Origin of the sequence: Variovorax sp. J31P179 (assembly GCF_030316985.1) — a bacterium.
GTDB classification, from domain to species: domain Bacteria; phylum Pseudomonadota; class Gammaproteobacteria; order Burkholderiales; family Burkholderiaceae_C; genus Variovorax; species Variovorax ginsengisoli_B.
Genome location: NZ_JASZYL010000010.1, coordinates 110,728 through 165,590, shown reverse-complemented (window position 1 = coordinate 165,590; position 54,863 = coordinate 110,728). Strand labels below are relative to the sequence as shown.

Annotated in this window: 60 protein-coding genes and 2 tRNA genes (2 of these 62 only partly in view); 47 read left to right on the top strand and 15 right to left on the bottom strand. The window is 67.3% G+C overall.

Going from position 1 to position 54,863, the window contains the following annotated elements:
• From QTI17_RS24750 to hisA, 21 genes are all read left to right on the top strand, one after another.
• A protein-coding gene (locus QTI17_RS24750; protein ID WP_286536317.1) for a glutamate synthase-related protein crosses the window boundary here: on the top strand, window positions 1–4,157 show its 3' portion. The gene continues 586 nt to the left of window position 1, outside the view; 4,157 of the gene's 4,743 nt are visible here — the last part of the coding sequence; its start codon lies beyond the left edge, outside the window; it ends in the stop codon at window positions 4,155–4,157.
• Between the two features lie 28 nt (window positions 4,158–4,185).
• On the top strand, window positions 4,186–5,664 hold the full coding sequence (locus QTI17_RS24745) for a glutamate synthase subunit beta (protein WP_286536316.1): 1,479 nt from the start codon (window positions 4,186–4,188) through the stop codon (window positions 5,662–5,664).
• A gap of 300 nt (window positions 5,665–5,964) precedes the next feature.
• Entirely contained in the window at window positions 5,965–6,789 is an 825-nt protein-coding gene (locus tag QTI17_RS24740; protein ID WP_286536315.1) for an ABC transporter ATP-binding protein, read from the top strand.
• 126 nt (window positions 6,790–6,915) lie between these two features.
• Window positions 6,916–7,698, top strand: coding sequence for a lipid asymmetry maintenance ABC transporter permease subunit MlaE (gene mlaE / locus QTI17_RS24735; protein ID WP_286536314.1), 783 nt, complete (start codon window positions 6,916–6,918; stop codon window positions 7,696–7,698).
• A 27-nt stretch (window positions 7,699–7,725) separates the two neighbouring features.
• Window positions 7,726–8,217, top strand: a complete 492-nt coding sequence (gene mlaD / locus QTI17_RS24730; RefSeq protein WP_286523493.1) for an outer membrane lipid asymmetry maintenance protein MlaD — start codon at window positions 7,726–7,728, stop codon at window positions 8,215–8,217.
• Window positions 8,214–8,960, top strand: a complete 747-nt coding sequence (locus tag QTI17_RS24725) for an MlaA family lipoprotein (RefSeq protein WP_286536313.1) — start codon at window positions 8,214–8,216, stop codon at window positions 8,958–8,960. The genes mlaD and QTI17_RS24725 overlap by 4 nt, the downstream gene beginning before the upstream one ends.
• Before the next feature lie 128 nt (window positions 8,961–9,088).
• Complete coding sequence (locus QTI17_RS24720; RefSeq protein ID WP_286536311.1) at window positions 9,089–9,742, top strand: MlaC/ttg2D family ABC transporter substrate-binding protein; 654 nt, start codon at window positions 9,089–9,091, stop codon at window positions 9,740–9,742.
• Window positions 9,743–9,749: 7 nt separating this feature from the next.
• A complete protein-coding gene (locus QTI17_RS24715) occupies window positions 9,750–10,022 on the top strand; it encodes an STAS domain-containing protein (RefSeq protein ID WP_286523486.1) in 273 nt (90 codons plus the stop codon).
• 292 nt (window positions 10,023–10,314) lie between these two features.
• Window positions 10,315–11,262 (top strand): ABC transporter ATP-binding protein, encoded by a 948-nt coding sequence (locus tag QTI17_RS24710; protein WP_286536310.1) that lies wholly within the window; start codon window positions 10,315–10,317, stop codon window positions 11,260–11,262.
• Window positions 11,262–12,026 carry an ABC transporter permease gene (locus QTI17_RS24705; RefSeq protein WP_286536382.1) on the top strand — a complete coding sequence of 255 codons (765 nt, stop codon included), beginning with the start codon at window positions 11,262–11,264 and terminating at the stop codon, window positions 12,024–12,026. The genes QTI17_RS24710 and QTI17_RS24705 overlap by 1 nt, the downstream gene beginning before the upstream one ends.
• Before the next feature lie 9 nt (window positions 12,027–12,035).
• Window positions 12,036–12,278: a BolA family protein gene (locus tag QTI17_RS24700; RefSeq protein WP_286536308.1), complete on the top strand. Its 243-nt coding sequence runs from the start codon at window positions 12,036–12,038 to the stop codon at window positions 12,276–12,278.
• An 18-nt stretch (window positions 12,279–12,296) separates the two neighbouring features.
• Complete coding sequence (gene murA, locus QTI17_RS24695) at window positions 12,297–13,583, top strand: UDP-N-acetylglucosamine 1-carboxyvinyltransferase (RefSeq protein WP_286536306.1); 1,287 nt, start codon at window positions 12,297–12,299, stop codon at window positions 13,581–13,583.
• Complete coding sequence (gene hisG, locus QTI17_RS24690) at window positions 13,580–14,218, top strand: ATP phosphoribosyltransferase (RefSeq protein WP_286536305.1); 639 nt, start codon at window positions 13,580–13,582, stop codon at window positions 14,216–14,218. The genes murA and hisG overlap by 4 nt, the downstream gene beginning before the upstream one ends.
• On the top strand, window positions 14,215–15,537 hold the full coding sequence (gene hisD, locus QTI17_RS24685; RefSeq protein WP_286536302.1) for a histidinol dehydrogenase: 1,323 nt from the start codon (window positions 14,215–14,217) through the stop codon (window positions 15,535–15,537). The genes hisG and hisD overlap by 4 nt, the downstream gene beginning before the upstream one ends.
• A 19-nt stretch (window positions 15,538–15,556) precedes the next feature.
• Window positions 15,557–16,606: a glycosyltransferase gene (locus QTI17_RS24680; protein WP_286536299.1), complete on the top strand. Its 1,050-nt coding sequence runs from the start codon at window positions 15,557–15,559 to the stop codon at window positions 16,604–16,606.
• Window positions 16,603–17,154 carry a WcaF family extracellular polysaccharide biosynthesis acetyltransferase gene (locus QTI17_RS24675; RefSeq protein WP_286536298.1) on the top strand — a complete coding sequence of 184 codons (552 nt, stop codon included), beginning with the start codon at window positions 16,603–16,605 and terminating at the stop codon, window positions 17,152–17,154. Before QTI17_RS24680 ends, QTI17_RS24675 begins: the two co-directional genes overlap by 4 nt.
• Window positions 17,121–17,510, top strand: coding sequence for a hypothetical protein (locus QTI17_RS24670; RefSeq protein ID WP_286536297.1), 390 nt, complete (start codon window positions 17,121–17,123; stop codon window positions 17,508–17,510). Before QTI17_RS24675 ends, QTI17_RS24670 begins: the two co-directional genes overlap by 34 nt.
• A gap of 17 nt (window positions 17,511–17,527) precedes the next feature.
• On the top strand, window positions 17,528–18,619 hold the full coding sequence (hisC, locus tag QTI17_RS24665) for a histidinol-phosphate transaminase (protein WP_286536296.1): 1,092 nt from the start codon (window positions 17,528–17,530) through the stop codon (window positions 18,617–18,619).
• The gene (gene hisB / locus QTI17_RS24660; RefSeq protein ID WP_286536294.1) at window positions 18,616–19,245 is read left to right on the top strand and encodes an imidazoleglycerol-phosphate dehydratase HisB; all 630 of its coding nucleotides are present in this window, start codon (window positions 18,616–18,618) and stop codon (window positions 19,243–19,245) included. The genes hisC and hisB overlap by 4 nt, the downstream gene beginning before the upstream one ends.
• Before the next feature lie 2 nt (window positions 19,246–19,247).
• Entirely contained in the window at window positions 19,248–19,904 is a 657-nt protein-coding gene (gene hisH, locus QTI17_RS24655; RefSeq protein ID WP_286523469.1) for an imidazole glycerol phosphate synthase subunit HisH, read from the top strand.
• 99 nt (window positions 19,905–20,003) lie between these two features.
• Window positions 20,004–20,744, top strand: coding sequence for a 1-(5-phosphoribosyl)-5-[(5-phosphoribosylamino)methylideneamino]imidazole-4-carboxamide isomerase (gene hisA, locus QTI17_RS24650; RefSeq protein WP_286536293.1), 741 nt, complete (start codon window positions 20,004–20,006; stop codon window positions 20,742–20,744).
• An 18-nt stretch (window positions 20,745–20,762) separates the two neighbouring features.
• On the opposite strand, the gene QTI17_RS24645 is transcribed toward hisA, so the two are convergent.
• On the bottom strand, window positions 20,763–21,701 hold the full coding sequence (locus QTI17_RS24645) for an amino acid ABC transporter substrate-binding protein (RefSeq protein ID WP_286536292.1): 939 nt from the start codon (window positions 21,699–21,701) through the stop codon (window positions 20,763–20,765).
• Between the two features lie 9 nt (window positions 21,702–21,710).
• Entirely contained in the window at window positions 21,711–23,018 is a 1,308-nt protein-coding gene (locus QTI17_RS24640; protein WP_286536289.1) for a dicarboxylate/amino acid:cation symporter, read from the bottom strand.
• An 89-nt stretch (window positions 23,019–23,107) separates the two neighbouring features.
• Between QTI17_RS24640 and QTI17_RS24635 the strand changes: the two genes are divergently transcribed.
• The 9 genes from QTI17_RS24635 (at window position 23,108) to tatC (ending at window position 27,940) form a co-directional block, all read left to right on the top strand.
• Window positions 23,108–23,947, top strand: coding sequence for a D-hexose-6-phosphate mutarotase (locus tag QTI17_RS24635; RefSeq protein ID WP_286536288.1), 840 nt, complete (start codon window positions 23,108–23,110; stop codon window positions 23,945–23,947).
• Between the two features lie 24 nt (window positions 23,948–23,971).
• The gene (hisF, locus tag QTI17_RS24630; protein ID WP_286536287.1) at window positions 23,972–24,751 is read left to right on the top strand and encodes an imidazole glycerol phosphate synthase subunit HisF; all 780 of its coding nucleotides are present in this window, start codon (window positions 23,972–23,974) and stop codon (window positions 24,749–24,751) included.
• Window positions 24,752–24,767: 16 nt separating this feature from the next.
• The gene (gene hisI / locus QTI17_RS24625; RefSeq protein ID WP_286536286.1) at window positions 24,768–25,169 is read left to right on the top strand and encodes a phosphoribosyl-AMP cyclohydrolase; all 402 of its coding nucleotides are present in this window, start codon (window positions 24,768–24,770) and stop codon (window positions 25,167–25,169) included.
• Window positions 25,166–25,549 carry a phosphoribosyl-ATP diphosphatase gene (locus tag QTI17_RS24620; protein ID WP_286536285.1) on the top strand — a complete coding sequence of 128 codons (384 nt, stop codon included), beginning with the start codon at window positions 25,166–25,168 and terminating at the stop codon, window positions 25,547–25,549. The genes hisI and QTI17_RS24620 overlap by 4 nt, the downstream gene beginning before the upstream one ends.
• 14 nt (window positions 25,550–25,563) lie before the next feature.
• Window positions 25,564–25,953, top strand: coding sequence for a DUF4870 family protein (locus QTI17_RS24615; protein ID WP_286536284.1), 390 nt, complete (start codon window positions 25,564–25,566; stop codon window positions 25,951–25,953).
• The gene (locus QTI17_RS24610) at window positions 25,943–26,302 is read left to right on the top strand and encodes a histidine triad nucleotide-binding protein (protein ID WP_286536283.1); all 360 of its coding nucleotides are present in this window, start codon (window positions 25,943–25,945) and stop codon (window positions 26,300–26,302) included. The genes QTI17_RS24615 and QTI17_RS24610 overlap by 11 nt, the downstream gene beginning before the upstream one ends.
• A gap of 65 nt (window positions 26,303–26,367) precedes the next feature.
• On the top strand, window positions 26,368–26,610 hold the full coding sequence (tatA, locus tag QTI17_RS24605; protein WP_286523455.1) for a Sec-independent protein translocase subunit TatA: 243 nt from the start codon (window positions 26,368–26,370) through the stop codon (window positions 26,608–26,610).
• Between the two features lie 13 nt (window positions 26,611–26,623).
• Window positions 26,624–27,082: a Sec-independent protein translocase protein TatB gene (tatB, locus tag QTI17_RS24600; protein WP_286536281.1), complete on the top strand. Its 459-nt coding sequence runs from the start codon at window positions 26,624–26,626 to the stop codon at window positions 27,080–27,082.
• Between the two features lie 60 nt (window positions 27,083–27,142).
• Window positions 27,143–27,940 carry a twin-arginine translocase subunit TatC gene (tatC, locus tag QTI17_RS24595; protein ID WP_286536280.1) on the top strand — a complete coding sequence of 266 codons (798 nt, stop codon included), beginning with the start codon at window positions 27,143–27,145 and terminating at the stop codon, window positions 27,938–27,940.
• A 12-nt stretch (window positions 27,941–27,952) separates the two neighbouring features.
• Here the strand turns inward: tatC and QTI17_RS24590 are convergent, their stop codons facing one another.
• Window positions 27,953–29,116: a S1C family serine protease gene (locus QTI17_RS24590; RefSeq protein WP_286523450.1), complete on the bottom strand. Its 1,164-nt coding sequence runs from the start codon at window positions 29,114–29,116 to the stop codon at window positions 27,953–27,955.
• Between the two features lie 246 nt (window positions 29,117–29,362).
• Between QTI17_RS24590 and QTI17_RS24585 the strand changes: the two genes are divergently transcribed.
• From QTI17_RS24585 to pdxA, 3 genes are read left to right on the top strand one after another with little or no spacing between them, the layout of a single operon-like run.
• Entirely contained in the window at window positions 29,363–30,709 is a 1,347-nt protein-coding gene (locus tag QTI17_RS24585; protein ID WP_286536279.1) for an MFS transporter, read from the top strand.
• A complete protein-coding gene (locus QTI17_RS24580) occupies window positions 30,706–31,479 on the top strand; it encodes a Nif3-like dinuclear metal center hexameric protein (RefSeq protein ID WP_286536278.1) in 774 nt (257 codons plus the stop codon). Before QTI17_RS24585 ends, QTI17_RS24580 begins: the two co-directional genes overlap by 4 nt.
• Entirely contained in the window at window positions 31,476–32,537 is a 1,062-nt protein-coding gene (pdxA, locus tag QTI17_RS24575; RefSeq protein WP_286536277.1) for a 4-hydroxythreonine-4-phosphate dehydrogenase PdxA, read from the top strand. The genes QTI17_RS24580 and pdxA overlap by 4 nt, the downstream gene beginning before the upstream one ends.
• Here the strand turns inward: pdxA and mscL are convergent.
• A complete protein-coding gene (gene mscL, locus QTI17_RS24570; protein ID WP_286536276.1) occupies window positions 32,527–32,958 on the bottom strand; it encodes a large conductance mechanosensitive channel protein MscL in 432 nt (143 codons plus the stop codon). The genes pdxA and mscL overlap by 11 nt on opposite strands.
• A gap of 176 nt (window positions 32,959–33,134) precedes the next feature.
• On the opposite strand from mscL, the gene petA reads away from it, so the two are divergent.
• The 7 genes from petA (at window position 33,135) to QTI17_RS24535 (ending at window position 38,073) form a co-directional block, all read left to right on the top strand.
• A complete protein-coding gene (petA, locus tag QTI17_RS24565; protein WP_286536275.1) occupies window positions 33,135–33,758 on the top strand; it encodes a ubiquinol-cytochrome c reductase iron-sulfur subunit in 624 nt (207 codons plus the stop codon).
• Between the two features lie 13 nt (window positions 33,759–33,771).
• Window positions 33,772–35,172, top strand: coding sequence for a cytochrome b (locus tag QTI17_RS24560; protein ID WP_286536274.1), 1,401 nt, complete (start codon window positions 33,772–33,774; stop codon window positions 35,170–35,172).
• A 16-nt stretch (window positions 35,173–35,188) separates the two neighbouring features.
• Entirely contained in the window at window positions 35,189–35,944 is a 756-nt protein-coding gene (locus tag QTI17_RS24555; RefSeq protein WP_286536273.1) for a cytochrome c1, read from the top strand.
• Window positions 35,945–36,035: 91 nt separating this feature from the next.
• On the top strand, window positions 36,036–36,647 hold the full coding sequence (locus QTI17_RS24550) for a glutathione S-transferase N-terminal domain-containing protein (protein ID WP_286369119.1): 612 nt from the start codon (window positions 36,036–36,038) through the stop codon (window positions 36,645–36,647).
• 19 nt (window positions 36,648–36,666) lie between these two features.
• Window positions 36,667–37,245: a ClpXP protease specificity-enhancing factor gene (locus tag QTI17_RS24545; RefSeq protein ID WP_286536271.1), complete on the top strand. Its 579-nt coding sequence runs from the start codon at window positions 36,667–36,669 to the stop codon at window positions 37,243–37,245.
• Window positions 37,246–37,290: 45 nt separating this feature from the next.
• Window positions 37,291–37,366, top strand: a tRNA-Thr gene (locus QTI17_RS24540).
• Window positions 37,367–37,395: 29 nt separating this feature from the next.
• A complete protein-coding gene (locus QTI17_RS24535) occupies window positions 37,396–38,073 on the top strand; it encodes a PepSY-associated TM helix domain-containing protein (RefSeq protein ID WP_286536270.1) in 678 nt (225 codons plus the stop codon).
• 19 nt (window positions 38,074–38,092) lie between these two features.
• Here the strand turns inward: QTI17_RS24535 and QTI17_RS24530 are convergent, their stop codons facing one another.
• Window positions 38,093–38,401, bottom strand: coding sequence for a hypothetical protein (locus QTI17_RS24530; protein ID WP_286523435.1), 309 nt, complete (start codon window positions 38,399–38,401; stop codon window positions 38,093–38,095).
• Window positions 38,402–38,602: 201 nt separating this feature from the next.
• Between QTI17_RS24530 and secA the strand changes: the two genes are divergently transcribed.
• Genes secA through QTI17_RS24510 form a run of 4 tightly spaced genes read left to right on the top strand, consistent with a single transcriptional unit; the run spans window position 38,603 to window position 43,932 of the window.
• Entirely contained in the window at window positions 38,603–41,380 is a 2,778-nt protein-coding gene (gene secA, locus QTI17_RS24525) for a preprotein translocase subunit SecA (protein ID WP_286536269.1), read from the top strand.
• A 22-nt stretch (window positions 41,381–41,402) separates the two neighbouring features.
• Window positions 41,403–42,632, top strand: coding sequence for a bifunctional glutamate N-acetyltransferase/amino-acid acetyltransferase ArgJ (gene argJ, locus QTI17_RS24520; protein WP_286536268.1), 1,230 nt, complete (start codon window positions 41,403–41,405; stop codon window positions 42,630–42,632).
• Window positions 42,629–43,507 (top strand): ATP-binding protein, encoded by an 879-nt coding sequence (locus QTI17_RS24515; RefSeq protein WP_286536267.1) that lies wholly within the window; start codon window positions 42,629–42,631, stop codon window positions 43,505–43,507. Before argJ ends, QTI17_RS24515 begins: the two co-directional genes overlap by 4 nt.
• Window positions 43,504–43,932 carry an NUDIX domain-containing protein gene (locus QTI17_RS24510; RefSeq protein WP_286536266.1) on the top strand — a complete coding sequence of 143 codons (429 nt, stop codon included), beginning with the start codon at window positions 43,504–43,506 and terminating at the stop codon, window positions 43,930–43,932. Before QTI17_RS24515 ends, QTI17_RS24510 begins: the two co-directional genes overlap by 4 nt.
• A 20-nt stretch (window positions 43,933–43,952) precedes the next feature.
• Here QTI17_RS24510 and QTI17_RS24505 read toward each other — a convergent pair whose 3' ends face one another.
• From QTI17_RS24505 to QTI17_RS24460, 10 genes are all read right to left on the bottom strand, one after another.
• Entirely contained in the window at window positions 43,953–44,165 is a 213-nt protein-coding gene (locus tag QTI17_RS24505) for a DNA gyrase inhibitor YacG (RefSeq protein WP_286523430.1), read from the bottom strand.
• Window positions 44,166–44,173: 8 nt separating this feature from the next.
• The gene (zapD, locus tag QTI17_RS24500; RefSeq protein WP_286523429.1) at window positions 44,174–44,929 is read right to left on the bottom strand and encodes a cell division protein ZapD; all 756 of its coding nucleotides are present in this window, start codon (window positions 44,927–44,929) and stop codon (window positions 44,174–44,176) included.
• Between the two features lie 31 nt (window positions 44,930–44,960).
• Window positions 44,961–45,974 (bottom strand): alginate O-acetyltransferase AlgX-related protein, encoded by a 1,014-nt coding sequence (locus QTI17_RS24495; protein ID WP_286536265.1) that lies wholly within the window; start codon window positions 45,972–45,974, stop codon window positions 44,961–44,963.
• 1 nt (window position 45,975) lies between these two features.
• Window positions 45,976–47,469, bottom strand: coding sequence for an MBOAT family O-acyltransferase (locus tag QTI17_RS24490; protein WP_286536263.1), 1,494 nt, complete (start codon window positions 47,467–47,469; stop codon window positions 45,976–45,978).
• 81 nt (window positions 47,470–47,550) lie between these two features.
• On the bottom strand, window positions 47,551–48,153 hold the full coding sequence (gene coaE / locus QTI17_RS24485; protein ID WP_286536260.1) for a dephospho-CoA kinase: 603 nt from the start codon (window positions 48,151–48,153) through the stop codon (window positions 47,551–47,553).
• Between the two features lie 13 nt (window positions 48,154–48,166).
• Entirely contained in the window at window positions 48,167–49,018 is an 852-nt protein-coding gene (locus QTI17_RS24480; protein WP_286536258.1) for a prepilin peptidase, read from the bottom strand.
• A complete protein-coding gene (locus QTI17_RS24475) occupies window positions 49,018–50,241 on the bottom strand; it encodes a type II secretion system F family protein (protein ID WP_286504868.1) in 1,224 nt (407 codons plus the stop codon). Before QTI17_RS24475 ends, QTI17_RS24480 begins: the two co-directional genes overlap by 1 nt.
• A 58-nt stretch (window positions 50,242–50,299) precedes the next feature.
• On the bottom strand, window positions 50,300–52,033 hold the full coding sequence (gene pilB, locus QTI17_RS24470; protein ID WP_286536257.1) for a type IV-A pilus assembly ATPase PilB: 1,734 nt from the start codon (window positions 52,031–52,033) through the stop codon (window positions 50,300–50,302).
• A gap of 393 nt (window positions 52,034–52,426) precedes the next feature.
• A tRNA-Pro gene (locus tag QTI17_RS24465) sits at window positions 52,427–52,503 on the bottom strand.
• A 59-nt stretch (window positions 52,504–52,562) separates the two neighbouring features.
• Window positions 52,563–53,555 (bottom strand): polyprenyl synthetase family protein, encoded by a 993-nt coding sequence (locus QTI17_RS24460; RefSeq protein ID WP_286536381.1) that lies wholly within the window; start codon window positions 53,553–53,555, stop codon window positions 52,563–52,565.
• 208 nt (window positions 53,556–53,763) lie between these two features.
• Here QTI17_RS24460 and rplU point away from each other — a divergent pair, with 208 nt between their 5' ends.
• The 3 genes from rplU to cgtA form a co-directional block, all read left to right on the top strand.
• Window positions 53,764–54,075: a 50S ribosomal protein L21 gene (rplU, locus tag QTI17_RS24455; RefSeq protein WP_286369298.1), complete on the top strand. Its 312-nt coding sequence runs from the start codon at window positions 53,764–53,766 to the stop codon at window positions 54,073–54,075.
• A gap of 12 nt (window positions 54,076–54,087) precedes the next feature.
• A complete protein-coding gene (gene rpmA, locus QTI17_RS24450) occupies window positions 54,088–54,345 on the top strand; it encodes a 50S ribosomal protein L27 (RefSeq protein ID WP_286369136.1) in 258 nt (85 codons plus the stop codon).
• 77 nt (window positions 54,346–54,422) lie between these two features.
• Window positions 54,423–54,863: the 5' end (the start) of an Obg family GTPase CgtA gene (cgtA, locus tag QTI17_RS24445; protein ID WP_286536255.1), read on the top strand. The gene runs 627 nt beyond the window's last position; 441 of the gene's 1,068 nt are visible here — the first part of the coding sequence; the start codon lies at window positions 54,423–54,425; the stop codon falls past the right edge of the window.

The window sequence follows — 54,863 nt, the reverse complement described above, 5'->3', positions numbered from 1 at the left end:
ACTACGTGCCGAGCATGTCGAGCCGCACGGTGGTCTACAAGGGCCTGCTGCTGGCCGACCAGGTCGGTACCTACTACCTCGACCTGCAGGACAAGCGCTGCGTCTCGGCCCTGGGCCTGGTGCACCAGCGCTTCTCGACCAACACCTTCCCCGAGTGGCCGCTGGCCCACCCGTACCGCTATGTCGCCCACAACGGCGAAATCAACACGGTCAAGGGCAACTACAACTGGATGAAGGCGCGCGAAGGCGTGATGTCCTCGCCGGTGCTGGGCGCCGACCTGCAGAAGCTGTATCCGATCAGCTTCGCCGGCCAGTCCGACACCGCCACCTTCGACAACTGCCTCGAGCTGCTGACGATGGCCGGCTACCCGATCAGCCAGGCCGTGATGATGATGATTCCCGAGCCCTGGGAGCAGCACGCGACGATGGACCCGCGTCGCCGCGCGTTCTACGAGTACCACGCCGCGATGCTCGAGCCCTGGGACGGCCCGGCCTCGATCGTCTTCACCGACGGCCGCCAGATCGGCGCCACGCTCGACCGCAACGGCCTGCGCCCGTCGCGCTACTGCGTGACCGACGACGACCTGGTCATCATGGGTTCCGAGTCCGGCGTGCTGCCGGTGCCCGAGCAGAAGATCGTCCGCAAGTGGCGCCTGCAGCCCGGCAAGATGTTCCTGATCGACCTCGAGCAGGGCCGCATGATCGACGACGAGGAAGTCAAGGCGACGCTGGCCAACAGCAAGCCTTACAAGCAGTGGATCGAGAACCTGCGCATCAAGCTCGACAGCGTCGAGGCCGAGGCCGTGCAGCCGCCGCCGAGCCAGGTCAGCCTGCTCGATCGCCAGCAGGCCTTCGGCTACACCCAGGAAGACATCAAGTTCCTGATGAGCCCGATGGCGGCGGCCGGCGAGGAAGGCATCGGCTCGATGGGCAACGACAGCCCGCTGGCCGTGCTGTCGAACAAGAACAAGCCGCTCTACAACTACTTCAAGCAGTTGTTCGCGCAGGTGACGAACCCGCCGATCGACCCGATCCGCGAGGCGATCGTGATGTCGCTGGTGTCGTTCATCGGCCCGAAGCCGAACCTCCTCGACATCAACCAGGTCAACCCGCCGATGCGGCTCGAGGTGAGCCAGCCGATCCTCGACTTCGCCGACATGGCGAAGCTGCGCGACATCGGCAAGTACACGCAGGGCAAGTTCAAGAGCCATACGCTCGACATCACCTACCCGCTGGCCTGGGGCGACGAAGGCGTGGAAGCCAAGCTGGCCTCGCTGTGCGCGGAGGCGGTCGATGCGATCAAGGGCGGCCACAACATCCTGATCGTCAGCGACCGCAACGTCGGCCCGACGCAGGTCGCGATCCCGGCGCTGCTGGCGCTGTCTGCGATCCACCAGTACCTGGTGCGCGAAGGCCTGCGCACGACCGCCGGCCTGGTGGTCGAGACCGGCTCGGCGCGGGAAGTGCATCACTTCGGCGTGCTCGCGGGCTACGGCGCCGAAGCCGTGCACCCGTACCTGGCGATGGAAACGCTGGCGGCGATGCATGAAGACCTCTCCGGCGACCTGAGCGCCGACAAGGCCATCTACAACTACGTCAAGGCGGTCGGCAAGGGTCTGTCGAAGATCATGTCGAAGATGGGTGTCAGCACCTACATGAGCTACTGCGGCGCCCAGCTGTTCGAGGCCATCGGCCTGAACACCGAGACGGTCGAGAAGTACTTCACCGGCACCGCCAGCCGGGTGCAGGGCATCGGCGTGTTCGAGATCGCCCAGGAAGGCATCCGCATGCACAAGGCGGCCTTCAGCGACGATCCGGTGCTGGCCCACATGCTCGACGCCGGCGGCGAATACGCCTGGCGCACCCGCGGCGAAGAGCACATGTGGACGCCCGACGCCATCGCCAAGCTGCAGCACAGCACGCGCGCCAACAACTTCAGCACCTACAAGGAATACGCGCAGCTGATCAACGACCAGAACCGCCGGCACCTGACGCTGCGCGGCCTGTTCGAGTTCAAGATCGATCCGGCCAAGGCCATCTCCGTCGACGAGGTCGAGCCGGCCGCCGAGATCGTCAAGCGCTTCGCCACCGGCGCCATGTCGCTCGGCTCGATCAGCACCGAGGCGCACGCCACCCTGGCGGTGGCGATGAACCGCATCGGCGGCAAGAGCAACACCGGCGAAGGCGGCGAAGACCCGGCGCGCTACCGCAACGAGCTCAAGGGCATCCCGATCAAGATGGGCGACACGCTCAAGAGCGTGATCGGCGAGGCCAATGTCGAGGTCGACCTGCCGCTGCAGGACGGCGACTCGCTGCGTTCGAAGATCAAGCAGGTCGCCTCGGGCCGCTTCGGCGTCACGGCCGAGTACCTGTCGTCGGCCGACCAGGTGCAGATCAAGATGGCGCAGGGCGCCAAGCCCGGCGAGGGCGGCCAGCTGCCGGGCGGCAAGGTCACGAAGTACATCGGCCAGATGCGCTACTCGGTGCCCGGCGTGGGCCTGATCTCGCCGCCGCCGCACCACGACATCTACTCGATCGAGGACCTGGCCCAGCTGATCCACGACCTGAAGAACGTCGCGCCGCATGCCAGCGTCAGCGTCAAGCTGGTGAGCGAAGTCGGCGTCGGCACCATCGCCGCGGGCGTCGCCAAGTGCAAGAGCGACCACGTCGTGATCGCCGGCCACGACGGCGGCACCGGCGCCTCGCCGTGGTCGTCGATCAAGCATGCCGGCAGCCCGTGGGAGATCGGCCTGGCCGAGACCCAGCAGACGCTGGTGCTGAACCGCCTGCGCGGCCGCATCCGGGTGCAGGCCGACGGCCAGATGAAGACCGGCCGCGACGTCGCCATCGGCGCCTTGCTGGGTGCCGACGAGTTCGGCTTCGCGACCGCGCCGCTGGTGGTCGAGGGCTGCATCATGATGCGCAAGTGCCACCTGAACACCTGCCCGGTGGGCGTCGCGACGCAAGACCCGGTGCTGCGCAAGAAGTTCTCGGGCAAGCCCGAGCACGTGGTCAACTTCTTCTTCTTCGTGGCCGAGGAAGTGCGCCAGATCATGGCCCAGCTCGGCATCCGCAAGTTCGACGACCTGATCGGCCGTTCCGACCTGCTCGACACCAAGACCGGCATCGAGCACTGGAAGGCCCGCGGCCTGGACTTCAGCCGCCTGTTCGCCCAGCCCAACGTGCCGGCCGAGGTGCCGCGCTTCCATGTCGAGAACCAGGACCACGGCCTCGAGAAGAGCCTGGACGTCAAGTTGATCGAGCGTTCGCGCCCGGCCATCGACAAGGGCGAGAAGGTGCAGTTCATCGAGGTGGCGCGCAACGTCAACCGCTCGGTCGGCGCCATGCTCTCGGGCGCGCTGACCAAGGTGCATCCGCAGGGCCTGCCCGACGATTCGATCCGCATCCAGCTCGAAGGCACGGGCGGCCAGTCCTTCGGCGCCTTCCTGGCGCGCGGCATCACGCTCTACCTGATCGGCGATGCCAACGACTACACCGGCAAGGGCCTGTCGGGCGGCCGCGTGGTGGTGCGCCCGAGCCTGGACTTCCGCGGCGAGGCGGCGCGCAACACGATCGTCGGCAACACCGCGCTGTATGGCGCGACCACCGGCGAGGCCTACCTCTGCGGCGTGGCCGGCGAGCGCTTCGCGGTACGGCTGTCGGGCGCCACCGCGGTGGTCGAAGGCACCGGCGACCATGGCTGCGAATACATGACCGGCGGCACGGTCGCGGTGCTGGGCCAGACCGGACGCAACTTCGCGGCCGGCATGAGCGGCGGCGTCGCCTTCGTCTACGACGAGGACGGCCAGTTCGCCTCCCGCTGCAACCTGTCGATGGTGTCGCTCGACAAGGTGCTGACCTCGGCCGAGCAGAGCGCCAGCGTGCACCGCAAGGTCTGGCACGAAGGCGAGACCGACGAGGCGCAGCTGCGCAAGCTGCTCGAGGACCATCACCGCTGGACCGGCAGCAAGCGCGCCCGCGAACTGCTCGACAACTGGGCCGTTTCGCGCACCAAGTTCGTCAAGGTGTTCCCGAACGAATACAAGCGCGCGCTGGCCGAGATCCACGACCGCGAGGTCGAGCTCACGAGCAGCGGCAACAACGCGCATGCCGGCATGGAGCCGCATGCGGCCGCCAAGCCGGTGGCGGCGGTCTGAGCGACAACGAACAGAACAGGAAAGCACGATGGGAAAAATCACCGGCTTCATGGAGCATGAGCGCATCGAAGAGGGCTACAAGCCGATCGAGGAGCGGGTCAAGCATCACAAGGAATTCGTGGTCGGCCTCGACGAGGCGCAGGCCAAGGTCCAGGGCGCGCGCTGCATGGACTGCGGCACGCCGTTCTGCAACAGCGGCTGCCCGGTCAACAACATCATTCCGGACTTCAACGACCTGGTGTATCGGGCCGACTGGCAGAGCGCCTTCGTGGTGCTCGACTCGACCAACAACTTCCCCGAGTTCACCGGCCGCATCTGCCCCGCGCCCTGCGAGGCGGCCTGCGTGCTCAACGTGAACGACGATCCGGTCGGCATCAAGTCGATCGAGCACGCGATCATCGACCGTGCCTGGGACGAAGGCTGGGTGGCGGCCCGTCCGGCCAAGCACAAGACCGGCAAGAAGGTCGCCGTGGTCGGGTCCGGCCCGGCGGGCATGGCGGCAGCCCAGCAACTGGCGCGGGTCGGCCACGACGTCACCTTGTTCGAGAAGAACGACCGCATCGGCGGCCTGCTGCGCTACGGCATCCCCGACTTCAAGATGGAGAAGGTGCACATCGATCGCCGCGTCGAGCAGATGAAGGCAGAGGGCGTGACCTTCCGCACCGGCGTGATGGTCGGCGCCGCCAAGGATCCGCTGGGCAAGGGCTCCAAGGTCACCAACTGGGCCAAGGAGACCGTGACGCCCGAGCAGCTTGGCAAGGAGTTCGACGCGGTGCTGCTGACCGGCGGCGCCGAGCAGTCGCGCGACCTGCCGGTGCCCGGCCGCGACCTCGACGGCATTCATTTCGCGATGGAGTTCCTGCCGCAGCAGAACAAGATCAACGCCGGCGACAAGGTCAAGGGCCAGCTGCGCGCCGATGGCAAGCACGTGATCGTGATCGGCGGCGGCGACACCGGCTCCGACTGCGTGGGCACCAGCAACCGCCACGGTGCCGCCAGCGTGACCCAGTTCGAGCTGATGCCGCAGCCGCCCGAGGAAGAGAACCGCCCGCTGACCTGGCCCTACTGGCCGTACAAGCTGCGCACCAGTTCGAGCCACGAAGAGGGCTGCGAGCGTGAGTTCGCCATTTCGACCAAGGAATTCATCGGCGAGAAGGGCAAGGTCACGGGCCTGAAGACGGTTCGCGTCGAGTGGAAGGACGGCAAGATGGTCGAGGTGGCCGGCAGCGAGCAGGTGCTCAAGGCCGACCTGGTGCTGCTGGCGATGGGCTTCGTGAGCCCGGTGGCCAATGTGCTGGACGCCTTCGGCGTCGAGAAGGATGCCCGCGGCAATGCCAAGGCCAGCGTCGACTTCATCGGCGGCTACGCGACCAATGTGCCCAAGGTGTTCGCCGCCGGCGACATCCGCCGCGGCCAGTCGCTGGTGGTCTGGGCGATCCGCGAAGGCCGCCAGGCCGCGCGCTCGGTCGACGAGTTCCTCATGGGCTTCAGCGACCTGCCGCGCTGAACTGGCCCCCACGCTCCCCCACTGCGTGCGGGTCGCTGCCCCCCGAGGGGGGCCGCAGGCCGCCTTGGGGCGGCCCGGCGCCGGCCCAAGGCCCCCACGCTCCCCCACTGCGTGCGGGTCGCTGCCCCCCGAGGGGGCCGCAGGCCGCCTTGGGGCGGCCCGGCGCCGGCCTGGGTGCCTTCGATCCGGTTCGTTTTTCAGAATCGTCGTAGGCACAGCCTGTTACGCGCTTCCCTTATCATTGGCTGTTACCGCGAGCCGGGATGTCCTCATGTGGGACGCCCCGGCTTTTTCATTGCCATGGATCCATCACCTGCCACTTCCCTCGTTGAGTTCCGCGACGTCGTCTTCGGCTATGGCGACCGCGCCATCCTCGATGGCGTCTCGTTCCGCGTGCCGCGTGGCAAGGTGACCGCGTTGATGGGCGCCTCGGGCGGCGGCAAGACCACCGTGCTGCGCCTGATCGGCGGGCAGGTGCGGGCGCGCCGTGGCGATGTGCTGGTCGACGGCCATGACGTCGGCCGGATGGCGCCCGATGCGCTCTATGCCGCCCGGCGCCGCATGGGCATGCTGTTCCAGTTCGGCGCGCTCTTCACCGACATGAGCGTGTTCGACAACGTGGCCTTCCCGCTGCGCGAGCACACCCGCCTGTCCGAAGGCTTGATCCGGGACATCGTGCTGATGAAGCTCGACGCCGTCGGCCTGCGTGGCGCCCGCGAGTTGATGCCGAGCGAAGTCTCGGGCGGCATGGCGCGGCGCGTGGCGCTGGCCAGGGCGATCGCGCTCGACCCCGACCTCGTCATGTACGACGAGCCCTTCGCCGGCCTCGACCCGATCTCGCTCGGCACCGCGGCGCGGCTGATCCGGCAGCTCAACGACACGCTGGGGCTCACCAGCGTGATCGTGTCGCACGACCTCGAAGAAACCTTCCGCATCGCCGACCACGTGATCATCCTCGCCAACGGCGGCATCGCCGCCCAGGGCAGCCCGGACGCGGTGCGCGCCAGCGCCGACCCGCTGGTCCACCAGTTCGTCAATGCGCTGCCCGAGGGGCCGGTGCATTTCCACTACCCCGCGGTGGCCGTCGAGGCCGATTTCGGCAACTCGCAGGGGGGGCGTGAATGAGCCCCCGCCCGGCCGCTCCGAAGAGGGCTCGCACCGCAGTGCGAAGCACGGAGGTTTCCTCATGACCCCCCGCCCGGCCGCTCCGAAGGGGGCTCGCACCGCAGTGCGCAGCACGGAGGTTGGCGTATGAGCTGGTACAAGCCGGCCGACGTCGGCTTCGCCGTGCGCAGCAAGCTGGCCGACCTCGGTCTGGGCGCGCGCCTTTTCTTCCAGCTCGTGGGGCAGGGTGCGCGCAGCCTGCGCCGCTTCGGCCTGGTGCGCGACCAGATCCACTTCCTGGGCAACTACTCGCTGGCGATCATCGCCGTCTCCGGACTGTTCGTCGGCTTCGTGCTGGGCTTGCAGGGTTACTACACGCTGCAGCGCTACGGCTCGTCCGAGGCGCTGGGCCTGCTGGTCGCATTGAGCCTGGTGCGCGAGCTCGGCCCGGTCGTGGCGGCGCTGCTGTTCGCGGGCCGTGCCGGCACCTCGCTCACCGCCGAGATCGGCCTCATGAAGGCTGGCGAGCAGCTCAGCGCGATGGAGATGATGGCGGTCGACCCGGTCCAGCGCATCCTGGCGCCGCGCTTCTGGGGCGGCGTGATCACCATGCCCCTGCTGGCGGCGGTGTTCAGCGCGGTCGGCGTGATCGGCGGCTATGTCGTCGGGGTGCTGATGCTGGGCCTCGACGCGGGGGCCTTCTGGGGCCAGATGCAGGGCGGCGTCGACGTCTGGAAGGACGTCGGCAACGGCGTCGCCAAGAGCATCGTCTTCGGGGTCGCCGTGACTTTCATCGCCCTGCTGCAGGGCTACCAGGCCCAGCCGACGCCCGAGGGAGTCTCCCGCGCCACCACCCGCACGGTGGTCGTCGCCTCGCTCACCGTGCTCGGGCTCGATTTCATGCTGACCGCCATGATGTTCAGCATCTAGGCTCCACGTTCACTGAGAGTGCAACACATGCAACGTTCCAACAATGACATCTGGGTCGGCCTGTTCGTGCTGATCGGCGGCGCGGCGCTGCTGTTCCTGGCGCTGCAGTCGGCCAACCTGCTGAGCCTGAACTTCCAGAAGACCTATGCGGTGACCGCGCGCTTCGACAACATCGGCGGGCTCAAGCCCCAAACCGCGGTCAAGAGCGCCGGCGTGGTGGTCGGGCGCGTCGAATCCATCACGTTCGACGACAAGAACTTTCAGGCGGCCGTGACGCTGGCGCTGCAAAATCGCTACAGTTTCCCCAAGGACAGCTCGTTCAAGATCCTGACCAGCGGCCTGCTGGGCGAGCAATACATCGGCATCGAGGCCGGCGCCGACGAAAAGACCCTTCAAGCCGGCGATGTCGTGACCGATACCCAATCAGCGGTCGTGCTCGAGAACCTGATCAGCCAGTTCCTGTACAGCAAGGCGGCCGAAGGAAGCACGCCATCCGGTAACGCCAACAACAAGAAATGAAACCACGAACTCCTCTCGCCGGCCGGGTCGCGTGCGTGCGCATCGCCAATGGCCTGCGCGCAGCAGGCGCCGCCGGCGTCCTCGCCTTCGTCACGGGTTGCGCCACCGGCCCGAACGCCAATCCGGCCGATCCGCTGGAGCCGCTCAACCGGCAGGTGTATCGCTTCAACAACGCGCTCGACGATGCGGTCCTGAAGCCGGCCGCGACGGTCTACGTCAAGGTGCTGCCCTCGCCGGTGCGCACCGGCGTGAACAATTTCTTCGGCAACCTCTCCGACGTCTGGAGCTTCGCCAACAGCGTGGCGCAGCTCAAGCTCCAGGACAGCGCGCAGACTTTCATGCGCCTGAACGTCAACACGTTCTTCGGCCTCGGCGGGATCCTGGACGTCGCGACCGAACTCGGCATCGACCGCCACAGCGAGGACTTCGGCCAGACGCTGGGCCGCTGGGGCGTTCCGGCGGGCCCGTACCTGATCCTGCCCCTGCTCGGCCCCTCCACGCTGCGCGACACCGCGGCCTTGCCACTGGACCTCCGGGGCGACCTGCTGAGCGGCGTGTCGGACATCTCGGTGCGCAACTCGATGTACGCTCTCCGCCTGATCGACATCCGCGCCAACCTGTTGCGCGTCGGCCAGCTGCTCGAGGATGCGGCGCTCGACAGGTACACCTTCACCCGTGACGCCTTCCTGCAGCGCCGCCGCAACGACGTGCACGACGGAAACCTGCCCGACGAGGGCAACTAAGGCCTTGCGCGGGCGGGGCCATTGCATTCGGTTGCAGGCCCTGAGCCGCGATGTGGAACCCTCTGTGTGGCGTGGACTCGAAACCGGTTGGGCGAACGCCTCACTTTTGATGACAAGGGATTGACTCGATGAACCAGATTCTTCAACGCCGCACCCTGGGACGGTTGGCGCTGGGTGGCCTGCTGCTGGCGGCTGCCGCTGCCGGATTCGTGCGGCCGGCCCTGGCCGCGGACGAGGCGCCCGATGCGCTCGTGAAGCGGCTGTCTTCCGACGTGCTGGACACGATCAAGGCCGACAAGTCGATCAAGGCGGGCGATGTCGGCAAGATCATGCAGCTGGTCGATACCAAGATCATGCCGAACGTGAACTTCCTGCGCATGACCTCCTCGGCCGTCGGTCCGGCCTGGCGCCAGGCCACGCCGGAGCAGCAGAAGCGGCTCGAGGATGCGTTCAAGACCCTGCTGGTGCGCACCTACGCGGGCGCCCTCGACCAGGTCAGCGACCAGACCGTCGTCGTGCGCCCGTTCCGTGGCTCGGCCGACGACAAGGAGGTGCTCGTGCGCACCGAAGTCAAGGGCAGCGGCGATCCGGTGCAGCTCGACTACCGGCTCGAGAAGACCCCCGGCGAGGCTGGCGGCTGGAAGATTTACAACATCAACGTCCTGGGCGTATGGCTGGTGGATACCTACCGCACCCAGTTCGCGCAGCAGATCAACGCCAAGGGCATCGACGGCCTGATCGCGGCCCTCGAGGCGCGCAACAAGAACAACGGCAAGGGCTGAGCCGGCCATGCTGGTGCTGCCACCCAAGTTGACGCACGACGAGGCACCGGCCTGCGCCTACATGCTCCAGCGCGGCCTGGCCGGTCAGACCGACACGGCCACGGTGGTCGACGCCAGCGCGCTGGTCCACTTCGACTCCTCGGCGCTGGCGGTGCTGCTCGAGTGCCGGCGCGAGTCCAGCGCGCTCGGCCGCGGTTTCGCGGTCAAGGGCCTGCCGGCCCGCCTGCGCGAACTGGCCGCCCTGTACGGAATCGCAGGCCTTTTGCCCGCCGCGCCTTGAATGGGCTCGCCCCCAGGTTGCCCGGCACTTCGTGTCCGGGCGCCCACCCCCTGCCGGGGGCGCAGTCAGCGGCCCGGCAAGCCGGTTCCGCGACTGCCCACGAACAGGCGTGCGCTGCGCGCCGCCGAGAACAAGCACGACGCCTCTCTTCCATCGGCCGGCGCAGCCAGGCCCGTTGGTGAAACACCGCGGAACCGGCTTCGCCGGGCCGCTGGTGTTGCCCCCGGCAGGGGGTGGGCGGGCTACACGAAGTGAGCCCAACCTGGGGGCGAGCTTAAAATAGCGGGTTCTCATGCCCGCGATCTCCTTCCAGTCGGTCTCCAAGACCTATCCCCCCTCACGCCAGCAACGAAGCCAGGGCAAGCCCGGGCTCCGCGCCGTCGATGACGTGAGCTTCCAGATCGAAGAGGGCGAGTTCTTCGGCCTCCTGGGGCCGAACGGGGCCGGCAAGACCACCCTGATCAGCATGCTCGCCGGGCTGTCGCGCCCGACCAGCGGCTCCATCGCGGTCCACGGCTTCGACGTCCAGAAGGACTACGCCCAGGCCCGCCGCCAACTCGGCGTGGTGCCGCAGGAGCTGGTCTTCGACCCGTTCTTCAACGTCCGCGAGGCGCTGCGGATCCAGTCGGGCTATTTCGGCATCAAGAACAACGACGCCTGGATCGACGAACTCCTGCAGAGCCTCGGCCTGGCCGACAAGGCCGGCGCCAACATGCGCCAGCTCTCGGGCGGCATGAAGCGGCGCGTGCTGGTGGCCCAGGCGCTGGTCCACAAGCCGCCTGTGATCGTGCTGGACGAGCCCACCGCCGGCGTCGACGTCGAGCTGCGCCAGACGCTGTGGCAGTTCGTCGCCAAGCTCAACAAGCAGGGCAGCACGGTGCTGCTGACCACCCACTATCTCGAAGAGGCCGAGGCGCTGTGCCATCGGATCGCGATGCTCAAGCAAGGCCGCGTGATTGCGCTCGACCGCACCAGCGAGCTGCTGCGGTCGGCCGCCAGCAACGTGCTGCGCTTCAAGACCGACGGCATGCTGCCCTGGGCGATCGCCCAGAACGCCCGCATCACGGGCCGCATCGTGCAGCTGCCGGCGCAGAACGCCCACGAGGTCGAGCAGCTGCTGGCCGCGATCCGCGAAGCCGGGCTCGATGTCGAGGACGTCGAGATGCGCAAGGCCGACCTCGAGGACGTCTTCATCGACCTGATGGCCGGCGAGCAGACGCCGCTGGAGGTCGCAAGATGATGATCAACGCTCTTGGGTGGCGCGCGCTTCTGTACAAGGAAACGCTGCGCTTCTGGAAGGTCGGCTTCCAGACCGTCGGCGCCCCGGTGCTGACGGCGGTGCTCTACCTGGCGGTCTTCGGCCATGTGCTCGAGGACCACGTCAAGGTCTTCGGCACCGTGAGCTACACCGCCTTCCTGGTCCCGGGCCTGGTGATGATGAGCGTGCTGCAGAACGCCTTCGCCAACAGCTCGTCGTCGATCATCCAGAGCAAGATCATGGGCAGCCTGGTGTTCGTGCTGCTGACGCCGCTGTCGCACTGGGGCTGGTTCCTCGCCTACGTGGGGTCGTCGATCGTGCGCGGGCTGGCGGTGGGCCTGGGCGTGTTCATCGTCACCGCCTTTTTTGCGCTGCCGAGCTTCGTGGCGCCGCTATGGATCCTGGTGTTCGCCTTTCTGGGCGCCGCCATCCTCGGCACGCTGGGCCTGATCGCCGGCCTCTGGGCCGAGAAATTCGACCAGATGGCGGTGTTCCAGAACTTCCTGATCATGCCGATGACCTTCCTGTCCGGCGTGTTCTATTCGATCGGGTCGCTGCCGCCTTTCTGGCAGACGGTGAGCCACCTGAACCCCTTCTTCTACATGATCGATGGCTTTCGCTACGGCTTCTTCGGCATCAGCGATGCATCGCCCTGGCTGAGCCTGGCGATCGTCGGCAGTGCCTGGCTGGTGGTCAGCGCGATCGCCGTGCACCTCCTGCGCATCGGCTACAAGATCCGCGGATGAAAACCAACCATGACAGCTGACGAACTCCAATCGATCATCCAGGCCGGCCTGGCCTGCGACCACATCACGCTCGAGGGCGATGGCCGCCACTGGTATGCCACCATCGTCTCCGCCGAATTCGAGGGCAAGCGTGCCATCCAGCGGCATCAGCGGGTCTATGCCACCCTCGGTGCGAAAATGCACACCGACGAAGTGCACGCGCTCTCGATGAAAACCTTCACGCCTGCCGAATGGGCAGGCCAGTCTCGCTAGACCTCCGCTGGATTCCTCATGGACAAACTTCTGATTCGCGGCGGGCGCAAGCTTCGCGGCGAGGTACTCATTTCCGGCGCCAAGAATGCCGCGCTGCCCGAACTCTGCGCGGCCCTGCTGACCGATCGCCCCGTCACGCTGCACAACGTGCCGCGCCTGAAGGACGTCGCGACCATGCTCAAGCTGGTCCACAACATGGGCGTGCGTGCCGAGCGCGACGACAACGGCACGGTGCGCATCGACGCCCGCTCGCTCGAGGTGCCCGAGGCACCCTACGAACTGGTCAAGACGATGCGGGCCTCGGTGCTCGCGCTCGGCCCGCTGCTGGCGCGCTTCGGCAGGGCCAAGGTCTCGCTGCCGGGCGGCTGCGCGATCGGCTCGCGTCCGGTCGACCAGCACATCAAGGGCCTGCAGGCCATGGGTGCCGAGATCGTGGTCGAGCACGGCTACATGGTGGCGGGCATCGGCGGCGGCCGCAAGCGCCTGCACGGCGCCCGCATCACCACCGACATGGTGACGGTCACCGGCACCGAGAACTTCCTCATGGCGGCGGCGCTGGCCGAGGGCGAGACGGTGCTCGAGAACGCCGCCCAGGAGCCCGAGATCGCCGACCTGGCCGAGATGCTGATCGCCATGGGCGCGAAGATCGAGGGCCACGGCACCAGCCGCATCCGCATCCAGGGCGTCGAGCGCCTCGATGGCTGCACGCACCAGGTGGTGGCCGATCGCATCGAGGCCGGCACCTTCCTGTGCGCCGTGGCCGCGGCCGGCGGCGACGTGTTCCTGAAGCATGGCCGGGCCGACCATCTCGATGCCGTCATCGAGAAGCTGCGCGAAGCCGGCGCCCAGGTGTCGGCGGTCGACGGCGGCATCCGGGTGCAGAGCCAGGGCCGACTCAAGGCACAGAGCTTCCGCACCACCGAGTACCCGGGCTTCCCGACCGACATGCAGGCCCAGTTCATGGCGCTCAACGCGATCGCCGAAGGCACCTCGACCGTCACCGAGACGATCTTCGAGAACCGCTTCATGCACGTCGACGAGATGCTGCGTCTCGGCGCCAAGATCCAGACCGACGGCAAGGTCGCGGTGATCGAGGGCGTGCGCCAACTGTCCGGCGCCACCGTGATGGCCACCGACCTGCGCGCCTCGGCCAGCCTCGTGATCGCCGGCCTGGTGGCCGATGGCGAGACCCTGGTCGACCGCATCTACCACCTCGACCGCGGCTACGACCGCATGGAAGGCAAGCTGCGCGGCATCGGCGCCGATATCGAGCGGGTGGCCGGGCCGGCCGAGGTGCAGCCGTGATCACCCTGGCGCTGTCGAAGGGCCGCATCTTCGAGGAGACCCTGCCGCTCTTGGCCGCGGCCGGCATCGAGGTCACCGAAGACCCCGAGAAATCGCGCAAGCTGATCCTCTCCACCACAAGGCCCGATGTCCGCGTGGTGCTGGTGCGCGCCTCCGACGTGCCGACCTACGTCCAGTACGGCGGCGCCGACCTCGGCGTGACCGGGCTCGACGTGCTGCTCGAGCACGGCAACCAGGGCCTCTACCAGCCGCTCGACCTGCGCATCGCGGCCTGCCGCCTCAGCGTGGCGGTGCGCGCCGACTACGACTACGCCTCGGCCGTCAAGCAAGGCTCGCGGCTCAAGGTGGCGACCAAGTACGTCGGCCTGGCGCGCGAATTCTTCGCCAGCAAGGGCGTGCACGTCGACCTGATCAAGCTTTACGGCAGCATGGAACTGGCGCCGCTCACGGGGCTGGCCGATGCCATCGTCGACCTGGTCTCGACCGGCAACACGCTCAAGGCCAACCATCTGGTCGAGGTTGAACGCATCATGGACATCAGCGCCCGGCTGGTGGTCAACCAGGCCGCGCTCAAGCTCAAGCAAGAGCCCATCCGCCGCATCGTCGATGCCTTCGCATCGGCCCTCCCGACATGAACCTGAAAGCCGCTCCCGCCCGCCTGTCCACCGCATCGGCCACCTTCGAGGCCGAATTCAAGGCGCGCCTGCATTGGTCGGCCGAAGCGGATGCGGCCATCGAGCAGGTGGTGGCCGACATCCTGGCCGACGTTCGGCAGCGGGGCGACGAGGCCGTGCTCGACTACACGCGGCGTTTCGATCGCCTCGACGTCGACGGCCTGCCGGCGCTGGAACTCACGGCCGCCGAGTTGCGCGCTGCCTTCGAGTCGCTGCCGGCGGAGCAGAAAGTTGCCCTCCAGGCCGCCGCAAGCCGCGTCAGGAGCTACCACGAGGCCCAGAAGAAGGCGAGCGGCGAGAGCTGGAGCTACCGCGATGCCGACGGCACGCTGCTCGGCCAGAAGGTCACGCCGCTGGACCGCGTCGGCATCTACGTGCCGGGCGGCAAGGCCGCCTATCCGTCGAGCGTGCTCATGAACGCGATCCCGGCGCACGTGGCCGGTGTCGGCGAGATCGTCATGGTGGTGCCGACGCCGGGCGGCGAGCGCAACCCGCTGGTGCTCGCCGCCGCCCACGTGGCCGGTGTCACGCGCGCCTTCACGATCGGCGGCGCCCAGGCGGTGGCGGCCCTGGCCTACGGCACGGCCACGATTCCGGCGGTCGACAAGATCACCGGGCCCGGCAATGCCTACGTGGCGGCCGCCAAGCGGCGTGTGTTCGGCACCGTCGGCATCGACATGATCGCCGGCCCGAGCGAAATTCTGGTGCTGGCCGACGGCAGCACGCCGCCCGAGTGGGTCGCGATGGATCTGTTCAGCCAGGCCGAGCATGACGAACTCGCCCAGAGCATCCTGTTGAGTCCTGACGCCGCCTACATCGAACGCGTGCAGCAGGAGATCGACCGCCTGCTGCCCTCGATGCCACGCGCCGAGATCATTGCCGCCTCGCTCAACGGCCGCGGCGCGCTGATCCACACGCGCAGCATGGAAGAAGCCTGCGAAATCAGCAACCGGATCGCACCCGAACACCTCGAAGTCAGCAGCCAGGAGCCCCACCGCTGGGAGCCGCTGCTCAGGCACGCCGGCGCGATATTTCTCGGTGCCTACACCAGCGAAAGCCTGGGCGACTACTGCGCCGGCCCCAACCATGTGCTGCCGACCAGCGGCACGGCACGCTTCAGCTCGCCGCTCGGGGTCTACGATTTCCAGAAGCGCTCGAGCCTGATCGAAGTCAGCGAGGAGGGCGCCCAGGCGCTCGGGCAGGTGGCCTCGGTGCTCGCCCATGGCGAGGGCCTGCAGGCCCACGCCCGGGCGGCCGAGATGCGGCTGCGCCAGCGCTGATTTCGGTTAGCCTGCGGCCATGAGCAGTTTCGTCAGCTACCTCCGGCGCTACCGGGACCCGCACGGCGCGCTCGGCATGCTCGGGCCGGCCTGCCGGCGCGTCGGCACCGTGCAACTGGTGCGGGTGCCGATGCACCCGGTGCTGGCCGACGTCGCGCCGCTGCCGCGCCGTGCCAGCGGCATGCTGGGCAAGCTCTTCGGCCACCTGAGGCTCATCCCCAGGGCCTGGATGGCGGGCGGACGGACGCTGTTCATCCGCGAGTTCCTGACGGTCCCGCTGTTCCTGGTCGCGCCGGCCCTCTGGCTGCGCCGGCGCTCGCTGTGGTTCCTGTGCCATCACAACGTCGGCCAGGCGGCCCGGCATCCGGTGCATCGCCTGATGCTGCGCATCCTCTATGCGGTCGGCTTTCGCTTCGTCGTCTACGAGACGATCGACACCTGGCGCCCGGTCGCGGCGCATCCGGACCCGTCCCGCATCATCGCCATGCCGACGCCGATTCCGGAGCTCGCGCGCAGCGCGCCGGTGCGCGATCCGGTCGGGCGGAAGATGGTGGTCGGCTTCATCGGCAGCTTCCGGGCCGAGAAGTCGCCGCGCTGGGCGCTCGATGCCATCGCCGGCGCCAGCGCCGAGGGCCGTTTCACGCCGCCGATCGAACTGCTGGTCGGCACCGCCGACGCAGACTTCCTGGACCGCTGGAAGGACCGTGCGACCGTCATCAACACCACCCTGCGCGCCGACTACCTGCGTGCGCTCGAGTCGTGCGACGTCGTGGTCCTGCCCTATGACGAGTCGGCCTACAGCTACCGGATCTCCGGCGTGCTCGCGGAAGCGGTGGGGCTGGGCTGCCTGGTGGTGGCCCCCGACTTGCCCGCGCTGCGCGACCAGGTGGACCTGCCGCTGCCGGCCGGTGCCTGCTACCGCGACCGCGCCGAACTGGTCGAATGCGTGCAGCGGGCGGTCGACATGGCGCGCCAGCCGGCCAGGGCCGAGGCCGTCCAGGCGCACCGGGAGCACCGGTCGATGGACGCCGTGACCCGGGCCATTGCACGGATGGGAGCCGCCGCATGAAGCAGGACGCCATGGACCTCCAGAACAGCAGGCACCCGTGGAGCCTGGGCCACAAGCTGCGGCGGGTGATCTGGATGATCGTCTGGACCCTGCTGGGCAGGCTGGGGCCGCGTGCGCTGTCGCCGCTGCGCGTGCGCCTGCTGCGCCTCTTCGGCGCCCGGGTGGGGCAGGGCGTGCTGGTGTGCCCCGGCGTCAAGGTGCTGATGCCCTGGAACCTGCGCATCGGCGACTACACGGCGATCGCCGAGGGCGTGGACATCTACAACTTCGGCGAAGTCCGCATCGGCTCGAACACCTGCGTCTCGCAGGGCGTCTGGCTGTGCACCGGATCCCACGACTACAACGTGCCCAACTTCCCGCTGATCTGGGACGACATCCAGGTCGGCGACCGGGTCTGGATCGCTGCCCAGAGCTTCATCGGACCGGGTGTCAGCGTCGGCGATGGCGCCGTGGTGGGCGCACGCTCGGTCGTGACCCGCGATCTCGAAGCCTGGTCGGTTTCTGCAGGCAATCCATGCGTATTCATCAAGCCGCGCCGGCACGACTAGGCCGAGGCCGGCGCGCCGCCGTGGCCTGCGCGCTGCTGCTGATACTGCCGGCGCTCGCCCAGGCGATGTCGATCCGCGAACTGCGCACGCTCGAGGCCAACGAGAAAGACGGCAAGGCCTACGCCAGCTACTACCTGGTGGGCGTCATGGAAGGCCTGCGCGAAGCCAACGACGCCGGACAGCGCGCCGGCCAGAAGCCGCTGTTCTGCATCAACGGCCGCCGGCTCGAGCCCGTGATGGCGCGCTCCCTCTATCAAACCGAACTGACACGCAACGCCGACAGCTACGAGGCCGACATGCCGGTGCAGCTCGTGCTCTCGGCGGCGCTGCGCAACAGCTATCGCTGCAACCCCTGAATCCGAACCAGCCCCGAATGACCGCCACCGACGATACCCGCCGCGCCCTCGGCCGCATCCGCGCCGACGTGCAATCCATGCATGCCTACGCCGTGCAGGACGCCCGCGGCCTGCTGAAGCTCGACGCGATGGAAAACCCCCACGGCCTGGCGCCGGCGCTGCAGGCCGCCCTCGGCGAGCGGCTCGGCGCGCTGGCGCTGAACCGATACCCGGGCGAGCGCGGCGCCGACCTGCAGCGCGCGCTGGCGGCGCACGCCGGCATGCCCGAGGGCTTCGCGTTGATGCTGGGCAACGGCTCGGACGAGCTGATCTCCTTGCTGGCGATCGCCTGCGACCTGCCGGGCGCCACGGTGCTGGCGCCGGTGCCCGGCTTCGTGATGTACGCCATGAGCGCCCAGCTGCAGGGCCTGCGCTTCGTCGGCGTTCCGCTCTCGGCCGACTTCGAGCTCGACGAGGGCGCCATGCTCGACGCCATCGCCCGCGAGAAGCCGGCCATCGTGTTCCTGGCCTACCCGAACAACCCGACCGCCAATCTCTGGGACGACGCAGTGATCGAGAAGATCGTCCAGGCCCAGGGCGCCCAGGGCGGGCTGGTGGTCATCGACGAGGCCTACCAGCCCTTCGCCGGCCGCAGCTACATCGACCGCGTGGCGCGCCACGGCCATGTGCTGCTGATGCGCACGCTGAGCAAGTTCGGCCTGGCCGGCGCCCGCCTGGGCTACCTGATGGGCCCGGCGGCGCTGGTGGCCGAGATCGACAAGGTGCGCCCGCCCTACAACATCAGCGTGCTGAACTGCGAGTGCGCCCTGTTCGCCCTCGAGCACGCCGATGTGTTCGCCGCCCAGGCGGCCGAGATCCGCAGCCAGCGCGCCGTCGTGGTGGCGCGGCTGGCCCGCCTGCCGGCGGTCCGGAGCTGGCCGAGCGAGGCCAACATGATCCTGATCCGGGTGCCCGACGCGGCAAAGACCTTCGAGGGAATGAAGGCACGCGGCGTGCTGGTCAAGAACGTTTCTAAAATGCACCCATTGCTCGCCAACTGCCTGCGCCTGACGGTCGGAACCGCCGACGAGAATGCGCAGATGCTCGCGGCCCTCGAAGCCTCACTATGAACACCCCACTGGCACCCGAAGCCGTCATCGCCACCGGCGCGCGCGTGGCGTCCGTCACCCGCAACACGGCCGAGACCAAGATCACGGTCAAGCTCGACCTCGACGGCACCGGCCGCGCGAAACTCTCGACCGGCATCGGCTTTTTCGACCACATGCTCGACCAGATCGCCCGCCACGGCCTGATCGACCTCGACATCGACTGCCAGGGCGACCTGCACATCGACGGCCACCACACGGTCGAGGACGTCGGCATCACCCTGGGCCAGGCGGTCGCCAAGGCGGTCGGCGACAAGAAGGGCATCCGCCGCTACGGGCATGCGTATGTGCCGCTCGACGAGGCGCTGAGCCGTGTCGTGATCGATTTCTCGGGCCGCCCGGGTCTGGTCATGGACGTGCCCTTCACCAGCGGCATGATCGGCACCTTCGACAGCCAGCTGACCTACGAGTTCTTCCACGGCTTCGCCAACCACGCCTTCGTGACCCTGCACATCGACAACCTCAAGGGCGTCAACGCGCACCACCAGTGCGAGACCGTGTTCAAGGCCTTCGCGCGGGCGCTGCGGGCGGCGCTCGAGCTCGATCCGCGCTCGGCCGGCGTCATTCCCTCGACCAAGGGCTCCCTCTGACCGTGTCGACTGCAAACAACACCGTGGCCGTGGTCGACTACGGCATGGGCAACCTGCGCTCGGTGTCGCAGGCCGTGCAGCACGCCGCCGACCAGGTCGGGGTGGAGGTGTTCGTCACCTCCGACCCCGACGTGGTGCGCCGGGCCACCCGCGTGGTCCTGCCGGGACAGGGCGCCATGCCCGACTGCATGCGCGAACTGGCCGACTCCGGCCTCCTCGACTCGGTGCTCGAGGCCGCCGCCAGCAAGCCGCTGTTCGGCGTCTGCGTCGGCATGCAGATGCTGCTGTCGCACAGCGACGAAGGTCCGACCGATGGCCTGGGCCTGATCCCGGGCCAGGTCCGGAAGTTCGAGCTCGAAGGCCGGCTGCAGCCGGACGGCAGCCGCTTCAAGGTGCCGCAGATGGGCTGGAACCAGGTTTTCCAGACCCGGCCTCACCCGGTCTGGGCCGGCGTGCCCGACCAGAGCTATTTCTATTTCGTCCACAGCTTCTATGCCCGGCCCGCCGATCCCGCGCACAGCGCCGGGGAGGCCGACTATGGTGAGCGCTTTACCGCTGCCGTCGCACGCGATAATATTTTCGCTACCCAGTTCCACCCGGAGAAGAGTGCGGACCACGGGTTGCAGCTCTATCGAAATTTCCTCCACTGGAACCCCTGACGCATTGAACGCCTCCACCGTTCGGCCCGGGCCTGTGCCCGCGGCCCGCCGGGTTCTGAGTACCATCGCGCTTTTCCCCGTCCGCAATCCCGCACCACCATGCTCCTCATTCCTGCGATCGACCTCAAGGATGGCCACTGCGTTCGTCTCAAGCAAGGCGATATGGACCAGTCCACCACTTTCAGCGAAGACCCGGCCGCGATGGCGCGCAAGTGGCTCGAAGCCGGTGCCCGCCGCCTCCACCTGGTCGACCTGAACGGCGCCTTCGCGGGCAAGCCGCAGAACCACGCGGCGATCAAGGCGATCCTGAAGGCGGTCGGCGACGACATCCCGGTGCAGCTGGGCGGCGGCATCCGCGACCTGGACACCATCGAGCGCTACATCGACGACGGCCTGCGCTACGTCATCATCGGCACCGCCGCGGTCAAGAACCCGGGCTTCCTGAAGGACGCCTGCAGCGCGTTCGGCGGCCACATCATCGTCGGCCTGGACGCCAAGGACGGCAAGGTCGCCACCGACGGCTGGAGCAAGCTGACCGGGCACGAGGTCGCCGACCTGGGCAAGAAGTTCGAAGACTACGGCGTCGAGTCGATCATCTACACCGACATCGGCCGCGACGGCATGCTGTCGGGCATCAACATCGATGCCACCGTGCGGCTGGCCCAGGCGCTGACGATCCCCGTGATCGCCTCGGGCGGGCTCTCGAACATGGCCGACATCGACAAGCTGTGCGCGGTCGAGGCGGACGGCATCGAAGGCGTCATCTGCGGCCGCGCCATCTATTCGGGCGACCTGGACTTCGCCGCCGCCCAGGCCCGGGCCGACGAGCTCGCGGTCTAGGGTTCAGGTCCGGGCCGACTACTCGGCCTTGATGGCCATCGCCTGGATGATCGTTTCCAGCTGCGGGCTCATCGGCAGGTCGAGGCTGGTGCCGCCGGGCAGCTTGCGCAGGAACCAGCGCTTGTATTGGCGCTCGATCTCCCCGTCCTCGGCCAGCATCTGGAAGGTGTCGTTGACCACCTTCGCCATCTCCGGATCGCCCTTGCGGTACATCACGCCGTAGGGGTCGTAGGACAGGAAGTCGCCGACCACCTGGTAGTCGGTCGGGCCCTGCGCGCTGCCCCTGTCCTGGGCGATCAGGCCATACAGCAGCACCTCGTCGGTCGCGAAGGCCTCCGCCTTGCCGGACTTCACGAGCGCGAACGATTCGGCGTGGTCGCGCGAAACGACCAGCTCCAGGCCCAGCTTGAAGCGCGCCGACAGATCGCGCATCGTCTTCTCGTTGGTGGTCCCGGCGGTCACGGCCACCGGCTTGCCGGCGAGGTCGCGGAAGGACTGGATCGGCGAGCCTTTCCTGACCAGCAGCCGGGTGCCCGAGACGAACATCGTCGGCGAGAAGGCGACCCGCTTCTGCCGCTCCAGGTTGCTGGTGGTCGAGCCGCATTCGAGGTCGACCTGGCCGCTCGCCACGGCATCGATGCGGGTCTCGGCGGTCACCGGCAGCCACCGGATCTCCAGCGTCTTGTGCACCGCATCGCCCATCGCCTCGACCACCGCCTTGCACAGCTCGATCGAGTAGCCGATCGGCTCCTTGCGCGGCGACAGGAAGGAAAACGGCACCGAGGATTCGCGGTAGCCGATCACGACCGCCCCCGCCGTCCGTACCTTGGCCAGCGTGCCGCTGAGCGCGGCGGGCGTCACCGGCGTCGGATCGGACTGGGCGAACGCGGCTGGCGCCAGGCCCAGCAGTGCTCCCAGCAGCGCGGCGGTGGTCGCCAGGGTCCGTACGGCGCTCATTTCGGGGCCTCAGGCATGCACCGGATGGGCGAGGGTGGCGGCGCTTTCGATGTCCATCGCCCGCGCATTGGCCGCGGCGTCGCTTTCGGAGAGCAGTTCGCCCTCCCATTTGGCGACCACCGCCGTGGCGATCGAGTTGCCCACCGCGTTGGTGGCCGACCGGCCCATGTCCAGGAAGGTGTCGACGCCGAGGATCAGCAGCAGCCCGGCTTCGGGGATGTTGAACTGGTTCAGGGTCGCGGCGATCACGACCAGCGAGGCGCGCGGCACGCCGGCCATGCCCTTCGAGGTCAGCATCAGGATCAGCAGCATCGTGAGCTGGGTGCCGAGCGACAGCGGGATGTCGTAGGCCTGGGCGATGAACAGCACCGCGAAGGTGCAGTACATCATCGAGCCGTCGAGATTGAACGAATAGCCCATCGGCATCACGAAGCTGGAGATCTTGCGCTTGACGCCGAAGCGGTCGAGTGCGATCAGGATCTTGGGGTAGGCCGCTTCCGAGCTGGCGGTGGCGAACGAGAGCAGGAACGGCTCCCGGATCAGCTTCAGCAGCGTCACGATGCGCGGCCCGAGGAAGAAGAACCCGGCCAGGGCCAGCAGTGCCCACAGGATGAACAGGCTCAGGTAGAAGCCGCCCATGAAGACCGCGAACTTGAGCAGGATGCCCAGGCCGTTGACCGCCACCGTGGCCGCCATGGCAGCCAGCACCGCCAGCGGCGCCAGCTTCATCACGTAGCCGGTGATCTTGAGCATGGCGTGGGACAGCTCCTCGATCGCGTTGACCAGCGTGCGGGCCTTCTCGCCGAGCGAGGCCAGCGCGACGCCGAAGAACATCGAGAACACCACGATCTGCAGGATCTCGTTGTTGGCCATGGCCTCGACGAAGGACTTCGGCACCACGTGGCTGACGAAATCCTTGAGCGTGAACTTGGAGGTGGCGAGGTTGGCGGACGACCCGATCTCGGGCAGCGGCAGCCCGAGGTCGTGGCCCGGCTGCAGCAGGTTGGCCATCATGAGACCGAGCAGCAACGAGACCAGCGAGGCGGTGATGAACCAGCCCAGCGCCTTGCCGAACACCCGTCCGACGGCGGCCGCGTCGCCCATGTGGGCAATGCCGACGACCAGGGTGGAGAACACCAGCGGCCCGATCAGCATCTTGATCAGGCGCAGGAACACGTCCGACATGATCGAGATGTAGCCGGCGATCTCGCCGGCGGTTCTCTTGTTCGGGAAGTTGACGAAGACCATGTAGCCGATGGCGATCCCGATCAGCATCGCGATCAGGATCCAGGCGGCCGGCGGCAGTTTCCTTCTCATGGAGGCGCTCCTCGTTGCGAGTTGTTTTGAAGCGGGATCCGTGTCGCCGGTGCCCAACCGCAACCGCCGGCCAAACCTAGAATCGGGCCATGACCCTCCAAGCCCTCGTCTTTCGTGGCCAGCCGGCCGTGCGGCTGGCGCTGCCCGGCGGCGACAGTTGCACTGTAGCGCTGCACGGCGCTCATGTGTTGTCGTGGACCACGGCCGATGGCGTCGAGCGGCTCTACCTGAGCCCCGACGCCCGCTTCGACGGCCAGAGCCCGATCCGCGGCGGCATCCCGGTCTGCTGGCCGCAGTTCAACCTGCGCGGCCCACTGCCCAAGCACGGCTTTGCCCGCACCCTGCCGTGGACGGCCGAGCCGCAGGCCGACGACCGACGCGACACCGCCGTGCTGGTCTTGCGCGACGGCGCCGCCACGCGGGCGCTCTGGCCGCACGCGTTCCGGGCCCGGCTGACCGTCACCCTGGCCGCGCGTTCGCTGCGCGTCGCCCTGGCCATCGACAACATGGGCGGCGAACCCTGGTCCTTCGCGGCGGCGCTTCACAGCTACCTGCGGGTCGACGAGGCCACCGAGGCCCGGCTCGAGGGCCTGCAGGGCGCCAACCGCTGGGATGCGGTGCGCGACGACCGCCATGTCGAGATGGCGCCGGCGCTGGCCTTCGGCAGCGAATTCGACAGCGTCTACGCCGCGCCCGCCCGGCCGCTGCGGCTGGTCCAGCCTTCGGGCACACTCGAGATCTCGCAAAGCGCGAGTTGCACCGAGACCGTGGTCTGGAACCCGGGCCCGCTGCTCGCCGCCAAGCTCGACGACCTGCCCGACGATGGCTGGCGCCACATGCTCTGCGTCGAGGCCGCCCGCATCGACGAACCCGTGCTGCTGGCGCCCGGCGCGCAGTGGCAGGGCTGGCAACAGCTCAGGGTCGCCTGAACCTCTTTTTGCCCGAACCACACCATGCTTGCCAAACGCATCATTCCCTGTCTCGACGTCACCGGCGGCCGCGTCGTCAAGGGCGTCAATTTCGTCGAACTGCGCGACGCCGGAGACCCGGTCGAGATCGCGGCCCGCTACAACGCGCAGGGCGCCGACGAGCTCACCTTCCTCGACATCACCGCCACCAGCGACGGCCGCGACCTGATCCTGCCGATCATCGAGGCGGTGGCCTCCCAGGTCTTCATCCCGCTGACCGTTGGCGGCGGCGTGCGCACCGTGGCCGACGTGCGCCGGCTGCTCAATGCCGGGGCCGACAAGACCAGCTTCAATTCGGCCGCGATCGCCGATCCGCAGGTCATCGAGGACGCCTCGCAGAAATACGGCGCCCAGTGCATCGTGGTGGCGATCGACGCCAAGCGGCGCTCGCCCGAGGATGCCGCCCGGCGCGGCCCGGGCTGGGACGTCTACAGCCATGGCGGGCGCAAGAACACCGGCCTCGACGCCGTGCAGTGGGCGGTCGAGATGGCGCGCCGCGGCGCCGGCGAGATCCTCCTGACCAGCATGGACCGCGACGGCACGAAGAGCGGTTTCGACCTCGAACTGACGCGGGCCGTGAGCGATGCCGTCAGCGTGCCGGTGATCGCCTCCGGCGGTGTCGGCAGCCTGGAGCACCTGGCCGACGGCATCCAGACCGGCGGCGCCGACGCCGTGCTGGCGGCGAGCATCTTCCACTATGGGGAGTTCACGGTCGGCGAGGCCAAGGCCCGGATGGCGGCGCGCGGCATCCCGGTGCGTCTGTGACCGACAATAGCCCGCTATGAACTGGCTCGACGAAGTGAAATGGGACGCGAACGGCCTGGTGCCGGTGATCGCGCAGGAACAGGGCAGCAACGACGTGCTGATGTTCGCCTGGATGGACCGCGAGGCGCTGGCCCGGACGGCGGAACTCGGCCGCGCCGTGTACTTCAGCCGCTCCCGCCAGAAGCTCTGGTTCAAGGGTGAAGAGTCGGGCCACGTCCAGACCGTGCACGAGATCCGGATCGACTGCGACAACGACGTGGTGCTGCTCAAGGTCACGCAGCAGGGCCACGAGCCCGGCATTGCCTGCCACACCGGCCGCCACAGCTGCTTCTTCAGCAAGTACCAGAACGGCCAGTGGATCGCGACCGAGCCGGTCTTGAAAGACCCGGCCTCGATCTACACATCGTCCCCAAGATGAGCACCGAACCCCGCAACGCCGAAGACGCCCTGGCGCGCCTGGCCGCCGTGATCGAAAGCCGCCTGCCGTCGCGCGGCGGCGACCCCGACAAGAGCTATGTGGCCCGCCTGCTGCACCGCGGTCCCGACGCCTTCCTGAAGAAGATCGGCGAGGAGGCGACCGAAGTCGTGATGGCCGCCAAGGATGCCGACCACGGCGGCGACCGCGCCAAACTGGTGAACGAAGTCGCCGACCTGTGGTTCCACAGCATGGTGGCGCTGGCGCACTACGGCTTCTCGCCGGCCGACGTGGTCGCCGAACTGGAGCGCCGCGAGGGCACCAGCGGCATCGAGGAAAAGGCCCTGCGCAAGGCGCAGGATCGCGAAGCTTCCAACGACTGAAAGGAGCGCACGCCATGCCCAACGACATCGTGACCGTCGAGCCCGACGACTCGCTCAAGACCTGGGGCTGGGTCAGCTACATCCTGCACCTGGTGGTGGCGATCGGCGCCGTGCTGCCCGGCGCCCAGGCCTCGATCGGGCTGCTGGTGATCGCGCTGGTGATCGACCTCGTCAAGCGCGACGATGCCGCCGGCACCTGGCAGGCGTCGCACTTCAGCTGGCGCATCCGCTCGGTGCTGTGGGCCGGCGTCCTGTACGTCCTGACCTCGTGGCTGTGGCTGCTTTTCCTGGTGCCGGGCTGGATCGCCTGGGCACTGATTTCGCTTTGGTTCCTCTATCGCATCGTCAAGGGGATGGTGCGCATGAACGCGGGCCGTCCCATGGATACCAGCAATGTCATCTGACCCGAACTGCATCTTCTGCAAAATCATCGAGGGCAAGATTCCCTCGCGCAAGGTCTACGAGGACGACGAACTGTTCGTCTTCCACGACATCGCGCCCTGGGCGCCGATACATTTCATGATCGTCCCGAAGCGCCACATCCCGTCGATGGCCCAGGTCACGGCCGACGACGCGGGGCTGCTGGGCCGGATCATGACCCTGGCGCCCAAGCTGGCGATCGAGCAGGGCTGCCGGCCGTATCCCGACGGCGGGTTCCGCATCGTGGTCAATACCGGCGCCGAGGGCGGGCAGGAGGTGCACCATCTCCATGTGCACGTCATGGGTGGTCCGCGGCCCTGGCTGCGGGGCTGAAAGCCATCCTTTCGGCCGGTCATTCGGCGCCGACTAAAATGCGACACATTCTTCAGGAGTAATCCATGGGTTCACTTTCCATCTGGCACTGGCTGATCGTGCTGCTCGTCGTCGTGATGATCTTCGGCACCAAGAAGCTGCGCAACATGGGGTCCGACCTCGGTGGCGCCGTGAAGGGCTTCAAGGACGGCATGAAGGACGGCGCGAGCACCGATGCCCCGACCGCCGCCGGCCCGAACGCCCAGGTGAGCGGCAACAGCACCGCCGACAAGACCACGATCGACGTCGAAGCACGTCAGAAGTCCTGAGCCAGACCGTTCCGTGATCGATCTCGGCATCTCGAAACTGGCCCTGATCGGCGCCGTGGCGCTGATCGTCATCGGGCCGGAGAAGCTGCCGCGCGTGGCGCGCACCGTCGGCACCCTGCTCGGCAAGGCGCAGCGCTACGTCAACGACGTCAAGGCCGAGGTCAATCGGTCGATGGACCTCGACGAACTGCGAAAGATGAAAGACACCGTGCAGGAGGCTGCGCGCGACGTCGAGCAGAGCATCCAGTCCGGCGCCAGCGACTTCGAGAAGCAGTTCTCGGAAAGCGGCCAGACCTTGTCCGCGCTGTCGGACACCGCGCCCGCCTATCCCGAGTACAAGCACCCACGCAAGAACTGGCGCCTGAAGCAGGGCGCCACGCCGCAGTGGTACAAGGCGCGCAACGGCGTGCGCACCAAGGCGCTCTCGGGCGCGGCGCGCGTCGCCCGCTACCGCCCTCACAAAATCAATTAGGCGCAAGCAAGCGAAGGGCGGCGCACAGCGCGCGCCGATTTCTGAACGCAGCGTCCCCACATGGCCGATTCCACAGACAAGAACAAAGAAGACGAACTGGCCGGCACCGAGCAGCCCTTCGTCCAGCACCTGATGGAGCTGCGGGATCGCCTGCTCTATTGCGTCTACGGCCTGGTCGTGGCCGGTGTGCTGCTGGCCATCTGGCCCGGGCCGGCCGGGCTGATCGACATGATCGCGGTGCCGATCCGCGCCCACATGCCGCCGGATGCCAAGCTGATCGCGATCGGCGTCTTCTCGCCGTTCTTCGTGCCGCTCAAGGTGCTGGCGATGACGGCCGTGCTGCTGGCGCTGCCCTGGCTCATGTACCAGGCCTGGATGTTCGTGGCGCCCGGCCTCTACAGCCACGAGAAGAAGTTCGCGCTGCCGCTGATCTTCTTCGGCAGCCTGCTGGCCTATGGCGGCATCGCCTTTGTCCAGTTCTTCGTGCTGGACAAGATGTTCGGCTTCATCCAGAAGTTCACGCCGCCCTCGGTCAACGCGACGCCCGACATCTCGTCCTACGTGGAGGCGATCCTGTCGCTCTACATCGCCTTCGGGGTCGCTTTCCAGGTACCGATCGTGGTGATGCTGCTGGTCCGCTTCGAGCTCGTCACGATCGAGAAGCTGCGTTCGTTCCGCGGCTACTTCATCGTGCTGGCCTTCGTGGTCGCCGCGGTGCTGACGCCGCCCGACGTCGTCTCGCAGCTCGCACTGGCGATTCCGATGTGCCTGCTGTACGAGGTCGGCATCGTCGGCGCCCGCTACTTCACCAAGTTCAGCAAGCCGGCAGAGGAAAGCGCCGATTCGGCACAGTCCTGAACGGCAGCCGGCTTATTCGGCGTCGCTGCTCGGCACCCGGCGCACCGGCGACTTGGGGCGCAGGCCCGGCGTCACGTCCAGTTCCAGCTTGTCGCTGCCCCGCTGAAGCGCGAAGCGCGTCGCCGTTCCCGGCTTGAGCCCGGCGACGGCGCTCAGCAGCTCCTGCGTGTTGCCCACGCTCTTCTCGGCCACGCCCGTGATCACGTCGCCGGGACGCACCCCCGCCTTGGCGGCCGGGCCGTTCTGCAGCACGCCGGTGATGATAACGCCGCTGCTGGCCTTGACGCCGAAAGTCTCGGCCAGTTCGGGCGAAAGGTCGTTGGGCTCGACGCCGATCCAGCCGCGCGTGACCTTGCCGGCCTTGACGATGTCCTCCAGCACCTGCTTGGCGGTCGAGACCGGGATCGCGAAGCCGATGCCCATGCTGCCGCCCGAGCGGGAGTAGATCGCCGTGTTGATGCCTTCGAGGTTGCCGTTGACGTCGATCAGCGCGCCGCCCGAATTGCCCGGGTTGATGGCGGCATCGGTCTGGATGAAATTCTCGAAGGTGTTGATGCCGAGTTGGTTGCGCCCGAGCGCCGAGACGATGCCGCTGGTCACGGTCTGGCCGACGCCGAAGGGGTTGCCGATGGCCAGCACCTGGTCGCCGACCTGCAGCGCGTCGGAGTTGCCCAGCACGATCACGGGCAGCTTGTCGAGCTCGATCTTGAGCACCGCCAGGTCGGTGTCGGGGTCGGTGCCGATCACCTTGCCGCGCGCGTGCCGGCTGTCGTTGAGCGTGACGTCGATTTCGTCCGCGCCCTCGACCACGTGGTTGTTGGTCAGGATGTAGCCGTCGGCGCTGACGATCACGCCGCTGCCGAGGCCGATCTGCGGCTGATCGCCCTGGTCGCCGAAGAAGAAGCGGAACCAGGGGTCGTTGCTGCGCGGTGAGCGCTGGGCCGCCTTGCTGGTGTTGATGCTGACCACGGCCGGCGACGCCTTCTTGGCCGCGGCGCTCAGGCTGCCGGCGGCGATGCTGCCGGCCGGCGCGGCAGGGGCTTCGACCACCGAGACCAGGCCGTTGAGCGGGCCGGTGCGCCGGTTCAGCCATTCGGGCTTGAGCGTCGCGACGACGAAATAGGCCGCCAGCAGGACGGTCACGGCTTGGGCAAACAGCAGCCAGGTGCGTTTCATGAAAAAGCGGGAAGCAAAGCGCCAATTGTCCCCCAAAGGGTTCTGCGCTTCGGTCGATCCCCGCCGGCGAGCGCGGCAGCGTCGGCAAGAATAAGGGAAAACCCTTAAAATGGACGAACTTGCAGCCGGACACCCTATCGGGACCGATCCGGCGTGACGCGCGCGAGACCCCGCCGCGATTCGCCTTGGCAAGAAGCGTGCGCTCCTTCCGGGGCGCCTTGACCGCCAATCGCCTTTCGCCCGCCCATGACCGCTCAACTCCTTGCCGATGGCGCCGCCGCGCCTGCAAGCCGCGCCCGCCCGCTCGGCGCCCGCGACTACCAGACGCTCGCCCTGTCCGCCCTCGGCGGCACGCTCGAGTTCTACGACTTCGTCATCTACGTCTTCTTTGCCACCGTGCTGGGCGGCCTGTTCTTCCCGGTCGACATGCCGGACTGGCTGCGCCAGCTGCAGACCTTCGGGATCTTCGCCGCCGGCTACCTGGCACGTCCCCTGGGCGGCATCGTGATCGCCCATTTCGGCGACCTGCTCGGCCGCAAGCGGATGTTCACGCTGTCGATCTTCCTGATGGCCGCGCCGACGCTGGTGATCGGGCTGCTGCCGACCTATGCCTCGATCGGCGTGGCGGCGCCGCTGCTGCTGCTCGCCATGCGGGTGCTGCAGGGGGCGGCGATCGGCGGCGAGATGCCGGGCGCATGGGTGTTCGTGGCCGAGCATGTGCCGGCGCGCCGCTACGGCTTCGGCATCGGCACGCTGACCTCGGGCATCACCGGCGGCATCCTGCTGGGCTCGCTGGTCGCGGTGGCGACCAATGCCCGCTACACGCCGGCCGAAGTGGGCGCCTTCGCCTGGCGCATTCCGTTCGTGCTGGGTGGCGTGTTCGGGCTGGTGTCGGTCTACCTGCGCCGCTTTCTTCACGAAACGCCGGTGTTCCAGGAGCTCGCCGGGCGCCGCAGCGCGGCGCGCGAGCTGCCCCTCAAGACCATCCTGCGCGAGCACCGCGCGGCCAGCCTGTACGTCGCGCTGCTGACCTGGGTGCTGTCGGCCGCGATCGTCGTGGTGGTGCTCTACACGCCGGCCTACCTGCAGAAGGTCCACCACGTGCAGCCCGCGCTCGCGCTGGCCGCCAACGCGGTCGCGACGCTCACGCTGACCCTGGGCTGCGTGGCGGTCGGCTGGGCCTGCGACCGGATCGGCACGCGGCCCGTGATGCTGATCGGCTGGGCCGGCCTGCTGGTCACCAGCTACCTGTTCTATACCGGGCTGCCGGGGACGCCGGCTTCGCTGGTCTGGCACTACGGGCTGGTGGGCCTGTTCGTCGGCAGCATCGCCACGGTGCCGATCGCCGGCGTGCGGGCGTTCCCGGCGCCGGTGCGCTTCACGGGTCTTTCGTTCGCCTACAACATGTCCTACGCGATCTTCGGCGGCCTCACGCCGGTGATCCTGACCTTGTGGCTGCAGCGCGACCCGATGGCGCCGGCGCACTACGTGGCCGCGCTCGCGGCGCTGGGCTTCGTGCTGGGCCTGATGCCCCTGGCGGCGCGCGGCCATGCGATGCGGGCGGCGCCGGCCGGGGCCACAATGGCGCGATGAGCACGACCCGCCACGAACTCCTGCACGCGTTCGACCTGCTGCTGGCGCCCGCGCGCTTCAAGGACTACGGGCCCAACGGCCTGCAGGTCGAGGGCCGCACCACGGTGCGCAAGATCGTCTCCGGCGTGACCGCGAGCCGGGCCCTGATCGAAGCCGCGATCCACGCCGAAGCCGACGCGATCTTCGTCCACCACGGCCTGTTCTGGCGCGGCCAGGACGGGCGTGTCACGGGCTGGATGCGACAGCGCCTGGGCCTGCTGCTCGGCGACGACGTCAATCTGTTCGCCTACCACCTGCCGCTGGATGCCCATCCGGAACTCGGCAACAACGCGCAACTCGGGCTGCGGCTCGGCCTGGTCGCGCACCCGGGCTCGGCCGGCCGATTCGGCGAGCAGGAGCTCGGCTTCCTCGGCGCGCGCGACAACGGCGAAGGCTTCACGAACGCGAAGGCGCTGGCCACCCACGTCGAGAAGGCGCTCGGCAAGGCCGTGACGCTGGTGGAAGGCCCGCCGCGTCCGATCCGCAACGTCGCCTGGTGCACGGGCGGGGCGCAGAGCTACTTCGAGGCCGCGATCGCCGCCGGTGCCGATGCCTTCATCACGGGCGAGATCTCCGAGCCCCAGGCCCACTACGCCCGCGAGATGGGTGTCGCCTTCCTGGCCTGCGGCCACCATGCCACCGAACGCTACGGGGCGCCGGCCGTTGCGGCGCATGTCGCCGCCCAGTTGGGCCTGGCCCACGAATTCATCGACATCGACAATCCGGCGTGAGCAACAACGACGCTTCCCTCCCCATCGCCATCACGCTCGGCGACCCGGCCGGCATCGGCCCCGAGATCATCGCCAAGGCCTTCCGCGACGCCGCGACCGACTTGCGAGGATGCTTCGTGGCCGGCGATGTGGCGACCGTGCGCCGGGCCGCGCAGGCGATCGCCGCCACCGGCGGGCCGGCCTTGCCGGTCGCGCTGCTCGAGACGCCCGGCGAGGTCCGCGATGTGCCGGCCGGCTGCATCCCGGTGCTGCAGGTGGTCGCGCCGACGGGCGCGCCAATCGTCCATGGCCAGGTCAGCGCCGAGGCCGGCCGCATCGCCGGCGATTGCGTGGTCTGGGCCGCGCGCGCGGCGCTGCGCGCAGAGATCGCCGCGATCGTCACGGCCCCCTTGCACAAGGAGGCACTTGCCGCGGCGGGCTTTCCGTATCCGGGCCACACCGAACTGCTGCAGGCCGAGGCCGCGGCCCATTTGGGCCGGCCGCTGTCGGAGGTGCCGGTGCGCATGATGCTGGCCAACGACGAACTGCGCACCGTGCTCGTCAGCATCCACATGTCGCTGCGCCAGGCGATCGAGGCCGTGACCGTCGACGGCGTGCTGCAGACGCTGCGGATCGCGCACCGGGCCCTCGGCGCGGTGCTCGGGCGGACGCCGAAGATCGGCGTCGCGGGGCTCAATCCGCATGCGGGGGAGGGCGGCCTGTTCGGCTCCGAGGAGCGCGACATCATCGCCCCGGCGATCGCGGCCGCGCGCGCCGAAGGGATCGATGCCGACGGACCTCACGCGCCCGACACCGTCTTCATGCGCGCCCGTGCCAAGGTCGACGGCCCTGGCGAGTTCGATGTCGTGATCGCGATGTACCACGACCAGGGCCTGATCCCGGTCAAGTACCTGGGCGTCGAGAAAGGCGTGAACGTGACGCTGGGGCTGCCGCTGGTGCGGACCAGTCCCGACCATGGGACGGCGTTCGATATCGCGGGGACTGGACGGGCGGATGCTTCCAGCTTGATCGAGGCTGTGCGGATGGCGCGGTCGTTGGTGGAGGGAGTTAACGCTTGAGGCTGTCCCGGATCTCGCGCAGCAGCATCACGTCTTCGGGTGTGGCCGGTGGCGCCGGCGGTGGCGGGGCTTCGGTCAGGCTGCGCAGCCGGTTGATCTGCTTGACCATCAGAAAGATGATGAAGGCCAGGATCACGAAGTTCACCGCCACGGTGATGAAGTTGCCGTAGGCCAGCACCGGTGCGCCGGCCTTCTTGAGTTCGACCAGCGTGTCGGCCACGCCGCTCGGCCTCGGGCCCAGCACGATGTAGAGGTTCGAGAAATCGAGCTTGCCGAAGATGAGTCCGACCAGCGGCATGATGATGTCGCTCACCAGCGAGTCGACGATCTTGCCGAAGGCCGCACCGATGATCACGCCAACTGCCAGGTCGATCACGTTGCCCTTGACGGCAAATTCGCGGAACTCTTTCAGAAAGCTCATGTCGTGCACCTCGTCTGCTGTTGGTTTTGAACGCCGGCCAGTATAGGGGTGGGGGCGGTGTCTGCGTCCGGTCACAGGCGCGTGCGGCGGGCACTGCGCGCCGTTGAATTCGCCTTTTACGCTCCGCTACAATCCTTGGTTGACCCAAGTCCCCCCGAAGAAGATTGAGGATCTCCATGAGTGACAGCAGCGCGAGTACCGCCGGCCGACCCCGGATCGACACCAGCAAGCGGACATGGTTGATTGCCTCAGGCTGCGCCGGCGCAGTGGGTGGCGTGGCCGTCGCAGTGCCTTTCGTGAGTTCGTTCCAGCCGTCTGAAAAGGCCAAGGCCGCAGGCGCCCCGGTCGAAGCCGACATCGGCGCGCTGCAGGTCGGCGAGAAGATGACCGTCGAATGGCGGGGCAAGCCGGTCTGGATCCTGAAGCGTTCGCCCCAGCAGGTCGCCGAGCTGCCCAAGCTCGATCCGCTGCTCGCCGATCCGCAATCGAAGCGCAACCCCGACGAGTTCACGCCGCAGTACGCGCGCAACGAGCATCGCTCGATCAAGCCCGAGATCCTGGTGGTCGTCGGCATCTGCACGCACCTGGGCTGCTCGCCCACCGACCGCTTCCAGCCGGGCCCGCAGGCTTCGCTGCCCGACAACTGGGAGGGCGGCTTCCTGTGCCCCTGCCATGGCTCGACCTTCGACCTGGCCGGCCGCGTCTTCAAGAACAAGCCCGCACCCGACAACCTGCCGGTGCCGCCGCACATGTACCTCTCCGACACGCGCCTCCTGATCGGCGACGACAAGAAGGCCTGAGGAGAACAAGAACATGGCTGAATTCCACGAAATTTCCCCCAACGCGCCAGCCAACGAGAAGCTGCTCAACTGGGTCGACAACCGATTCCCGCTGACCAAGCTCTGGAACGACCAGTGGGGCAAGTACTACGCGCCGAAGAACTTCAACTTCTGGTACATCTTCGGCTCGCTCGCGATGCTGGTCCTCGTGATCCAGATCGTGACCGGCATCTTCCTGGTGATGCACTACAAGCCCGACGCCGCGCTGGCGTTCGGCTCGGTCGAGTACATCATGCGCGACGTGCCCTGGGGTTGGTTGATCCGCTACATGCATTCCACGGGGGCCTCGGCCTTCTTCATCGTGGTCTACCTCCACATGTTCCGCGGCCTGATGTACGGCAGCTACCGCAAGCCGCGCGAGCTGATCTGGATCTTCGGCTGCGCGATCTTCCTGTGCCTGATGGCCGAGGCCTTCATGGGCTACCTGCTGCCCTGGGGCCAGATGAGCTATTGGGGCGCCCAGGTGATCGTCAACCTGTTCGCCGCGATCCCCTTCGTCGGCCCTGACCTCGCCCTGCTGATCCGCGGCGACTACGTGGTGAGCGACGCCACCCTCAACCGCTTCTTCAGTTTCCACGTGATCGCGGTGCCGCTGGTGCTGCTCGGCCTGGTGGTCGCCCACCTGATCGCGCTGCACGAAGTGGGTTCGAACAACCCCGACGGCATCGAGATCAAGGCCAACCGCGGTGCCGACGGCCATCCGGTCGACGGCATCCCGTCGCACCCGTACTACACGGTGCACGACATCTTCGGCGTGGTGGTGTTCCTGACGATCTTCTCGGCCGTGATCTTCTTCGCGCCCGAGGCCGGCGGCTACTTCCTCGAATACAACAACTTCATCCCGGCCGACTCGCTCAAGACGCCCAACCACATCGCGCCGGTCTGGTACTTCACGCCCTTCTATTCGATGCTGCGTGCCATCACCAGCGAGATGATGTATGCGCTGATCGCCTGCGTGGTCGGTGCCGCCGCCTACGGCGTCTGGAAGGCCCGCTTCCCGTCCTTCATCAAGGCCGGCATCGTGATCGTCGCGGTCGGCGTGGTTGCGATGATGCTGTCGATCGACGCCAAGTTCTGGGGCGTGCTGGTGATGGGCGGCGCTGTCGTCATCCTGTTCTTCCTGCCCTGGCTGGATCACAGCCCGGTCAAGTCGATCCGCTATCGCCCGAGCTGGCACAAGTATGTCTACGGCGTGTTCGTCATCAATTTCGTGGTGCTGGCCTACCTCGGCGTGCAGCCGCCGTCGCCGGTCGGCGAACGCATCTCGCAGATCGGAACGCTCTTCTATTTCGGTTTCTTCCTGCTGATGCCGTGGTGGAGCCGCCTCGGCGAATTCAAGCCGGTCCCCGAGCGCGTGGTTTTCAACGCTCACTGACCGGGAGACGACAAGAATGAAGAAACTGATCCTCACGTTGATCGCGGCGCTCGGCATCGTCACCGGTGCACACGCTGCCGAAGGCGGCCTCGCCTGGGACAAGGCGCCGAATCGCACCACCGACCTGGCCGCGCTGCAGAATGGCGCCAAGCTGTTCGTCAACTACTGCCTGAGCTGCCACTCGGCGGCGTACATGCGCTTCAACCGCCTGACCGACCTCGGCATCACCGAGCAGCAGATCAAGGACAACCTGCTGTTCACGACCGACAAGATCGGCGAGACCATGCGGGTCAACATGGACCCGCGCCAGGCCAAGGAATGGTTCGGCACGGTGCCGCCCGACCTGACCCTGGTGGCGCGTTCGCGTGCCGGCCACGGCGGCACGGGTGCCGACTACCTCTACACCTACCTGCGCACCTTCTACCGTGACGACACCAAGGCCACGGGCTGGAACAACCTCGCGTTCCCGGCCGTGGCGATGCCGCATGTCATGTGGGAACTGCAGGGCGAGCGCCGTCCGGTCTTCGACAAGGTCGAAGCCCACGGCCATGAAACCGAAGTGTTCAAGGGCTGGGAGCAAGTGAGCCCTGGCACCATGACGCCGATCCAGTTCGACCAGAACATGGGCGATCTCGTGAGCTTCCTGCAATGGATGGCCGAGCCGGCTCAGAACACCCGCATTCGCGTCGGCGTCTGGGTGCTGCTGTTCCTGGTCATGGCGATCGTCTTCACGTGGCGCCTCAATGCCTCGTACTGGAAAGACGTCAAGTAATGCCACGCCGATCCGGCGCCTCGTGCGCCGGGTCCCGCAGAGTGGGTTGCGAACGCGACCCACTCTTTTTGATTTTTAGGAGTCTTTCGCCATGATGGTCCTGTATTCTGGAACGACCTGCCCGTTTTCCCATCGCTGCCGCTTCGTGCTGTTCGAGAAGGGCATGGATTTCGAGATTCGCGACGTCGATCTCTACAACAAGCCCGAGGACATCAACGTGATGAACCCGTACGGGCAGGTGCCGATCCTGGTCGAGCGCGACCTGATCCTGTACGAGTCGAACATCATCAACGAGTACATCGACGAGCGCTTCCCGCATCCGCAGCTGATGCCCGGCGACCCGGTCGACCGCGCCCGCGTGCGCCTGTTCCTGCTCAACTTCGAGAAGGAACTGTTCGTTCACGTGTCCACCCTCGAGAACCGCACCACCAAGGGCAACGAGAAGGCCCTCGAGAAGGCGCGTTCGCACATCCGCGACCGCCTCACGCAGCTGGCGCCGGTGTTCCTCAAGAACAAGTACATGCTGGGCGACAACTTCTCGATGCTCGACGTCGCGATCGCGCCGCTGCTGTGGCGCCTCGACTACTACGGCATCGACCTCAGCAAGAACGCGGCCCCGCTGCTCAAGTACGCCGAGCGCATCTTCTCGCGCCCGGCCTACATCGAGGCGCTGACGCCCTCCGAAAAAGTCATGCGCAAGTGAGTCGCTTGCGCCGTCGCCCATGATCAACGCGCTCGAGTCGTCATCCACCCGCCCCTACCTGATCCGGGCGTTGTACGAATGGTGTACCGACAATGGCTTCACGCCGTATGTCGCGGTGCAGGTCGACGACACGGTGCAGGTGCCGCGCGAGTACGTCAAGAACGGCGAGATCGTGCTGAACATCAGCTTCGACGCGACCAGCTCGCTCAAGCTCGGCAACGACTTCATCGAGTTCAAGGCCCGCTTCGCCGGGACGGCGCGCGAGATCAGCGTGCCGGTCGGCCGCGTGATCGCGATCTATGCCCGAGAAAACGGGCAGGGCATGGCGTTCCCGGCGCCGGCGCCGGCACCGGCGCCGGCCGATGGGGCTGCCGCACCGGCCGTCGCGACGCCGTCGGCCGCCTCGACCCGGACACCGCTGCGCGACGCATCGCGCGGCACCGAAGGCGACGCCAGCAAGGTCGTGCACCTGGTGACCGGGGAGGGCGAGGAGCCGGCCGCCACCAGCAGCAGCAGCACGCCGCCGCCGGACCCGGAAGACCCGCCACGGCCGCCGGCCGGCGGCGGGGCGCGTCCATCGCTCAAGCGCATCAAATGAACGGCGCGGCCCGGTTCGTTCCGGCCCGCTAAAATCCCAGGTCCCGCCGCTTTAGCTCAGTTGGTAGAGCAACCGCCTTGTAAGCGGTAGGTCGTCAGTTCGATTCCGACAAGCGGCACCAATTTCCTGGCGCATCCGTCCGGCGCTCCCATGAACACTTCATCGAATGCCCTCGCCGCCGGCGGGCGCGTGCAGGCGCTGCAGCGCCGCGCCACCGCCGTGCAATGGATTCGCAAGACCCACGGCTGGATCGGCCTCTGGGGCGCGATCCTCGGCCTGCTCTTCGGCACCGCAGGCATCTGGCTCAACCACCGCGCGGTACTCAAGCTGCCGATGGCCCAGCAGCGCGCAAACGCCCAGCTGGCGCTGCCCGAGCCGCCACCGGCGAGCGCGGCCGAGATGGCCGTCTGGCTGCAGGCGGCCCTGGACCAGGACCGGCCTCCGAACTCGGTGCGCACCGAGCCCGCGCGACCGGTGGCCTGGGGCGAGAAGGGCAAGCCCGACACGCTGATGCAGCCCGAGCGCTGGACCTTCAATTTCGGCGGACCCGACGCCATCGTCCAGGCCGACTACTGGCGCGGCAACCGCTCGGTCGGGGTCACGACCACCCAGAACGGTTTCGTCGCCACGCTGACCAACATGCACAAGGGCACCGGCATGTCGGTCGGCTGGATCCTGCTGGTCGACACCTTGGCCGGCAGCCTGATCTTCCTGTCGATCTCCGGGGTGATCCTCTGGATGCTCACCCACCGCCGCCGCGCCGTCGGGCTGGCCATCTTCGGGACCTCGGTCGCCCTGACCCTGGGTCTGGCGCTGGCGCAGCTCTGAAGCCCCGGCGCGGCCGGCCTCAGCGCCGCGACATCACCTTGATCCGGATCGTCGAGACGTCCCAGCCGCGCGACTTGAGGCGCGCCTGCAGCATCGGCGCCAGCTGACGCAGCTTGGCGGCCGCGGCGCTGCCGTTCACCAGCATGCACCAGACGTCGGCTTCGGCCGGCCCGGCCTGGACCGCGGCGCGCATCTCCGTCGGGATCAGGTCCTGCACCGCGGCCAGCCGTTCGTTGGCGTCGCGCGCGCGCGCCGCCAGGCTCGCCAGGGTGGGCGAACCCTCGGCGGCTTCGAGCAGGGTGACGGCGGGGTTGAGGCGGCGGTACATGGACGGTTCGAAGGCAGTGGGCGGGCAATGGGCGGCGGTTCGGAAGGTCGAGGCAAGGTGGCTAAAATCAGCGGTTTGCCGGCATCCTGCGCGCCGGCCCGCTTGCCTTTTGGTCAAGCGCGCCCAAGTTCGTTCTCTTGTCTATCTTAGGGATTTCGGTCGAGGCGCCCGCATCCGGCGAGTGTGCATCGATCTCCATTCATGGCCACCAACTTCCTGACTCAAATTTTCGGCAGTCGCAATGACCGGCTCCTGAAGCAGTATCGCAAGACGGTCGAACGCATCAACGCGCTGGAGCCGTCCTTCGAGAAGCTCGACGACGCGGCGCTGCGCGCCAAGACGCAGGAGTTCAAGGACCGCGTCGCCAAGGGCGAGTCGCTCGACGACCTGTTGCCCGAGGCCTTCGCCACGGTGCGCGAGGCCTCGAAGCGGATCATGAAGATGCGCCACTTCGACGTCCAGCTGCTGGGCGGCATGGCGCTGCACAACGGCAAGATCTCCGAAATGCGCACCGGCGAGGGCAAGACCCTGACGGCGACCTTGCCGGTGTACCTGAACGCGCTCACCGGCAAGGGCGTGCACGTGGTCACGGTCAACGACTACCTCGCCAACCGCGACGCCCGCTGGATGGGCCGGCTCTACAACTACCTCGGGCTCTCGGTCGGCATCAACCTGCCGCAGATGCCGCGCGAGGAGAAGCAGCAGGCCTACGGCAGCGACATCACGTACGGCACCAACAACGAGTACGGCTTCGACTACCTGCGCGACAACATGGTCTACGAGCCGGGCGACCGGGTCCAGCGCGGGCTGAACTATGCGATCGTCGACGAGGTCGACTCGATCCTGATCGACGAGGCCCGCACGCCGCTGATCATCAGCGGCCAGGCCGAGGACCACACCGAGCTCTACCTGGCGATCAACAAGGTCGTGCCGCTGCTGGTCAAGCAGGAGGGCGAGGCCGACCCCCGCACCGGCGAGGGCGTCACCAAGCCGGGCGACTTCACGGTCGACGAGAAGACCCACCAGGTGTTCCTGACCGAGGACGGCCACGAGAAGGCCGAGCAGGTGCTGTCCGAGTTCAAGCTGCTGCCCGAGGGCGCCTCGCTCTACGACCCGGCCAACATCACATTGATGCATCACCTGAACGCGGCGTTGCGGGCCCGGCATCTCTATCACCGCGACCAGCACTACGTGGTGCAGCAGGGCGAGGTCGTGATCGTCGACGAGTTCACTGGCCGCCTGATGACCGGCCGCCGCTGGAGCGACGGCCTGCACCAGGCCGTGGAAGCCAAGGAAGGCGTCGAGATCCAGGCCGAGAACCAGACCCTGGCCTCGATCACCTTCCAGAACTACTTCCGCCTGTACGGCAAGCTGGCCGGCATGACCGGCACGGCCGACACCGAAGCCTACGAGTTCCAGGAAATCTATGGTCTCGAGACCATGATCATCCCGCCGAACCGGCAGAGCCGGCGCGAAGACCAGCTCGACCGCGTCTACAAGACCACGCGCGAGAAATACGAGGCCGCGATCCAGGACATCCGCGAATGCCACGAGCGCGGCCAGCCGGTGCTGGTCGGCACCTCGTCGATCGAGAACTCCGAGATCATCGCCGGTCTGCTCGAGAAGGCCGGCCTGCCGCACCAGGTGCTGAACGCCAAGCAGCATGCGCGCGAAGCCGACATCGTGGCCCAGGCGGGCCGCACCAAGATGATCACGATCGCCACCAACATGGCCGGTCGCGGGACCGACATCGTGCTCGGCGGCAACGTGGAGAAGCTGATCGAGGCGGTCGAGGCCGACGAGTCCAGGGACGACTCGGCCAAGGCCGCGGAAATCGCCAGCCTGCGCGCCCAGTGGGACAAGGACCACGAGTTCGTGAAGTCGCTCGGCGGCCTGCGCATCATCGCCACCGAGCGCCATGAGTCGCGTCGTATCGACAACCAGCTGCGCGGCCGCTCGGGCCGCCAGGGCGACCCGGGTTCCTCGCGCTTCTACCTGAGCCTTGACGACCCGCTGATGCGCATCTTCGCCGGCGACCGCGTGAAGGCGATCATGGACCGCCTGAAGATGCCCGACGGCGAGGCGATCGAGGCCGGCATCGTGACCCGCAGCATCGAGAGCGCGCAGCGCAAGGTCGAGGCGCGCAACTTCGACGTCCGCAAGCAGCTGCTGGAGTACGACGACGTCTCGAACGACCAGCGCAAGGTGATCTACCAGCAGCGCAACGACATCCTCGACGCGACCGAGCTGACGGCGCAGATCGAGGCTTTGCGCGAAGGCTGCTTCACCGACCTGGTGCGCCAGTACGTGCCGGCGGAATCGGTCGAGGAGCAATGGCAGCTGGCCGACCTCGAGAAGGTGCTGAGCGACGAATGGGGCCTCGAGATCCCGCTGCGCCAGCAGGTCGAGGCCGCGACCGCGATCGGCGACGAGGACGTGGTCGAGAAGGTGGTAGCCGCCGCCAACGAGGTCTTCAACGCCAAGCTGGCGCTGATCGGCCAGGAGAACTTCACCCAGTTCGAGCGCATGGTGCTGCTGCAGAGCATCGACACCCACTGGCGCGAGCACCTGGCGTCGCTCGACTACCTGCGCCAGGGCATCCACCTGCGCGGCTATGCGCAGAAGCAGCCCAAGCAGGAATACAAGCGCGAGGCGTTCGAGCTCTTCGGCCAGCTGCTCGATTCGGTCAAGAACGAGGTCACGCGCCAGCTCATGACGGTGCGCGTGCAGTCGGGCGAACAGCTCGAAGAGGCGGCCGAGGCGATGGAGAGCCGCGGCGAGAACCTCGCCAACATCACCTATACCGCGCCGACCGAGACCGGCGAGGTCGAGGTCCGGGTCGACGAGGAAAGCCAGCGTCGCCAACTCGCCGGTGGCCTCTCCGCCGGTGCCGCGGCCTTCGCGCGCGTTGGCCGCAACGACCCGTGCCCCTGCGGCAGTGGCAAGAAATTCAAGCAGTGCCACGGCAAGCTCACCTGACATCCATCGACAGGATTTCTCCATGCCAGTGAATCTCTCCGCACCCGACCCCGCCGCGCTGCATGCGGTGCCCGGCGTTCGCATCGGCGTGGCCGAAGCGGGCGTGCGCAAGGCCAACCGCAAGGACCTGACGGTCGTCCTGATCGACGAAGGCGCCGCGGTCGGCGGCGTGTTCACCCAGAACCGCTTCTGCGCGGCGCCGGTCCAGGTCTGCCGCGAGCACCTGGCTAAGGATTTCGGCATCCGGGCGATGCTGATCAACACCGGCAACGCGAACGCCGGCACCGGCGAGGACGGACTGGCGCGCACCCGCGCCACCTGCATCGCGCTGGCGCGCCACCTGAACCTGGCGCCCGAGCAGATCCTGCCGTTCTCGACCGGCGTCATCATGGAGCCGCTGCCGATCGACCGCATCGAAGCCGGCCTGCCCGCCGCGCTCGCCGATGCCGCGCCCGACCATTGGGCGCGCGCGGCCGAGGGCATCATGACCACCGACACCGTGCCCAAGGCCTTCAGCCAGCAGGTGCAGATCGGCGGCGCGACCGTCACGGTCACCGGCATCAGCAAGGGCGCCGGCATGATCCGGCCGAACATGGCGACCATGCTCGGCTTCATGGCCACCGACGCGAAGATCGACCCGGCGCTGATCCAGCCCCTGGCCAAGGCATTGGCCGATGCGTCCTTCAACCGCGTGACGATCGACGGCGACACCTCGACCAACGACTCGTTCGTGGTCATTGCGACCCAGAAGGCGGCGCATGCCACGATCGGCTCGCTCGAATCGCCCGAAGGTCGCGCGCTGCTCGAAGCGATGCGCAACGTTGCCCGCCAGCTGGCGCAGGCCATCGTGCGCGACGGCGAAGGCGCAACCAAGTTCATCACCATCCGGGTCGAAGGCGGCAAGGATGCGGCCGAGTGCCGACAGGTCGCCTATGCGGTCGCGCATTCGCCGCTGGTCAAGACCGCGTTCTTCGCCAGCGATCCGAACCTGGGCCGAATCCTCGCGGCGGTCGGCTACGCGGGCATCGCCGACCTCGACCAGACCGGCATCGACCTCTACCTGGACGATGTCCACGTGGCGATCAAGGGCGGCCGCAATCCGGCCTACCGCGAGGAAGACGGCCAGCGCGTCATGAAGCAGAGCGAGATCACGGTGCGCATCGCGCTCGGACGCGGCAGCGCCGCCGACACCGTCTGGACCTGCGACCTGAGCCACGACTACGTCTCGATCAACGCCGACTACCGGTCATGAATCCTCAGTTCGAACGCCTGCTCGAGCGGGCCGAGCACCTCATCGCGCGCATCGAATCGATCCTGCCGCAGCCGCTCGCGGCGCCGGCCGACTGGAGCGCCTCGATCGCCTGGCGCTACCGCCGCCGCAGCTCCGGCCATGGCACGCTCGAGCCGGTGCGCCACGTGGCCGCGATGTCGCTCGACGCACTGAAGGAGATCGACGTCCAGAAGGACAAGATCGAGCGCAACACGCGCCAGTTCGTCGAAGGCAAGCCGGCCAACAACGTGCTGCTGACCGGCGCCCGCGGCACCGGCAAGTCCTCGCTGATCCGGGCCTGCCTGCAGGCCTATGCGCCGCGGGGCCTGCGCCTGATCGAGGTCGACAAGGCCGAGCTGACCGACCTGCCCGACATCATCGAGGTGGTCGCGAACCGGCCCGAGAAGTTCATCATCTTCAGCGACGACCTCAGCTTCGACGAGGGCGAGCCGGGCTACAAGGCGCTGAAGTCGATCCTCGACGGCTCGATCGCGGCGTCGACGCCCAATGTGCTGATCTACGCGACCAGCAACCGGCGCCACCTGCTGCCCGAGTACATGAAGGACAACCTCAGCTACACCCATACCGACGATGGCGAAGTCCATCCGGGCGAGGTGATCGAGGAGAAGATCTCGCTGTCGGAGCGCTTCGGTCTCTGGGTCAGCTTCTATCCCTTCAGCCAGAACGAATACCTGGCGATCGTCGCGCAATGGCTGTCCTCGTTCGGCGTCGATGCCGAGGCGGTCGAAGCGGCGCGGCCCGAGGCGCTGGTGTGGGCGCTCGAGCGCGGCTCGCGCAGCGGACGCGTGGCCTACCAGTTCGCGCGCGACTACGCCGGGCGCGCTGGCGCCGCATGACCGAGACGCGCAAGCACACCGAGGTCGCGGTCGGCATCCTGATCCGCGAGGACGATGCGCTGCTGCTCTCGACCCGGCCCGAAGGCAAGCCCTATGCCGGCTACTGGGAATTCCCCGGCGGCAAGCTCGAGGCCGGCGAGACCGTCGAGGAGGCGCTTCGGCGCGAACTGCACGAAGAGCTCGGCATCACGATCGCCGGGGCCGCGGTCTGGAAGGTCACCGAGCACGACTACCCGCATGCGCTGGTGCGCCTGCACTGGTGCAAGGTGCATCGCTGGAGCGGCGATTTCGAGATGCGCGAGGGCCAGGCGATGTGCTGGCAGCAACTGCCGCTCGACGTGACGCCGGTGCTGCCGGGCGCACTGCCGGTGCTGGCCTGGCTGGCCCAGGAGCGCGGGCTGGTCTTCGAGCCGCCCGCTGCTTAGCAGGGGCCGAGGCTGGCGGCCTACTGCCGCTTCGGATCGCCGAACGGATCGTCGTCCGGGGGCGCATCGGCCGGCATCCTGAATTCTTCGCTGGCCCAGGCACCCAGGTCGATGCCCTTGCAGCGCGCGCTGCAGAACGGCCGGTAGGGATTGCTGGCCGCGTAGACACTGTCTTGTCCGCATGCCGGGCAGCGGACGATCCGCTCGCCGATGGAATTCGTCGCACCGCTCATCGGATGTCTCAGGCGCAAAGGGTCAGTTCGAACGGGGCCTCGTCCGTGCTTTGGTGAAGGCGATCATCGGTGCCATGCCGCATCAGCCTGACCGACACCATCAGCCGGTTGCCGGAAATCTCGGGAATCAGCCCGAGCTTGGGGTCGATGCGCAGGCGCAGCAACTGGAAGCTGCGGCCCTGCGGCAGGGTCTGCTGGAACTGGCCGTTGGCCGCGATCACCTTGTAGGGCACGTCGGCATCGCGCAGCAGCTTGAGCAGCAGGTAGATCGATTCGGCCAGCGGCGCGAGCGTGGACGACCAGCGCTCGAGGTCGGCGCGGCGCTCGTGGGCGCGGCGGTTCTGCCAGGCGTAGTAGGCCGGCAGGTCGAACTCGCAGGTGCCGCCCGGAATGCCCGCGCGGCTGCGGATGCTCATCAGCCACTCGTTCTCGGTCAGGGCCTGGCCGGCCTTTCCCGGCACCGTGTTGAGGGTGGTGAAATTGCTTTCGAGCTTGCCCACCACCTGGTCGAGCACCGATTCGGCGATGGCCGGGTTGCCGCGGTAGCTGTTGAAGACGTTCTTGTGCTTGTCGAGGTCCCGCAGCACATCGGCCTTGAGGTCGGCGCGCGCCGCCACGTCCATGATCTCGAAGATTGTGACGAGTGCGTAGTGATGCAGCAGCGGCGAATCGGCCGGGACCAGCTCGCCAAGGCGACGGAACAGGTGTTCCAGCCGAAGGTAGGTCCGGATGCGCTCGTTGAAGGGGTACTCGTAGAGGATCACGCGTGGTGGCTTCCGGTTGCAGATGATAGCTTCAAGAGGCCTTCGAGGGGGCGGCGGGCAGGATCTTGCGAACCGCTTCGAGCATCCGCTGGCCGACCACCAGCTGCCCGTGCATCGACAGGTGTGTGTCGTTCGGGAAAAAATAGTCGCGGACCTTGTTTTTCTGCTCGAACGAGAGGCTGAACAGGTCGGGGCCGATGTCGGCGGCACCGAATGCCGTCACGAAATCTTTCGAATGTTCCGGCTTGACATACACGGTGGTCTTGTTGGGGATGATCATCCACAGCACGGCGCGCCGCGGATGGGCGTCGCCGAAGGCCTTCATCTGGGCCGCGTGCTGCACCGTGAGCTCGCCGTTCTCGTCGTCGGCCGGCCAGAACGGGACCTTGTCGCAGAGCTGGTGGCTGAACAACGCGCAGCCCTCGGGAACCGGTCGCACCAGGATCTTGTCGTTCGAAAGGATCGGCTCGGTCGCCTCGCGCGCCCGCCGGGTGTTGCGATAGATCCGCACGCCCGAGGTCAGCTTGCCGTCCCAGTTGAGCACCGGCGCCGGCACCGACGAGGGCGACTCGAAGAAAGGCTTGATGCCGGCCGAAAAGGGCTTGGCCATCGTCTTGCAGGTCTGGGTGGCGACCATGCGTTCGTTCACCAGGCGTTCGATGCTCTCGACGATCACCAGCTTGCCGCGAAAGCCCGCGCGATCGAGCCAGGCATCGAAGTCGCCGCAGAGCTCCTCGTTGATCTGGCCCCAGAAGGTGGTCGTGACCCGGTAGCCGGCCCGGGTCAGCATCGATTGCCAGCGGTTCGACATCGAGAAGCTGTCGCCGATCACCACGATGTCGGCTTCGGCCACCGGCACCGCATTGAGGTACTTCGGGTCGACGTGCGGCGGTTCGATGCGCCAGCCGAAGGCGGTCTCCGACAGCAGGCCGATGCGGGTCATGTCGCCATAGAAGGGCGGCGTTTTCAAGGTCACGATCAGCAGCGAGATGATGACGAGGAAGCCGGCCCCGAAGATCCGCAGCCAGAGTTTCGCGGGAGTCATATCAGAATTGGAAATAGAGGAAGGGGCTGTACGAGCCCAGCTTCGAAACGCAGACGCCCAGCAGGTACACCGTGAAGGCGGCCATCAGCGCCGTGAACACCCAGGCCAGGCGCGGCCGGCCGGCCAGCGCCTGCAGCTGCGGCACCCAGCGCTGCAGCGTGATGGTCGGCGGCATGACCAGGCAGATGAACAGCCCGACCAGCAGCGTATGGAAGAAGTCGTTCTTGCGGTAGGGCACGGCGCCGAGTTCGCTGAACACCGAATCCGAGGTGCCGTGCAGCCCGAGCATGGCCTGGTAGATGGTGGTCGCGGCGTGCATGCTCTCGGACCGGAACACCACCCAGGCGATCATCACGCAGACGAAGGTCAGCAGCCAGCCGAGCAGGCCCGCCAGCCTGCCGGGCTTGGCGTTGCGGCGCACCTTGGCGTTCCAGAGGTGGTTCACCATCAGGAAGAAGCCGTGCAGTGCGCCCCAGATGACGAAGGTCCAGGCGGCCCCGTGCCACAAGCCGCCCAGCAGCATCGTCAGGAACAGGTTCAGGTAGCGGCGCGCCGGCCCCTTGCGGTTGCCGCCCAGCGGCACGTAGAGGTAGTCGCGCAGGAAGGTCGACAGCGAGATGTGCCAGCGGCGCCAGAACTCGATGATGTTGGTCGACTTGTAGGGCGAATTGAAGTTGAGCGGCAGCTGCACGCCGAGGCACAGCGACAGGCCCACGGCCATGTCCGAGTAGCCCGAGAAGTCGAAGTAGATCTGCAGCGTGTAGGCCAGCACGCCGACCCACGCGGTGCCCATCGTCGGCGTCAGGCCCTTGTGGACGCCGTTGAACATCAGGTCGGCGTACTCGCCCATCGGGTCGCCGATCAGGAGTTTCTTGGCCAGCCCGAAGACGAAGATCGCCAGCCCGAGCGCGACCTTGTCGAAGTCGACCCGGTAGGTTGCCGGATTGGCGAACTGCGGCATCATCTGCGCGTGGTGCAGCACCGGGCCCGCGATCAGATGGGGAAAGTAGGTGACGAACAGCACGTAATGCACGAAGCTGCGCTCGTGCACCTTGCCTTGCCAGCAGTCGACCAGGAAGGCGATCTGCGTGAAGGTATAGAACGAGATCCCGATCGGCAGCGCGATGTGCAGCATCGAGATCGGCGAGTAGCCTGCGGCCAGCAGGCCGTCGTTGACGTTGGCGACGAAGAAGTTCGCGTACTTGAACACCGCCAGCACGCCCAGGTTGACCACCAGCGCGAACACCAGCATCTTCTTGCGGCCGGGGTCGGTGCGTCCGGGGCCGGGGGTCAGGCGCAGGCCGGCCCAGTAGTTGAAGCAGATCGAGCCCAGCAGCAGCGGCAGCGCCTGGACGCTCCACCAGCCATAGAAGAACAGGGAGGCGAGCGCCAGAAATCCGGCGGCGGCCCGTGCGTTGCGCTTTCCGATCAGGAAGAACCCGACCAGCACGATCGGGAAAAAGAAAAAGATGAACGCGTACGAATTGAAAAGCATCTTGGGGGAGGGCTGTCTCGCGGGGTCGAAACGCACGCCGCTTTCTTGTTGTCGGGCGCACGCGCGCCGGCGGACCGGAGATTATCGCGTGTCCGCGACGGCCCAGCGATCCCAAAGACTCCGGACTTCGAGGGAGAGTTCCGCCAGCGACAAGGTCTCGTTGAAGATCAGCGCATCGGCGGCCGCGCGCCGCAGGCTGCGTTCGGCCTGCTGCGCGATCACGGCGCGGACCGCTTCCGGCGCCCAGCCGGAACGTGCCACCACACGATGCAGCTGCACCGCCTCGGAAGCGTCCACCACCAGCACCCGATCGACGATGGCGCGCCAGCGCCTGGACTCGACCAGCAGGGGGACGTCGAAGACGAGCGTCTGGCCGGCCGCCGCGGTCGCCGCCTGCCGTTCGCATTCGACGCCGATCAGCGGATGCAGGATGGCTTCGAGCCGGCGCTTGGCGTCCGGGTCCGCGAACACGAGCTCGCGCATCCGCGCCCGGTCGAGGCCGCCGTCGGCCGCAATGACCGAAGGGCCGAACTCGGCCTCCAGCGCCGGCATGGCGGCGCCTTGCGGCTGCGCCACCGCCCGGGCGATCGCATCGGTGTCGACCAGCTTGGCGCCGAGCCCGACCAGCAGCGATGCGACGGTGCTCTTGCCGCTGCCGATGCCGCCGGTCAGGCCGATGCGCATGGTGCGCCCGCCCTCAGAGCCCGACCGCGCGCAGGATCGCGTCCGGGCCGAAGATCATGGCGGTGAAGCCGGCAGCGGCCAGAAAGGGCCCGAAGGGCACGTAGCCGCCTTCGCGCAGGCCGCTGCTGAACTTGAGCGCGAGCCCGACCACCACGCCGATCACCGACGCCATCAGGATGATCGGCACCAGCGCCTGCCAGCCGAACCAGGCGCCGAAGGCCGCGAACAGCTTGAAGTCGCCATAGCCCATGCCCTCCTTGCCGGTGGTCAGCTTGAACAGCCAGTAGATGGCCCAGAGCGACACATAGCCGGCCACGGCGCCCCAGACCGCATGGGCGAGGGGCACACCGGTGAAGCCTGCGATCGATGCCAGCAGGCCGCCCCACAGCAGCGGCAGGGTGATGTCGTCGGGCAGCAGGGTGGTGTCCCAGTCGATCAGCGCCAGCGCCAGCAGCGCGGCGGCGAAGGCGCACCAGGCCAGCGCGCCGTACTGGCCGGGCATGCGCCAGACGCACCAGGCGAACAGCGCACCGGTCAGCAGTTCGACCACCGGATAGCGCAGGCCGATCGACGCCTTGCAGGAAGAGCAGCGGCCGCGCAGCGCCAGGTAGCTCAGCACCGGAACGTTCTCGTACCAGCGGATCACGTGGCCGCATTGCTGGCAGCGCGAATGCGGCACCATCAGGTTGAAGGGCTCGACGGCGGGCGCCGCCGCCGCGTCGCCCTCGGCGAGGCTCGCGCATTCGGCCGCCCACTGCCGCTCGAGCATCTTGGGCAGCCGGTAGATCACGACATTGAGAAAACTGCCGATCATGAGCCCCAGCACGCCGGCCATTGCGGCGTCCACCCCCTGCGACACCAGCATCAGACGACCTGGCCGAGCTTGAAGATGGGCAGGTACATCGAGACCACGATGCCCCCGATGATCACGCCCAGGAAGACGATGATGATGGGTTCCATCAGGCTCGACAGGCCGGCGACCATGTCGTCGACTTCCGACTCGTAGAAGTCGGCCGCCTTGCCCAGCATGTGGTCGATCGAGCCCGATTCCTCGCCGATCGCGGTCATCTGCAGCACCATCGACGGGAACAGGTTGGCGTTGGTCATCGCGGTGGTCAGGCTGGTGCCGGTCGACACCTCCTGCTGGATCTTGACCGTTGCATCGGCATACACCGAATTCCCCGAGGCGCCGCCGACCGAATCGAGTGCCTCGACCAGCGGCACACCGGCGGCGAACATCGTGGCCAGGGTGCGGGTCCAGCGGGCGACGCAGGACTTGTCGATCAGGGTGCCGAAGATCGGCAGGCGCAGCAGCAGGCGGTCCATGACCTTCTGCACCCGCTCGTTGCGCTTCCAGGCCTGCAGGAAGAAATAGATGCCGCCGCCGATCACGCCGAAGATCAGCCACCAGTAGGAGACGAAGAATTCACTGATGCCCATGACGATCAGGGTCGGCGCGGGCAGGTCGGCGCCGAAGGAAGTGAACACCTGCTTGAAGGCCGGGATCACGAAGATCATGATGATCGCCACCACCACGAAGGCCACCACGATGACCGAGGTGGGGTACATCAGCGCCGACTTGATCTTCGACTTGATCGCCTCGGTCTTCTCCATGTAGGTGGCCAGCCGGTCGAGCAGGTCTTCGAGGATACCGGCCGCCTCGCCGGCCTCGACCAGGTTGCAGTAGAGGCTGTCGAAGTACTTCGGGAACTTGCGGAACGCCGCCGAGAGCGAGGTGCCGGTCTCGACGTCGCTGCGGATGTCGTTGAGCAGCTTGGCCACGCTCGGGTTGGCATTGCCGCGGCCGACGATGTCGAAGGCCTGCAGCAGCGGCACGCCGGCCTTCATCATGGTCGCCAGCTGGCGCGTGAAGATCGCGATGTCCTTGGGCTTGATCGCCTTGCCCGAGCGCATCCGGCGCTTCTTGATCTTGGTCGTGAGGATGCCCTGGCGCCGCAGGGCGGCCTGCACCTGGTTCTCGCCGGCGGCGCGGACTTCGCCGCGGACGGTCTTGCCGTTGCGGTCCTTGCCTTCCCACTCGAAGACGAATTCCTTGACCGTCCGGGACGATGCTGTTGCCGTTGCCATGGGATCTCCGCTTCTCCGTGTGCTGGTGCTGCTGCTGATGCGTGCGAATCGACGCGTTCTATTCGTTGGTGACTGCCAGCACTTCTTCGAGCGAGGTCAGCCCCTGCATGACCTTGCGCAGGCCCGACTGGCGCAGCGACCTGACGCCCTCGGACTCGGACTGCTTGGCGATGTCGAGCGAGGTGCCGTCGCGAAGGATGATCTTCTGGATCTCCTCGGTGATCGGCATCACCTGGTAGATGCCGACGCGCCCCTTGTAGCCGCCGTTGCAGGCCGAGCAGCCCACCGGGTGGTAGGGCTTCCAGGAGCCGTCGAGGTCGCTGTCCTTGAAGCCGGCATCGAGCAGGGCCTGCCGCGGCACCTCGGTCGGCGTCCGGCACACGGTGCAGAGCCGGCGCGCCAGCCGCTGGGCGGTGATCAGGATCACGCTGGAAGCGATGTTGAAGGGCGCGATGCCCATGTTGCGCATCCGCGTCAGCGTGGTGGGGGCGTCGTTGGTGTGCAGCGTCGACAGCACCAGGTGGCCGGTCTGGGCCGCCTTGATCGAGATGTCGGCGGTTTCGATGTCGCGGATTTCGCCGACCATGATGATGTCGGGATCCTGGCGCAGGAAGGCCCGCAGCGCGGTCGCGAAGGTCAGGCCGGCCTTGTCGTTGACGTTGACCTGGTTGACGCCCGGCAGGTTGATTTCGGACGGGTCCTCGGCGGTCGCGATGTTCACGCCGGGCTTGTTGAGCAGGTTCAGGCAGGTGTACAGCGACACCGTCTTGCCGGAGCCGGTCGGCCCCGTGACCAGCACCATGCCGTAGGGGCGGCCGATGGCCGTGAGCAGGCGCTCTTTCTCGTCGGCGTCGTAGCCGAGCGCGTCGATGCCGAGGCGGGCGCTGCTCGGGTCGAGGATACGGATCACGATCTTCTCGCCGAACAGCGTGGGCAGCGTGCTGACCCGGAAGTCGATCACGCGCTCGGGACCGATCTTGAGCTTCATCCGGCCGTCTTGCGGGATCCGCTTCTCGGAGATGTCGAGCCGGGAGATGACCTTGATGCGCGAGGCCAGCTTGTCCTTGATGACCGTCGGCGGGCTGGCGATCTCGCGCAGCTCGCCGTCGATGCGGAAGCGCACGCGGTAGTTGTGCTCGTAGGGCTCGAAGTGGATGTCGGAGGCCCGCATGCTGAAGGCGTCCAGCAGCATCTTGTGCAGGAACCGGACGACCGGCGCGTCCTCGACTTCGGCCACCGCCGGGTCGTTGCTTTCGCTCGAGGTGTCGGCCGAGACTTCGTCGAACTCGAATTCGGTGCCGATGATGCTGTCGATGGTCTCGGAGGCGCTCACCGCCGCCGCCTCGATCATGCGGGAAAGCTTGTCGTACTCCGCGATGACCCAGTCCACGCCCATCTGGGAGGCGAACTTGATCTTTTCGGCCGCCTGCTGGTCCGAAGGATCGGCTGTTGCGACAATGAGACGGTTGTTGCGCTTGCTGAGCACCACGACCCGGTAGGCCTGGCACAGCTTGGGGTCGAGCAGGTCCTTGGGCAGCCGCTGGGAATCAATGGCGTCGAGGTCGAGCAGCGGAGCGCCGAAGGCGCTCGACAACGTGTGCGCCAGGTCGGCCGCCGACACGGCGCCGGTGCCGGTCAGCTCGGCAATGAAGCTGGTCCTGCCGCTCAGGGACTTCTGGTAGATGTCCTCGGCCGTCTTGGCCGGGAGCTTTCCGGCCGAAACCAGTGCGCGCGCAAGCCCTGGAAGGGCGATCGGCGAGCTGTCTTTGACGAGGGGTTCGGCTGCGGCCATTCAACGAATGTAAGAAACGTGAAAATTTGCTTCACGATCATCGCTGATCGCCCAAGCGCTGTAAACCGCTGCGCGGCAACGGTTCCGCGGAGCATTTGGCAATTACAGCCCTGAAAGGCTGATGGGGGTGAGAGGGTCGGACCTCCTTTGCACTGCCCTGCTCCAGGGGCCCGCTGCCTGAGTTAATGGGCATCAATGGGCAAACCCTGTGCAATCGACGCACCGGAGGCTTAGCGTAGCACAGCGTCCAGGGACGCCGAAAGGGATGTTGCGGGGATGCCGCACACCGGTTGATGGCGCAGAGGATTCGAAACGACTCGGTCGTTGCCTGCGCGGTCAGCAGGCGGTCCACGTTGCATGGACGCCAGAAATGTCGAGTTGATTCAAGAAAAATGGTCGGGGTGAGAGGATTCGAACCTCCGGCCTCTACGTCCCGAACGTAGCGCTCTACCAGGCTAAGCTACACCCCGATGGTGCTGATTGCGAGAACAGTGACACGACCGTGGCGTTCACTCGGGTGAGTTGATCGTCAGGCGCGCCGCTCAAGCAGCTGAGCCGCTAATTGTAGCAAAGCCGCGGAGTGCGGATTTGCAGAAAAACCACGAAGCGCGTCGATCGCGCGTTGCGCCTCGGCGGCGGCGGCGGCGCGCGTGGCTTCCAGGGCGCCGGTTTCGCGCACGATGGCGACGATCTGCGGCAGTTGCGTCGTGTCGCCGGCCTCGATGGCGTCGCGGATCAGCGCCTGCTGCGCCGCCGTGCCGCGCTGCATCGCGAGGATCAGCGGCAGCGTGGTCTTGCCCTCGCGCAGGTCGTCCCCGACGTTCTTGCCGGTTTCGCTGGCGTCGCCGGCGTAGTCGAGCACGTCGTCGATGACCTGGAACGCCGTGCCCAGCGCTTGCCCGTAGGTGGCGCAGGCTTCTTCGACGTCCGGCGGCACCCCGGCCAGCACGGCGGCGAGCCGCGTGCTGGCTTCGAACAGCTTGGCGGTCTTCGAGCGGATGACGCGCAGGTAGGCGTCCTCGTCGAGGGTGGCGTCGTGCATGTTCATGAGCTGCAGCACCTCGCCCTCGGCGATCACGTTGGTCGCCTCGGCCAGGATCTGCATCACGCGAACGTCGTCGGCGTCCAGCATCATCTGGAAGGCGCGCGAGTAGAGGAAGTCGCCGACCAGCACGCTTGCCGGGTTGCCGAAGGATTCGTTGGCGGTCGGGCGGCCGCGGCGCAGCGTGGACTCGTCCACCACGTCGTCATGCAGCAAGGTGGCGGTATGGATGAACTCCACCACGGCGGCCAGGTTGAAGCGCTGCTCGCCGCGATAGCCCAGGGCGCCCGCCATCAGCAGCAGCAGCGCCGGGCGCAGCCGCTTGCCGCCCGCGGAGATGATGTATTTCGAGACTTGGCTGACCAGCGGCACGCCGGTGTCGAGCCGACGTGCGATCACGAGATCGACGCTGTCCATGTCGTCGGCGATCAGGCTGAGAACGGCGGCGGCGGGGGAGGTGTCGGCGGCGTGAACTGACAAAGGCAAGGGCGCTTGCGCGCAGCAGGAGATGCGACGATGGCGCTGGCGGCCGGGGAGGCCGGAGGGGCCGGAAGCTGTCGATTATAGGGACGGCCGGCCCGGTCCCCAGGCGGCCCCGGCATGCCATGTGGCGCAAAACGGCCGGAGTGCTATAATCGTGGGCTCTACGGAATTCGCCGTGGAGCCATCTTTTCCCAAGAGGTCAATAATGTACGCGGTCATAAAAACCGGCGGCAAGCAGTATCGCGTTGCTTCCGGCGAAAAAATTAAAGTAGAACAGATTGCTGCGGACGTGGGCCAGGAAATCGTGATCGATCAGGTGCTCGCAGTCGGAACCGGCAGCGAAATCAAGGTCGGTACGCCCCTGGTATCCGGCGCCACGGTGACGGTCACGGTCCTGTCGCACGGCAAGCACGACAAGGTTCGCATCTTCAAGATGCGCCGTCGCAAGCACTATCAGAAACGTCAAGGCCATCGCCAGCAGTTCACTGAACTGCAAATCGGCGCGATCGCCGGCTAAGGAGCACATTCCATGGCACAGAAAAAAGGCGGCGGCTCAACGCGAAACGGGCGCGATTCCAAGCCCAAGATGCTCGGCGTGAAGCGCTTCGGCGGCGAACTGATCAGCGCAGGCTCGATCATCGTGCGCCAGCGCGGTACCCAGTTCCACCCCGGCGTCAACGTCGGCATCGGCAAGGACCACACGCTGTTCGCCCTGGTCGAAGGCACTGTTTCCTTCGGCACCAAGGGTGCGCTCAACAAGCACACGGTCAATGTGACGCCGGCGTAAGCCAGTCACTTCGACCCGATCGGAGCCCCGCTTTGCCGGGGCTTTTTCATTTTGTAGACTGACTGACTGGACATCTCATGAAGTTCGTGGACGAAGCCTTCATCGACGTCGCCGCCGGCGACGGCGGCAACGGCTGCGTGTCGTTCCGCCATGAGAAGTACAAGGAGTTCGGCGGTCCGAACGGCGGCGACGGCGGTCGCGGCGGCCATGTGTTCGCGGTCGCCGACTCGAACCTGAACACGCTGGTCGACTTCCGCTTCTCGCGCCGTCACGACGCCAAGCGCGGCCAGCACGGCATGGGCTCCGACATGTTCGGCGCCGCCGGCGAGGACATCACGCTGAAGATGCCGGTCGGCACCATCATCTCGGACGCCGAGACCGGCGAGGTGCTCTACGAACTGCTGACGCCCGGCGAGGTCATCACGATCGCCAAGGGCGGTGACGGCGGTTTCGGCAACATGCGCTTCAAGAGCGCCATCAACCGTGCGCCGCGGCAGAAGACACCCGGTTGGCCAGGC

Coding starts and splice junctions, on each gene's coding strand:
- QTI17_RS24745 (WP_286536316.1), top strand. CDS start 4,186: ATGGGAAAAATCACCGGCTTCATGGAGCATGAGCGCATCGAAGAGGGC.
- QTI17_RS24740 (WP_286536315.1), top strand. CDS start 5,965: ATGGATCCATCACCTGCCACTTCCCTCGTTGAGTTCCGCGACGTCGTC.
- mlaE (WP_286536314.1), top strand. CDS start 6,916: ATGAGCTGGTACAAGCCGGCCGACGTCGGCTTCGCCGTGCGCAGCAAG.
- mlaD (WP_286523493.1), top strand. CDS start 7,726: ATGCAACGTTCCAACAATGACATCTGGGTCGGCCTGTTCGTGCTGATC.
- QTI17_RS24725 (WP_286536313.1), top strand. CDS start 8,214: ATGAAACCACGAACTCCTCTCGCCGGCCGGGTCGCGTGCGTGCGCATC.
- QTI17_RS24720 (WP_286536311.1), top strand. CDS start 9,089: ATGAACCAGATTCTTCAACGCCGCACCCTGGGACGGTTGGCGCTGGGT.
- QTI17_RS24715 (WP_286523486.1), top strand. CDS start 9,750: ATGCTGGTGCTGCCACCCAAGTTGACGCACGACGAGGCACCGGCCTGC.
- QTI17_RS24710 (WP_286536310.1), top strand. CDS start 10,315: ATGCCCGCGATCTCCTTCCAGTCGGTCTCCAAGACCTATCCCCCCTCA.
- QTI17_RS24705 (WP_286536382.1), top strand. CDS start 11,262: ATGATCAACGCTCTTGGGTGGCGCGCGCTTCTGTACAAGGAAACGCTG.
- QTI17_RS24700 (WP_286536308.1), top strand. CDS start 12,036: ATGACAGCTGACGAACTCCAATCGATCATCCAGGCCGGCCTGGCCTGC.
- murA (WP_286536306.1), top strand. CDS start 12,297: ATGGACAAACTTCTGATTCGCGGCGGGCGCAAGCTTCGCGGCGAGGTA.
- hisD (WP_286536302.1), top strand. CDS start 14,215: ATGAACCTGAAAGCCGCTCCCGCCCGCCTGTCCACCGCATCGGCCACC.
- QTI17_RS24680 (WP_286536299.1), top strand. CDS start 15,557: ATGAGCAGTTTCGTCAGCTACCTCCGGCGCTACCGGGACCCGCACGGC.
- QTI17_RS24675 (WP_286536298.1), top strand. CDS start 16,603: ATGAAGCAGGACGCCATGGACCTCCAGAACAGCAGGCACCCGTGGAGC.
- QTI17_RS24670 (WP_286536297.1), top strand. CDS start 17,121: ATGCGTATTCATCAAGCCGCGCCGGCACGACTAGGCCGAGGCCGGCGC.
- hisC (WP_286536296.1), top strand. CDS start 17,528: ATGACCGCCACCGACGATACCCGCCGCGCCCTCGGCCGCATCCGCGCC.
- hisB (WP_286536294.1), top strand. CDS start 18,616: ATGAACACCCCACTGGCACCCGAAGCCGTCATCGCCACCGGCGCGCGC.
- hisA (WP_286536293.1), top strand. CDS start 20,004: ATGCTCCTCATTCCTGCGATCGACCTCAAGGATGGCCACTGCGTTCGT.
- QTI17_RS24645 (WP_286536292.1), bottom strand. CDS start 21,701: ATGAGCGCCGTACGGACCCTGGCGACCACCGCCGCGCTGCTGGGAGCA.
- QTI17_RS24640 (WP_286536289.1), bottom strand. CDS start 23,018: ATGAGAAGGAAACTGCCGCCGGCCGCCTGGATCCTGATCGCGATGCTG.
- QTI17_RS24635 (WP_286536288.1), top strand. CDS start 23,108: ATGACCCTCCAAGCCCTCGTCTTTCGTGGCCAGCCGGCCGTGCGGCTG.
- hisF (WP_286536287.1), top strand. CDS start 23,972: ATGCTTGCCAAACGCATCATTCCCTGTCTCGACGTCACCGGCGGCCGC.
- hisI (WP_286536286.1), top strand. CDS start 24,768: ATGAACTGGCTCGACGAAGTGAAATGGGACGCGAACGGCCTGGTGCCG.
- QTI17_RS24620 (WP_286536285.1), top strand. CDS start 25,166: ATGAGCACCGAACCCCGCAACGCCGAAGACGCCCTGGCGCGCCTGGCC.
- QTI17_RS24615 (WP_286536284.1), top strand. CDS start 25,564: ATGCCCAACGACATCGTGACCGTCGAGCCCGACGACTCGCTCAAGACC.
- QTI17_RS24610 (WP_286536283.1), top strand. CDS start 25,943: ATGTCATCTGACCCGAACTGCATCTTCTGCAAAATCATCGAGGGCAAG.
- tatA (WP_286523455.1), top strand. CDS start 26,368: ATGGGTTCACTTTCCATCTGGCACTGGCTGATCGTGCTGCTCGTCGTC.
- tatC (WP_286536280.1), top strand. CDS start 27,143: ATGGCCGATTCCACAGACAAGAACAAAGAAGACGAACTGGCCGGCACC.
- QTI17_RS24590 (WP_286523450.1), bottom strand. CDS start 29,116: ATGAAACGCACCTGGCTGCTGTTTGCCCAAGCCGTGACCGTCCTGCTG.
- QTI17_RS24585 (WP_286536279.1), top strand. CDS start 29,363: ATGACCGCTCAACTCCTTGCCGATGGCGCCGCCGCGCCTGCAAGCCGC.
- QTI17_RS24580 (WP_286536278.1), top strand. CDS start 30,706: ATGAGCACGACCCGCCACGAACTCCTGCACGCGTTCGACCTGCTGCTG.
- mscL (WP_286536276.1), bottom strand. CDS start 32,958: ATGAGCTTTCTGAAAGAGTTCCGCGAATTTGCCGTCAAGGGCAACGTG.
- petA (WP_286536275.1), top strand. CDS start 33,135: ATGAGTGACAGCAGCGCGAGTACCGCCGGCCGACCCCGGATCGACACC.
- QTI17_RS24560 (WP_286536274.1), top strand. CDS start 33,772: ATGGCTGAATTCCACGAAATTTCCCCCAACGCGCCAGCCAACGAGAAG.
- QTI17_RS24555 (WP_286536273.1), top strand. CDS start 35,189: ATGAAGAAACTGATCCTCACGTTGATCGCGGCGCTCGGCATCGTCACC.
- QTI17_RS24550 (WP_286369119.1), top strand. CDS start 36,036: ATGATGGTCCTGTATTCTGGAACGACCTGCCCGTTTTCCCATCGCTGC.
- QTI17_RS24545 (WP_286536271.1), top strand. CDS start 36,667: ATGATCAACGCGCTCGAGTCGTCATCCACCCGCCCCTACCTGATCCGG.
- QTI17_RS24535 (WP_286536270.1), top strand. CDS start 37,396: ATGAACACTTCATCGAATGCCCTCGCCGCCGGCGGGCGCGTGCAGGCG.
- QTI17_RS24530 (WP_286523435.1), bottom strand. CDS start 38,401: ATGTACCGCCGCCTCAACCCCGCCGTCACCCTGCTCGAAGCCGCCGAG.
- secA (WP_286536269.1), top strand. CDS start 38,603: ATGGCCACCAACTTCCTGACTCAAATTTTCGGCAGTCGCAATGACCGG.
- argJ (WP_286536268.1), top strand. CDS start 41,403: ATGCCAGTGAATCTCTCCGCACCCGACCCCGCCGCGCTGCATGCGGTG.
- QTI17_RS24515 (WP_286536267.1), top strand. CDS start 42,629: ATGAATCCTCAGTTCGAACGCCTGCTCGAGCGGGCCGAGCACCTCATC.
- QTI17_RS24510 (WP_286536266.1), top strand. CDS start 43,504: ATGACCGAGACGCGCAAGCACACCGAGGTCGCGGTCGGCATCCTGATC.
- QTI17_RS24505 (WP_286523430.1), bottom strand. CDS start 44,165: ATGAGCGGTGCGACGAATTCCATCGGCGAGCGGATCGTCCGCTGCCCG.
- QTI17_RS24495 (WP_286536265.1), bottom strand. CDS start 45,974: ATGACTCCCGCGAAACTCTGGCTGCGGATCTTCGGGGCCGGCTTCCTC.
- QTI17_RS24490 (WP_286536263.1), bottom strand. CDS start 47,469: ATGCTTTTCAATTCGTACGCGTTCATCTTTTTCTTTTTCCCGATCGTG.
- coaE (WP_286536260.1), bottom strand. CDS start 48,153: ATGCGCATCGGCCTGACCGGCGGCATCGGCAGCGGCAAGAGCACCGTC.
- QTI17_RS24480 (WP_286536258.1), bottom strand. CDS start 49,018: ATGCTGGTGTCGCAGGGGGTGGACGCCGCAATGGCCGGCGTGCTGGGG.
- QTI17_RS24475 (WP_286504868.1), bottom strand. CDS start 50,241: ATGGCAACGGCAACAGCATCGTCCCGGACGGTCAAGGAATTCGTCTTC.
- pilB (WP_286536257.1), bottom strand. CDS start 52,033: ATGGCCGCAGCCGAACCCCTCGTCAAAGACAGCTCGCCGATCGCCCTT.
- rplU (WP_286369298.1), top strand. CDS start 53,764: ATGTACGCGGTCATAAAAACCGGCGGCAAGCAGTATCGCGTTGCTTCC.
- rpmA (WP_286369136.1), top strand. CDS start 54,088: ATGGCACAGAAAAAAGGCGGCGGCTCAACGCGAAACGGGCGCGATTCC.